This is a genomic window from Microbacterium sp. (genome assembly GCF_031180975.1).
In the GTDB taxonomy this organism is placed as follows: domain Bacteria; phylum Actinomycetota; class Actinomycetes; order Actinomycetales; family Microbacteriaceae; genus Microbacterium.
In genome coordinates this window covers 1-42,707 of the sequence record NZ_JAPSLI010000013.1, presented here as the reverse complement: position 1 = coordinate 42,707, position 42,707 = coordinate 1, and the positions used below count along the sequence as shown (strand labels likewise).

The 42,707-nt window shown below is 70.7% G+C and carries 37 protein-coding genes, 1 tRNA gene and 1 pseudogene; 11 read left to right on the top strand and 28 right to left on the bottom strand.

Going from position 1 to position 42,707, the window contains the following annotated elements:
* Window positions 1-211: 211 nt before the first annotated feature.
* From RIF65_RS14880 to RIF65_RS14835, 10 genes and pseudogenes are all read right to left on the bottom strand, one after another.
* A tRNA-Gln gene (locus RIF65_RS14880) sits at window positions 212-283 on the bottom strand.
* A 94-nt stretch (window positions 284-377) separates the two neighbouring features.
* Window positions 378-868: pseudogene (locus RIF65_RS15145) on the bottom strand (lipocalin family protein).
* A 168-nt stretch (window positions 869-1,036) separates the two neighbouring features.
* Window positions 1,037-2,551: a glutamate--tRNA ligase gene (gene gltX, locus RIF65_RS14870; RefSeq protein WP_309066961.1), complete on the bottom strand. Its 1,515-nt coding sequence runs from the start codon at window positions 2,549-2,551 to the stop codon at window positions 1,037-1,039.
* Between the two features lie 43 nt (window positions 2,552-2,594).
* Window positions 2,595-3,353, bottom strand: coding sequence for a class I SAM-dependent methyltransferase (locus tag RIF65_RS14865; RefSeq protein WP_309066960.1), 759 nt, complete (start codon window positions 3,351-3,353; stop codon window positions 2,595-2,597).
* The gene (locus tag RIF65_RS14860; protein ID WP_309066959.1) at window positions 3,350-4,624 is read right to left on the bottom strand and encodes an MFS transporter; all 1,275 of its coding nucleotides are present in this window, start codon (window positions 4,622-4,624) and stop codon (window positions 3,350-3,352) included. Before RIF65_RS14860 ends, RIF65_RS14865 begins: the two co-directional genes overlap by 4 nt.
* A complete protein-coding gene (locus tag RIF65_RS14855) occupies window positions 4,621-5,397 on the bottom strand; it encodes a fumarylacetoacetate hydrolase family protein (RefSeq protein ID WP_309066958.1) in 777 nt (258 codons plus the stop codon). The genes RIF65_RS14860 and RIF65_RS14855 overlap by 4 nt, the downstream gene beginning before the upstream one ends.
* Before the next feature lie 401 nt (window positions 5,398-5,798).
* Complete coding sequence (locus RIF65_RS14850) at window positions 5,799-6,779, bottom strand: type IV toxin-antitoxin system AbiEi family antitoxin domain-containing protein (RefSeq protein WP_309066957.1); 981 nt, start codon at window positions 6,777-6,779, stop codon at window positions 5,799-5,801.
* A 251-nt stretch (window positions 6,780-7,030) separates the two neighbouring features.
* On the bottom strand, window positions 7,031-8,119 hold the full coding sequence (locus RIF65_RS14845) for a branched-chain amino acid aminotransferase (protein WP_309066956.1): 1,089 nt from the start codon (window positions 8,117-8,119) through the stop codon (window positions 7,031-7,033).
* A gap of 47 nt (window positions 8,120-8,166) precedes the next feature.
* Window positions 8,167-9,216 (bottom strand): 3-isopropylmalate dehydrogenase, encoded by a 1,050-nt coding sequence (locus RIF65_RS14840; protein WP_309066955.1) that lies wholly within the window; start codon window positions 9,214-9,216, stop codon window positions 8,167-8,169.
* A 98-nt stretch (window positions 9,217-9,314) separates the two neighbouring features.
* Window positions 9,315-10,847, bottom strand: a complete 1,533-nt coding sequence (locus tag RIF65_RS14835) for an MFS transporter (protein WP_309066954.1) — start codon at window positions 10,845-10,847, stop codon at window positions 9,315-9,317.
* Window positions 10,848-10,939: 92 nt separating this feature from the next.
* Here RIF65_RS14835 and RIF65_RS14830 point away from each other — a divergent pair, with 92 nt between their 5' ends.
* A complete protein-coding gene (locus RIF65_RS14830; RefSeq protein WP_309066953.1) occupies window positions 10,940-11,497 on the top strand; it encodes a TetR/AcrR family transcriptional regulator in 558 nt (185 codons plus the stop codon).
* A gap of 39 nt (window positions 11,498-11,536) precedes the next feature.
* On the opposite strand, the gene serA is transcribed toward RIF65_RS14830, so the two are convergent.
* The 4 genes from serA to RIF65_RS14810 form a co-directional block, all read right to left on the bottom strand.
* Window positions 11,537-13,156 carry a phosphoglycerate dehydrogenase gene (gene serA, locus RIF65_RS14825; protein ID WP_309066952.1) on the bottom strand — a complete coding sequence of 540 codons (1,620 nt, stop codon included), beginning with the start codon at window positions 13,154-13,156 and terminating at the stop codon, window positions 11,537-11,539.
* A 134-nt stretch (window positions 13,157-13,290) separates the two neighbouring features.
* Window positions 13,291-13,632: a hypothetical protein gene (locus RIF65_RS14820; protein ID WP_309066951.1), complete on the bottom strand. Its 342-nt coding sequence runs from the start codon at window positions 13,630-13,632 to the stop codon at window positions 13,291-13,293.
* The gene (locus tag RIF65_RS14815; RefSeq protein ID WP_309066950.1) at window positions 13,629-14,138 is read right to left on the bottom strand and encodes a DNA polymerase III subunit gamma/tau; all 510 of its coding nucleotides are present in this window, start codon (window positions 14,136-14,138) and stop codon (window positions 13,629-13,631) included. The genes RIF65_RS14820 and RIF65_RS14815 overlap by 4 nt, the downstream gene beginning before the upstream one ends.
* A gap of 13 nt (window positions 14,139-14,151) precedes the next feature.
* Window positions 14,152-14,775 carry a TetR/AcrR family transcriptional regulator gene (locus tag RIF65_RS14810; RefSeq protein WP_309066949.1) on the bottom strand — a complete coding sequence of 208 codons (624 nt, stop codon included), beginning with the start codon at window positions 14,773-14,775 and terminating at the stop codon, window positions 14,152-14,154.
* 97 nt (window positions 14,776-14,872) lie between these two features.
* On the opposite strand from RIF65_RS14810, the gene RIF65_RS14805 reads away from it, so the two are divergent.
* From RIF65_RS14805 to RIF65_RS14795, 3 genes are all read left to right on the top strand, one after another.
* On the top strand, window positions 14,873-16,570 hold the full coding sequence (locus RIF65_RS14805) for an amidohydrolase (RefSeq protein ID WP_309066948.1): 1,698 nt from the start codon (window positions 14,873-14,875) through the stop codon (window positions 16,568-16,570).
* A complete protein-coding gene (locus tag RIF65_RS14800; RefSeq protein WP_309066947.1) occupies window positions 16,570-17,955 on the top strand; it encodes an APC family permease in 1,386 nt (461 codons plus the stop codon). The genes RIF65_RS14805 and RIF65_RS14800 overlap by 1 nt, the downstream gene beginning before the upstream one ends.
* Window positions 17,956-18,027: 72 nt before the next feature.
* On the top strand, window positions 18,028-18,963 hold the full coding sequence (locus RIF65_RS14795; RefSeq protein WP_309066946.1) for a hypothetical protein: 936 nt from the start codon (window positions 18,028-18,030) through the stop codon (window positions 18,961-18,963).
* 305 nt (window positions 18,964-19,268) lie between these two features.
* Here the strand turns inward: RIF65_RS14795 and ilvC are convergent, their stop codons facing one another.
* From ilvC to RIF65_RS14760, 7 genes are all read right to left on the bottom strand, one after another.
* A complete protein-coding gene (gene ilvC, locus RIF65_RS14790; RefSeq protein WP_309066945.1) occupies window positions 19,269-20,297 on the bottom strand; it encodes a ketol-acid reductoisomerase in 1,029 nt (342 codons plus the stop codon).
* 102 nt (window positions 20,298-20,399) lie between these two features.
* Window positions 20,400-20,909 carry an acetolactate synthase small subunit gene (ilvN, locus tag RIF65_RS14785; RefSeq protein WP_309066944.1) on the bottom strand — a complete coding sequence of 170 codons (510 nt, stop codon included), beginning with the start codon at window positions 20,907-20,909 and terminating at the stop codon, window positions 20,400-20,402.
* Between the two features lie 3 nt (window positions 20,910-20,912).
* Window positions 20,913-22,715 (bottom strand): acetolactate synthase large subunit, encoded by a 1,803-nt coding sequence (locus RIF65_RS14780; RefSeq protein WP_309066943.1) that lies wholly within the window; start codon window positions 22,713-22,715, stop codon window positions 20,913-20,915.
* A 61-nt stretch (window positions 22,716-22,776) separates the two neighbouring features.
* On the bottom strand, window positions 22,777-24,495 hold the full coding sequence (ilvD, locus tag RIF65_RS14775; protein WP_309066942.1) for a dihydroxy-acid dehydratase: 1,719 nt from the start codon (window positions 24,493-24,495) through the stop codon (window positions 22,777-22,779).
* A gap of 10 nt (window positions 24,496-24,505) precedes the next feature.
* Window positions 24,506-25,303, bottom strand: coding sequence for a trehalose-phosphatase (otsB, locus tag RIF65_RS14770; RefSeq protein ID WP_309066941.1), 798 nt, complete (start codon window positions 25,301-25,303; stop codon window positions 24,506-24,508).
* 50 nt (window positions 25,304-25,353) lie between these two features.
* The gene (locus RIF65_RS14765; protein WP_309066940.1) at window positions 25,354-26,754 is read right to left on the bottom strand and encodes an alpha,alpha-trehalose-phosphate synthase (UDP-forming); all 1,401 of its coding nucleotides are present in this window, start codon (window positions 26,752-26,754) and stop codon (window positions 25,354-25,356) included.
* Window positions 26,755-26,879: 125 nt separating this feature from the next.
* Window positions 26,880-28,121, bottom strand: coding sequence for an MFS transporter (locus RIF65_RS14760; RefSeq protein WP_309066939.1), 1,242 nt, complete (start codon window positions 28,119-28,121; stop codon window positions 26,880-26,882).
* A gap of 200 nt (window positions 28,122-28,321) precedes the next feature.
* Here RIF65_RS14760 and RIF65_RS14755 point away from each other — a divergent pair, with 200 nt between their 5' ends.
* Entirely contained in the window at window positions 28,322-31,018 is a 2,697-nt protein-coding gene (locus tag RIF65_RS14755) for an AMP-binding protein (protein ID WP_309066938.1), read from the top strand.
* Here the strand turns inward: RIF65_RS14755 and RIF65_RS14750 are convergent.
* The 3 genes from RIF65_RS14750 to RIF65_RS14740 all read right to left on the bottom strand — a co-directional run bounded on the left by RIF65_RS14750 (window position 30,928) and on the right by RIF65_RS14740 (window position 34,642).
* Window positions 30,928-32,046: an ABC transporter ATP-binding protein gene (locus RIF65_RS14750; protein ID WP_309066937.1), complete on the bottom strand. Its 1,119-nt coding sequence runs from the start codon at window positions 32,044-32,046 to the stop codon at window positions 30,928-30,930. The two genes, RIF65_RS14755 and RIF65_RS14750, sit on opposite strands and share 91 nt — an antisense overlap.
* The gene (locus RIF65_RS14745) at window positions 32,043-33,500 is read right to left on the bottom strand and encodes an ABC transporter permease (RefSeq protein ID WP_309066936.1); all 1,458 of its coding nucleotides are present in this window, start codon (window positions 33,498-33,500) and stop codon (window positions 32,043-32,045) included. The genes RIF65_RS14750 and RIF65_RS14745 overlap by 4 nt, the downstream gene beginning before the upstream one ends.
* Before the next feature lie 98 nt (window positions 33,501-33,598).
* Window positions 33,599-34,642 (bottom strand): iron ABC transporter substrate-binding protein, encoded by a 1,044-nt coding sequence (locus RIF65_RS14740; RefSeq protein ID WP_309066935.1) that lies wholly within the window; start codon window positions 34,640-34,642, stop codon window positions 33,599-33,601.
* Window positions 34,643-34,750: 108 nt separating this feature from the next.
* Between RIF65_RS14740 and RIF65_RS14735 the strand changes: the two genes are divergently transcribed.
* Entirely contained in the window at window positions 34,751-35,029 is a 279-nt protein-coding gene (locus RIF65_RS14735; RefSeq protein WP_309066934.1) for a hypothetical protein, read from the top strand.
* Window positions 35,030-35,083: 54 nt separating this feature from the next.
* Here RIF65_RS14735 and RIF65_RS14730 read toward each other — a convergent pair whose 3' ends face one another.
* Genes RIF65_RS14730 through RIF65_RS14720 form a run of 3 tightly spaced genes read right to left on the bottom strand, consistent with a single transcriptional unit; the run spans window position 35,084 to window position 37,690 of the window.
* Window positions 35,084-36,262 (bottom strand): acetyl-CoA C-acetyltransferase, encoded by a 1,179-nt coding sequence (locus tag RIF65_RS14730; RefSeq protein ID WP_309066933.1) that lies wholly within the window; start codon window positions 36,260-36,262, stop codon window positions 35,084-35,086.
* Entirely contained in the window at window positions 36,259-36,912 is a 654-nt protein-coding gene (locus tag RIF65_RS14725) for a CoA transferase subunit B (protein ID WP_309066932.1), read from the bottom strand. The genes RIF65_RS14730 and RIF65_RS14725 overlap by 4 nt, the downstream gene beginning before the upstream one ends.
* A 1-nt stretch (window position 36,913) precedes the next feature.
* Window positions 36,914-37,690, bottom strand: coding sequence for a CoA transferase subunit A (locus RIF65_RS14720; protein ID WP_309066931.1), 777 nt, complete (start codon window positions 37,688-37,690; stop codon window positions 36,914-36,916).
* Between the two features lie 104 nt (window positions 37,691-37,794).
* Here RIF65_RS14720 and RIF65_RS14715 point away from each other — a divergent pair, with 104 nt between their 5' ends.
* The 4 genes from RIF65_RS14715 to RIF65_RS14700 all read left to right on the top strand — a co-directional run bounded on the left by RIF65_RS14715 (window position 37,795) and on the right by RIF65_RS14700 (window position 40,846).
* Complete coding sequence (locus RIF65_RS14715) at window positions 37,795-38,589, top strand: IclR family transcriptional regulator (RefSeq protein ID WP_309066930.1); 795 nt, start codon at window positions 37,795-37,797, stop codon at window positions 38,587-38,589.
* Between the two features lie 40 nt (window positions 38,590-38,629).
* The gene (locus RIF65_RS14710) at window positions 38,630-39,070 is read left to right on the top strand and encodes a MarR family winged helix-turn-helix transcriptional regulator (RefSeq protein WP_309066929.1); all 441 of its coding nucleotides are present in this window, start codon (window positions 38,630-38,632) and stop codon (window positions 39,068-39,070) included.
* Window positions 39,067-40,296 carry an MFS transporter gene (locus tag RIF65_RS14705; RefSeq protein ID WP_309066928.1) on the top strand — a complete coding sequence of 410 codons (1,230 nt, stop codon included), beginning with the start codon at window positions 39,067-39,069 and terminating at the stop codon, window positions 40,294-40,296. The genes RIF65_RS14710 and RIF65_RS14705 overlap by 4 nt, the downstream gene beginning before the upstream one ends.
* Window positions 40,297-40,363: 67 nt before the next feature.
* Window positions 40,364-40,846, top strand: a complete 483-nt coding sequence (locus tag RIF65_RS14700) for a YbaK/EbsC family protein (RefSeq protein WP_309066927.1) — start codon at window positions 40,364-40,366, stop codon at window positions 40,844-40,846.
* A gap of 21 nt (window positions 40,847-40,867) precedes the next feature.
* Here RIF65_RS14700 and RIF65_RS14695 read toward each other — a convergent pair whose 3' ends face one another.
* Window positions 40,868-41,341 carry a hypothetical protein gene (locus tag RIF65_RS14695; RefSeq protein WP_309066926.1) on the bottom strand — a complete coding sequence of 158 codons (474 nt, stop codon included), beginning with the start codon at window positions 41,339-41,341 and terminating at the stop codon, window positions 40,868-40,870.
* A gap of 182 nt (window positions 41,342-41,523) precedes the next feature.
* On the opposite strand from RIF65_RS14695, the gene RIF65_RS14690 reads away from it, so the two are divergent.
* Window positions 41,524-42,564: an FUSC family protein gene (locus RIF65_RS14690; RefSeq protein WP_309066925.1), complete on the top strand. Its 1,041-nt coding sequence runs from the start codon at window positions 41,524-41,526 to the stop codon at window positions 42,562-42,564.
* The last annotated feature ends 143 nt before the right edge of the window (window positions 42,565-42,707 follow it).

Genomic DNA, 42,707 nt, shown 5'->3' with positions numbered 1-42,707 from the left:
AAGAGCGCGTCGGGCCCGCACTCTACGACACCGGACTCGACGCCGGCGAGGGCCTCTGGCTCAGAACCGGGTGGGCAGGACGATCATGACACGCCCGACCCGTCCACACTTTCTTGCCGATAACCCCGGTGGGGAAGGGCGAATCAGCGCGTTCCACAGCAAGAGCCCCGGATGTCCGATTTGATACGGATTTCCGGGGCTATCTGTCTTGCTGGGGTACCTGGACTCGAACCAAGAACAACTGAACCAGAATCAGCCGTGTTGCCAATTACACCATACCCCAAGGGCGAAACCGGAGCCTCGCACCGAGGTTCAAGCTTACCCGACGGCTCCCGAGGAGCCAAATGCGGCGCGTCCACCGCGCGTGGCGTGACCGCTCAGACGTCGACGACGCGGCCCGACTGCTGCGGCCGGATCCACTTCGCCAGGTCGTAGCCCTGATCGACCGCCGAGCCGAGAAACGAGTCCTCCACCGACGGATCGATGTGCGGTTCGCGGGCTAGCAGCCAGAGGTGCTTGTGGTCGGGCGTCCCGACGAGCGCGTGCTGGTACTCCTGGTCGACGCGGAGCACCCAGTAGTCGGCTCGTGTGAACGGGATCCAGCGCAGGGCCTCGGGCAGGAAGTTACGCGGAGGCGTCCGGGGTGCTCGGGATCGGGCACCGCCTCCCCCACCGCCTGTGTGGGCTTGCCGTCCTCGTCGAGGCACCGGTTGTCGACGCGGACGGTGCCCTCGTCGTTCAGTGAGTAGGTGGCGGTGATGTCGCGGGCGCCCTCGTCCTCGAATCGCAGCGGCAGACGCCCGATCTCGAACCACTGCCCCAGGTACCTGTCCAGCTGCAGAGCCGGAACCGATCGAACCTCGGTCATCGTTGTTCCCTCCGTCGACTCCGGCCAGGGTACGCGGCGTGACGGATGATGGCCAGGCGTTTCGTCTCGCTTCGCTCGCTCAACGACCGATCGGAGCCTGTTTGGTCTCGCTTCGCTCGCTCAACGACCGGGCGGCCAACGACCGGGCGCGCGACGACCGGGCGGGCGTCAGGCAGCAGCGAGGTGGCTCGAAAGCGCGCGCAGTCGCCGCAGCGACTCGTCCTTGCCGAGCAGTTCCATCGACTCGAACAGCGGCGGCGACACGCGGCGGCCGGTGATGGCGACGCGCGGCGGGCCGTACGCGACGCGGGGCTTGAGGCCGAGCTCGTCGACGAGCTTCGCCGAGAGCGCCGCCTGAATGGCATCCGGAGTGAACTCCTCCAGCGGCTCGAGCGCAGCCCCGCACGCGTCCAGCACCTCGCCGGCATTCGCGGGGAGGCCCTTGAGCGCGTCGGGCTCGTAGGACACCTCGTCGGCGAACAGGAAGCCGAGCATGCCCGGAGCCTCGCCGAGCAGCTGCATGCGCTCCTGCACGAGCGGCGCCGCGCGGAACGTCAGCACCAGCTGCTCGTGCGTGGGCTCGTCGGCGCCGAACACGCCGGCGGCCGCCAGGTACGGCACCAGTCGCTCGGCGAAGTCTTTGCCATCCAGCATCCGGATGTGGTCGCCGTTGATCGACTCGGCCTTCTTCTGATCGAAGCGAGCCGGGTTCGGGTTGACGTTCACGATGTCGAACGCCTCGATGAACTCCTCGAGCGAGAACACGTCGCGGTCGGGGCCGATCGACCAGCCCAGCAGCGCGAGGTAGTTCAACAGACCCTCGTGGATGAAGCCGCGCTCGCGGTGCAGGAAGAGATCCGCCTGCGGGTCGCGCTTGGACAGCTTCTTGTTGCCGGTCTCGCCCAGCACGAGCGGCATGTGCGCGAAGCGCGGCACGAACGTCGTCACACCCGCCTGGATGAGCGCGTCGTACAGCGCGAGCTGCCGGGCGGTCGACGGCATGAGGTCCTCGCCGCGCAGCACGTGCGTGATGCCCATCAGCGCGTCGTCGACCGGATTCACGAACGTGTACAGCGGCACGCCGTTCGGCCGCACCACGACGAAGTCCGGGAACGAGCCGGCCGGGAAGGTCACCTCGCCGCGGATCAGGTCGACGTACGTGAGGTCCTCGTCCGGCACCCGCAGGCGCAGGGCGGGCTGGCGTCCCTCGGCACGGAACGCCGCCTTCTGCTCTTCGGTGAGGTCACGGTCGTAGTTGTCGTAACCGAGCTGCTTCGCACGGCCGTTCGCCTCGTTACGGGCGTCGATCTCCTCCGCCGTCGAGTAGCTCTCGTACAGTGCGCCGGTTTCGACGAGCTTCGCGATCACGTCGCGGTAGATCTCGTGGCGCTGCGACTGCCGGTACGGTGCGTGCGGGCCGCCGACCTCGACGCCCTCGTCCCAGTCGATCTTCAACCAGGTGAGTGCGTCGACGAGCTGGCGGAAGCTCTCCTCACTGTCCCGCGCCGCGTCGGTGTCCTCGATGCGGAACACCAGCTTGCCCCCGTTGTGACGCGCGTACGCCCAGTTGTACAGCGCGGTGCGCACCATGCCGACGTGCGGCAGGCCGGTCGGCGAGGGGCAGAACCGGACGCGGACGTCGGAGCCGGAGGCAGTGGTGGTGAGGGGGTGCGGAGTAGCCATAACCTCTCAATCCTATCCGGGCGCGCTGCCGCCGAACGGCGGGTCAGCGCGCCGGCGCGACGGCGATCGCGGCGGTCTGCGTCATCGGCATACGGCCGTCTTCGGCGCGCTCGGCGACGATGTCGTCGAAGGCCGCGCGGAATCGCACCCGCTCGGCATCCGCAAGCCCGCCGAAGAACGCACCCGCGCTCGCGATGCCGCCCTCGATCGTCCGCCACAGCGTCTCCGATGTGGGCCGCCACGTCCAGGTCAGCTCGCCGACTTCCGCGTTCCAGCCGGCGTCGTGCAGCATCCGCTGGAAGCCGTCCGCGGTGCGTTCGAAGTCCTTGTCGGCGGGAAGGCGGGATCCGGATGCCGGGCGCAGGCCTGCCCGCGCGGTGACATCAGCCCACAGGGTGGACGGCGAGTGCGTCCAGGTGGTGGCGACGACGGCATCCCGCGCGACGCGGCGCAGCTCCGCCGCCGCCGCACGCGGGTCGGGCACGTGGTTGAGCACGAAGTTCGCCACGACGGCGTCGAAGCCGGCGGTGGCGAACGGCAGCTCGGGCAGGGCGGCGTCGACGAGGCGGATGCGGGGATGCCGCCGGGCCGCCGCCGCACGCATGCTGGGCTCCGGTTCGCAGGCGGTGACCGCCCAGCCGGCGTCCGCGTACCGCGCGGCCAGCGTGCCCGCGCCCGCTCCGACGTCGAGGAGCGAGCGTCCGGCGGCCGGGCCGAGCAGTTCCAGGATCCGCTCCCCCGTGCCCGCGCTGAGGGCGTCGTAGGAGTCCGCGTACGCCTCGCCGACGCCGGCCCAGCTCATCTGTCCGCCCTGATGCGTCCGATCGGCGACAGCACGGTGATCGCGACCACCATGACGAGCGCGACCGCGCCCAGGCCGCCGTAGCCCAGCAGTGACAACACCACGCCCGCCCCCGCGGCGCCCGCGGCGGCGGTGAAGCTCATCAGCGAGTCGCTGATGCCCTGGCGGCGGGTGCGCAACGCGGCGGCCGTGGCCTCGGTGAGCAGTGCCGCACCGGCCACGGTGGCGGCGCTCCAGCCCAGTCCGAGCAGGATCAGCGCGACCATGACGCCTGTCGGGTGCTCGCCGGCGAAGATCGCCGTGCCGAGCGCGCCCGCCAGCAGCAGCTGGCCCAGCAGCACGACCTTCAGGCGACCCCAGCGGTCGGCGAGGATGCCGAACAGCGGGGACAGCGCGTACATGCCGGCGACGTGCATCGCGATCGTGACGCCGACGACGGCGGACACGTCAGCGGTGCCGGTGTGTCCGGCATGTCCGGCGTGCCCCGCGAGGGTCATCTCGGCCAGATGCACGGGCGTCATCGCCATCACGGATGCCATGACCACGTGCGATCCGGCGACGGCGAAGATCGCGTAGCGGGCGACGAGAGGCCGGTCCGCTGTGACAGGTGCGGTCGACGTGGCGGCCGCGTCGAGAGCCAGCCGCTGGGCGGCCAGCAGCGGGTCGGGGCGCAGCGCGACGATGTACAGCACGAACGCGGCGGTCTGCGCGATGAGTGAGAACAGGTACGAGCCGGTCTGCGGCGGCATCCCGATCGCCTGACCGACGACCTCGCCGGGGCCGAGGAGCAGCGGGCCCGCGACACCTCCGACGGTGGTGGCCCACACGACGACCGACAGGTCGCGGCCCCGATGCGCGGGAGCGGCGAGGTCGGTTGCCGCGAAGCGCGACTGCAGATTGCCGGCGTTGCCCGCCCCGATCAGCAGGATGCCGGCCAGCAGCAGCGGGAACGCGCTCACCGCCGCGGCCGTGATGACCACGGCGATGCCGACGAGCGCGAACAGGTTGCCGAGGGTGAGTGCGCGGCGACGGCCCCAGCGGGCGGCGAGTCGCGCCAGCGGGATCGCGCACAGCGCGGCGCCAAGGGTGACGGATGCCGTGGCCAGACCGGACAGTGCGTTGTCGCCAGAGATGCGGGCGGCCAGGAGCGCTCCCAGCGACACCGTCGCGCCGAACGCGATGCCGCCGAGTACCTGCCCGATCGACAGGATCAGCACCGTGCGGCGCTGGACCGCCCGCTGCTCGTCGAGAGTGAGGGCTGGGGCGCTCACGAGATGGGGGCGGCGTCGCGCACCGGGTTGCGCAGGGTGCCGAGGCCGGTCACCTCGACCTCGACGGTGTCGCCGGCGGTGATCTCGCCCACCCCCGCGGGCGTGCCGGTCATGATCACGTCCCCGGGCAGCAGCGTGAACACCGCCGACGCGTAGGCCACGATGTCGGCGACGGAGTGGATCATGTCGGTGAGCGGTGCCTGCTGGCGGACCTCGCCGTTCACGCGCGTTTCGATGCGCGCTGTGGACGGGTCGAACTCGGTCTCGATCACCGGGCCGAGCGGGCAGAACGTGTCGAAGCCCTTGGCCCTGGTCCACTGGCCGTCCTTGCGCTGCAGGTCACGAGCGGTGACGTCGTTGCCGACGGTGTATCCGAAGACGTAGTCAAGGGCGTTCTCGGCGCTGACGTTCTTCGCGATCCGGCCGATCACGGCGACAAGTTCTCCCTCGTGCTCGGTGCGCTCGGAGATCGCCGGCCGGACGATGGTGTCACCGGTCCCGATGACCGAGGTATTCGGCTTGAGGAACAGCAGCGGCTCCTCGGGGGCCACGTTGCCGAATTCGGCGGCGTGGTCGTGGTAGTTGCGACCGACGCACACGACCTTGGAGCGAGGGATCACCGGAGCGAGCAGCGCGACGTCCCCGACTGGGACGCGTTCGCCGGTCGTCTCGTAGCCCGCGAACATCGGGTCGCCCGCGAGCACCACCAGTTCGTCGTCGTCGAGGATGCCGTATCGGATGCCGTCGTTGTGGCTGAACCGCGCGATCTTCACCCGACCAGCCTAGCCAGCCGTGCACGTGCGCGGCGTCCCGCGCGATGCCGGCGTGCGCAGCGACCGCGTGCGCCGACACCCGGGTACGCGCCGACACCCCGGGTACGCCCCGCCGGTGCGTCGACACCCCGGGTACGCGCCGCCCCACACGTCGACACCCCGGGTACGCGCCGACACCCCGGCCTGCAGACGTCGGTACCCGGGGGTCTCGACGACAACCCGGGGTGTCGAACACTCGCCTCGCGCGGCGCCCGCGTGCGCGCCGCCGGTAGCGCCGACACCCCGGACACCCGATGCCCCCCACTCCGACCCCCCGGGTACGCGCCGACACCCCGCCCTGCTGTCGCCGGAACGCCGGGGTGTCGGCGACAACCCGGGGTGCCGGGCGGAACGGAAGAATTTCACCCCGGCGGCAGGATGCGGAACGCGGCGAGGCGGCGTCCGAGGGTGTCCGCCGTACGGATGTGCTCGTGACCCCAACGCGCGAAGCCCCACCCAGTCACGCCCCGGACGTCATCCTCGCGGAGCTTCTCCCGAATCAGGACGTCCTCCATCGACAGGCCGGCCCGCATATCGGCATCCGTGTATTTCCCAAGACCGTCGAACTCCCCGAACGATTTCACACCGAGGAATCCGAAATCGAGCCAGTACTCGTCGCCTGCCGACCCCACGACGCGGATCTGGAGGTCCAGGCGGGTGTACCCGAGGGTGTGCAGATGCAGCCGGCTCACACTCTCCCCCGGCAGCTGAGCGCGTCCATCGGCGAAGTGCAGCACCCATCTCGCCTGACGCGCCCCGCGTGTTCCGACCGCGACACGCTCCAGGGTTGTCCTCCTCCAGTGCTCCGCTGCTTCGGCATCCTGCACATTCCCGACCACGGCGAAAGATCGCAGCGCCGAATCGGCGTGCGCGACCGCCGCCTCCCGCGGCATGGTTCGAGCGATGTCCGCAACGGTGCGGGGCAGCGAGGTGACGCGAATTCCGTCGACATCGACGATGTCGGCCTCTGCCACAGCCATGTCGCGCCTGATCACACCGGCCTCGATGCGCGAGTGACGGCGACCGTTGATGACCACCTGCACCGGTGGCTCGGTGGTCACGTACAGCGGGTGACCATGGACCACGGCGGCGGACGTGTGGGAGAACACCGGCCCGGGAGCGGGACTCGCGGCGTGCACCGCCAACACGCGGAGCAGGTGGCGGCCTTCAGGCCAGAGGTCCCGGAGCACCGCGGCCGGCGCGTAGAAGCCGCGGTGCAGCCGGATCAGCAGCCCGGCCTGAACGTCGGCGCGAAGCTGACGCTCCGTCATTCCGGATGCCAGGAGCTGGGTGCGGGAGAGCAGGAGAGAACGGGCCTCCGCCAGGTCGATGCGTCGGCGCATCCCTCATCCTGTGCAGGTTTCCCGGGGCGTTCGGGATTCTCCACAGGCTTGCGAGGGCGTCTGCCGAAGATCGCGAATTGTGCAGGACGAATGGATGCCGGCCGCGGCGCCGACGCCCCGGGTACCCGACCCGCGCCACGCCGACACCCCCGGTACGCGCCGACACCCCGGCCGGCAGACGTCGCTACCGGGGGGTCTCGACGGAAAACCGGGGTGTCGGCGAAAAAGAAAAAGGAGAGACGAACGACGGGTCAGGCGTCCAGGCGCTGGAGCCAGCCGTGCCGGTCCTCACGGCGGCCGTACTGGATGTCGGTGAGCTCCTCGCGCAGCGACAGTGCCAGCTCCCCGAGGGGCTGCTCGTCCTCGAACTCCTCAGAAACCAGCGCACCGATCGGGGTCACGACGGCGGCGGTTCCGCAGGCGAACACCTCGACGATGTCGCCGGATGCCACCCCCTGGCGCCACTCCCCGAGCGAGATCGCCCGGCGTTCGACGGTCAGACCGCGGTCTTCGGCGAGCTGCAGCAGCGAGTCGCGGGTGATGCCCTCGAGGATGCTGTCGGACTCGGGCGTCACGATACGGCCGTCCTTGAACACGAACACCACGTTCATGCCGCCGAGCTCCTCGACGTTGCGGTCCTGGTCGAGGAAGACGACCTGGTCGCAGCCCTTGGCGTACGCCTCGGACTGGGGCAGCAGGCTGGACGCGTAGTTGCCGCCGGTCTTGGCGGCCCCCGTGCCGCCCTTGCCCGCGCGGGCGTAGTTCTCGCTCAGCCAGATGCGCACCGGCTTCACGCCCCCGGTGAAGTACGCGCCCGCCGGGCTGGCGATCACGTAGAACGCCACCTTCTTGGCCGGGCGCACACCGAGGAACGCCTCCTTCGCGAACATGAACGGCCGCAGGTACAGGCTCTGGTCGGCACCGGAGGGAACCCACTCACCATCGACCGCGATCAGCTCGCGGAGCGCCTGGATGAAGTACTCGGTGGGCAGCTCCGGCAGCGCCAGCCGACGGGCGCTCTTCTGCAGGCGGGCAGCGTTGCGGTCGGGGCGGAAGGTGTGGATCGAACCGTCGGCGTGGCGGTAAGCCTTGATGCCCTCGAAGATCTCCTGCCCGTAGTGCAGGACGGCGGCGGCCGGGTCGAGCGCGATGGGGCCGTACGGCTGGACGCGCGGGCGGTGCCAACCGCCCTTCTCCGACCAGCAGATGTCGACCAAGTGGTCCGTGAACGCGGTGCCGAAGCCCGGGTTCTGCAGGATCTCGTCGCGCTGCGCCGGGCTCTTGGCGGCGAGGTTCCTGGTCACGGCGAAGGTGAGCGGTGCGGTGGCGGTGTCGGTCATGTGTGTCCTCGTTCGGGGTGCGGCGGCCTTGCGCGCGTACTGTCAGATTACGCCTGCAGCCGCGCGAGCACGGCGTCGCCGATCTCGCGGGTACTGCGGGCGGTGTCGCGACCGGCGATGTCCTCCTCCACCGCGCGCTGCACGCGTGCGGCGGCGTCCGCCAGCCCGAGGTGGTCGAGCAGCAGGGCGACGGAGAGGATCGCGGCCGTGGGATCCGCCTTCTGCTGGCCGGCGATGTCCGGGGCGGAGCCGTGCACCGGCTCGAACATCGACGGGAAGGCGCCGTCGGGGTTGATGTTGCCCGAGGCGGCGAGGCCGATGCCACCGGTGACGGCGCCTGCCAGATCCGTGAGGATGTCGCCGAAGAGGTTGTCGGTGACGATCACATCGAAGCGGGAGGGGTCTGTCACGAGGAAGATCGTGGCCGCGTCGACGTGCAGGTAGTCTACGGCCACCTCGGGGTGCTCGGATGACACCTGGTCGACGATCCGCTTCCAGATCGCCCCGGCGTGCACCAGCACGTTCGTCTTGTGCACCAGTGTGAGCTTCTTGCGCCGCCGCTCGGCGAGCTGGAACGCGTACCGCACGACGCGCTCGACCCCGAACGCGGTGTTGACGCTGGTCTCGTTCGCGATCTCCTGCGGGGTGCCCTTGCGGATGCTGCCGCCGTTGCCCACATACGGCCCCTCGGTGCCCTCGCGAACCACGACGAAGTCGATCTCGCCCGGATTCGCGAGCGGGCCGGGGGCGCCGGCGAACAGCTTCGACGGGCGGAGGTTGACGTAGTGGTCGAGCTCGAAGCGGAGCTTGAGCAGAAGCCCGCGTTCGATGTTGGCGTCCTTGAGCCGCGGGTCGCCCGGCGTGCCGCCGACCGCGCCGAGCAGGATCGCGTCGTGCGAGCGGATGGCATCCAGATCGACATCCGTCAGCGTGTCGCCGGTCTCGAGGAAGCGCGCGGCGCCGAGCGAGAACCGGGTCTTGTCGAACGACACGTCGCCGCCGGCGGTGACGGCGTCGAGCACGCGCTCCGCCTGCTCGATGACCTCCGGTCCGATGCCGTCACCGGGGATGACGGCCAGCTTCACGACGCGCGACATGACTCTCCTTGCACCACGGGGCCCGCAGCGCGGCTCGCTCCGGGCACTGCCCACCAGCGTAGCCGCGCCGCGGCGTCCCGCCGCACGTGTGTCAGCCGTCAGCGGCGGACGGGACGCAGCGTGGTCGCGGCGACGACCAGCGCAACGGCCACCAGGCCCGCGCCGATCAGCGAGGTGGTGACCACTCCCGACCCGAACGCCGATGACGCGGCATCCCACAGCGACGCGCCCAGAGGACCGTCGAGTGCGGCGGCCTCGGTGTACGCGCCCGCGAGCGTCTCGAGGGCATGTGCAGCGGCCTCCACCGGAACGCCGTCGGGGATCGTCAGGGCGCCACGGTAGAACGCGGTGATGATGCCGCCGAGCACGGCGGTGCCGAGCACGGCGCCGAGCTCGTACGCGGTCTCCGAGACCGCACTCGCGGCGCCCGCCTTCTCGGCAGGTGCGTTCGCGAGGATCAGCTCGTTCGAGATCGTCTCGGCCGCGCCGATGCCGATCCCGAGCACGATGAACGCCACGACCAGCCAGGCGACGACGTTCAGCTGCGCGGTGGCCGCCACGATGAGGTACGCGATCACCGAGAACACCAGGGCGACGGGCACGATGACGTGCGGCGGCACGCGGCGCGAGATCGGCACCACGGTGAGCCCGGCGACGATCATCGCCGCCATACCGGGCACCAGCGCCACGCCGGCGACCATCGGCGAGAGCCCGACGACCAGCTGGAGCTGCTGCGACACGAAGTACAGGAAGCCGACCAGCGCGACCACGCTGAGCAGGTTCACCAGGATGGCGCCGGTGAATCCGCCGCGGCGGAACAGCGTCATGTCCAGCATGGGCGTCTCCGACCGCAGCTGGCGGCGTACGAACAGCGCCCCCATCAGCAGGCCGAACACCGTGATCCCGAACGCCTTCGCGCTCGGCCCCTCGACGGCGAACTCCTTGACCGCGTACACGACCGGGATCATCGCGCCCATCGACAACAGGATGCCGAGCGGATCGATGCGTCCCGGGTTCGGGTCGCTGCTCTCGGGAAGCAGCCACAGCCCGCCGATGAGGAGCGGCACGAGCACCGGCACGGCGATCAGGAAGACGGATCCCCACGCGAAGTGCTCGAGCAGGAAACCGCCGACCGCCGGCCCGAGCGCGGAGCCGGCGGAGAACGCCGACGCCCAGATGGCGATGGCGAGCCGACGCTGGTCGCGGTTGGTGAAGATCGAGCGCAGCAGCGACAGCGTGGACGGCATGAGCATGGCGCCGAACACGCCGAGCGCGGCACGGGCGGCGATGAGAAGGCCGGCCGTCGGCGCGAAGGCTGCGAGCACCGAGACGACGGCGAACCCGGTCGCGCCGATGAGCAGCATCCGACGGCGGCCGAACCGGTCGCCGAGCACGCCCATCGTCACCAGCAGGCCTGCGAGCACGAGCGAGTACGCGTCGATGATCCACAGCTGCTCGGTGCCAGACGGGCGCAGGGCGAGTGAGATCTCGGGCAGCGCGAAGCTGAGCACGGTGTTGTCCACCGACACGAGCAGCACGGGCAGCATGAGCACGGCGAGCGCGGCCCAGCCGCGCGCGCCGACGCGTGCGCCGTCCGTGTCCGTGAGGGGGATGGATGCCGTGGCAGGCATGAGGACCTCCGAGTTTCTTAACCGTCCAGCTGGTACAGTATCAGAGGGCGCCTGATCAGGCGCTGTGCATCCCCAGCATTCGAAGGAGAGCCATGGCCCGTCCGCCGCTGGCGCGCGAGCGCGTGCTCGACGCGTACGAGGCGATCCTCATCGACGACGGCGAACGCGCTGCCACCCTCGACGCGGTCGCCAAGACCGCCGGGGTCTCCAAGGGAGGGCTGCTCTACCACTTCGCCTCGAAGGACGACCTCGCAGCCGGACTGCTGCAACGGCTGGACGATCTCGTCGTCGCCGATGTCGCCGCGATGCGCACGACCGCCGAAGGGCCCGTCGCGTACTACGTGCGCACGTCGGTCATGGAGGGCAACGCGCTGGACCGGGCTCTGGTCGCGGCCTCACGCCTCGCCCAGGGCGGCAACCCGGCCGCCGCGGCGCGGCTGCGCGAGGTGCGCGAGCGGTGGGCGGATACGCTGCGCCCGGCCGTCCGCGACGAGGCCGCCCTGCAGCTGGTGATGCTGCTCAGCGACGGCCTGTACTTCAACAACGCCATCAGCGGCACCATCTCGGCCGAACAGCCGGACGACCCGTTCGTGCCCACGGGGAGCGCGCTCGACGCCCTCGTCGCGCTCGTCGAGCGCGCAGTGCGCTGAGGGTGGAAGGGCGGCCGCGGCCCGACCGCCCTCTGTGCCTCAGACCTCGGTGATCTCGATCTGACGGAACAGGTCGCCGTCGATCGCCGTGCGCACGTCCTCGAGCAGCTCCTCGCTGACCGGCGAGTCGAGCGTCAGCACGCTGAGCGCCTGTGCACCTGCGGCCTGACGGGCGATCTGCATGCCCGCGATGTTGATGCCGGCCTCGCCGAACTTCTGGCCGTAGACCGCGACGATGCCCGGCCGGTCGGTGTAGAGCATCACGACGTGGTGCTTCTCGATCGGCAGCTCGATGGCGTGCCCGTTGATGCCGACCAGCTTCTCGATCTGCTTCGGACCGGTGAGCGTGCCCGAGACCGACAGCTGCGAGCCGTCGGAGAGCGCGCCGCGCAGTGTGATGACGTTGCGGTACTCCTCGCTGACGTCGTCCTGCAGCAGGCGCACCGCGACGCCGCGCTGCTCGGCCAGCAGCGGAGCGTTCACGTACGAGACCGTCTCGCTGACGATGTTGGTGAACACGCCCTTCAGCGCCGCGAGCTTGAGCACGCTGACGTCGTACTCGTTCAGCTCGCCGTGCACCTCGACGTCCAGGCTGGTGAGCGGCGCCTGGGCGAGCGCGGAGAAGATCTGCCCGAGCTTCTCCACCAGCGGGATGCCGGGACGCACGTACGGGTCGATGATGCCGCCGGCCACGTTGACGGCATCCGGAACGAGGTCGCCGCCCAGGGCGAGCCGCACGGACCGTGCGACCGAGACGCCCGCCTTCTCCTGCGCCTCATCGGTGCTGGCGCCCAGGTGCGGGGTGACGACGACGTTGGGCAGGCTCAGCAGAGCCCGCGCGGTGCTGTCCTCGGCCGGCGGCTCGGAGGTGAACACGTCCAGTCCGGCGCCGGCGATCTCGCCCGCGACGAGGGCGTCATGCAGCGCGGCCTCGTCGATCAGGCCGCCACGGGCGACGTTGACGACGTAGGCGGTGTTCTTCATCGCCTTGAACTGCTCGGCACCGATCATTCCGGTGGTCTCCGGCGTCTTCGGCATGTGGATGGTGAGGAAGTCGGCCTGCGCGACCAGTTCCTCGAGGCTGACCAACTGCACCCCGAGCTGCTGCGCGCGGGCGCTGGTGACGTAGGGGTCGTACGCGATGACCCGCATGTCGAACGCGTTCAGGCGGGCGGCGACCAGGGCACCGATTCGGCCCAGGCCGACGATGCCGACGGTCTTCTCGAACAGCTCGGCTCCGGTGAAGGCGCTGCGCTTCCACTGCCCGGCGGCGAGTGAGGCGTGGGCGGCGGGGATGCGGCGAGCGAGGCTCAGGATGTGGCCGACCGTCAGTTCCGCCGCCGACACGATGTTCGACGTCGGGGCGTTCACGACCATGACGCCGGCCGTGGTGGCGGCCTTGATGTCGACGTTGTCGAGCCCGACACCGGCACGCGCGACCACCTTGAGCTTGGGTGCGTGGGTCAGCGCCTCGGCGTCGATGCGGGTGGCCGAGCGGATGAGCACGGCGTCGGCGTCGGCGAGCGCCGCGAAGAGCGCCTCCCGGTCGGTGCCGTCCACCTCGCGCACTTCGAAGTCGGGGCCGAGCGCCTCGATCGTGGCGGGCGAGAGGACCTCGGCGAGGAGGACGACGGGCTTGGGCGCGGTCTGGTTCGGCACAGGGTTCCTTCGGGGCAGCACGACGGGCGGGAAGAGCCGATGCGCCGCACACCGTCGGGGGCGCGATCGCGTCACACTTTACCGCAGGGCGCGAACCCGCCCCGCCGGTGTGACGCCCCGCGACACGCGACCGGTCAGCTCAGCAGCGACTCGGCGTTGCGGACCGCGTAGCTGACGGTATCCAGCCAGAAGACCGCGCTGAGCCCGAGGCCGGCGAGCAGCGTCACGACGTACACGCCCAGCGACCGGCGCCGGCCGATCGCGAAGGCCGCGGCGAACACGATCATCGGGAAGACGACGGGCAGCGACAGCACCGCCCAGCCGTAGCCGCTGATCCCGACCTCCGCCATGTCGACGAGGTAGAAGATCGCGTTCCACACGAAGAACGCGTACCCGAGACCGCCGATACCGGCGACGATCCCACGCACGACACCGCGCGCGCCCAGCGGGCGGATGCCGGTGACGTCGTCGCTCACAGCGCTCCCCCTCCCCCTGCGATCACGAACGGCCACGGCACGAGCAGCAGCGCACCGACCACCAGGAGCACGAGACGCACCCAGTCGCGAGAGTGGCGCGTCAGCAGCAGCACCATGGCGAACCACAGCGCGGGCGCCAGCACCGCGGTCCACATCGCCGCCGCGTAGACCGGTCCGGGGATCAGGAACAGTGCCTTGCCCTGCATCCCGACCGCGCCGAGCACCCAGCCGACCGTGTACAGCAGGTAGACGCCGGCGAACACGCCGAGGGCGACGAGGGCCACCGTGCTCAGGCCGCCCGGTTCGTCGGCGGGCTCGGCATCGGCCGCCGGATTCGCGCGCGCTCCGGCATCCGCCGCAGTGGGATCGGATGCCGGTGCAGGCGGCGTCACCGCATCGGGTGCGCGGTCCGCTCGCGCCCGTCGTCCCTCGCCGGGAGTGCGCGCACGCCGGCTCTCGTCGTCGCCCTCCCAGCTGAGGGCCTCGTCGTCAGGATCGGATGCCACTCCCACAGCGTACTCACGCAGTCTCGGCCGGCGCGTCACCGTCGACCGGTGCGCCGAGTTCGCGGCATACGCGCCGCATCGCCTCCTCCGCGCTCGCCACCGTCATCAGCGCGTTGCCGCCCACGATGTGCAGCCCGTACGCGTCCTCGAGGGCGACGAGCGTCATCGCGAGGGTGGGCAGGTCGAGCGAGGGCGTGAAGACGCCGGCCGTGACGCCGCGTTCCATCACGCCGGTGTAGGTCGCCAGCTGGCGCCGGTACATGGTCTGCACGAGTTCGTCATGCAGCTGGGAGCTGCCGGCGAGGATGTCGAACTCGTAGAGCAGCCGCATCAGCGCGTCGTCCGGGCCGTCCGGCAGCCCCTCGCGGATGGCGGCGGCGAGCTGGGCGCGCGGATCCGCGAGCCCGGCGATGAGCTCGTCACGCGCGTCGCAGAAGCGCTCCACCCCCGCCCGGTGCGCCTCGACGAGGAGCTCATCGAGGTCCGAGTAGTAGTACAGGATCGCCCCGCGGGTCAGCCCGGCGCGTTGCGCGACGTCCGTCAGCGAGATCGCCCGGAGCCCCCGCTCGGACACCGCGGTGAGGGTCGCCTGCACCAGATCTGCGCGGCGCGCGTCCTGTCGCTTCGGTCGAGCCATGAGCCGACCTTACCGGGCGTGCTTGACACCCGTTCGCGGGGCGTGCCATGCTCGACCCATTCTTTGACACAAATGTCAAAAAACGTTCGAGGAAGACATGACCGACCTGCTGCTGACCGACGCCGTGGTGCGCACCTTCGATTCCGACCAACCCTGGGCGGAGGCGGTGGGCATCACCGACGGCCGCATCACCTACGTCGGCTCGGCCGCCGAGGCTCCCGCCGCCCGCGAGACGAGGGGCCTGGGTGGCGCGCTGGTCACTCCGGGGATCATCGACAGCCACAACCATCTGCTGCTCGGGTTCGACGAGGACGCCGTATCACTCGAAGGCGCCGACACGCTCGCCGAGGTGCGTCGTCGGCTGTCCGGACTGGCCCAGACCCGGCCCGACCTGGACTGGATCTGCGGCGAGAACGCGGTGTACTCGATCGTCTCGGGTCGCCGCCCGCGGGCCGACGACCTGGCCGGCATCACCGACCGTCCGGTGTTCGTCACCACCTACGACCAGCACTCGGTGTGGCTGAACGACGTCGCGCTGCGCGTGCTCGGCATCGCGGACGGCGGGTCGATCCCGTGGGGCGAGCCGGAGCGGGATGCCGACGGGCGCGCCACCGGCTGGGTCACCGACTTCTACACGCGGGCGATGACCACGGCCGGCCTGGACGCCATCCACCGCGACATCCCGCTGTACTCCCCCGACCGTCGCTACCGGCGGATGCTGTCCAGCCTGCGCATGGCGACGGCCGCCGGCATCACGACGGCGATCGAGCCGCAGGTCCCGCTCGCCGAGATGGAGCTGATGCTGCGGGCGCGACGCGAGGGACATCTGAGCTCGCGTGTGATCGCGGCGCTGTTCCACCCCATCGACGCGGACGCCGCCTTCCGTGAGCGGCTGCGCGAGGCGGTCGACTCGGCTCCGGACGACCCGCTGCTGCGGTTCGGCCCGCTCAAGCTGTACGCCGACGACGTGATCGAGCCGCACACGGCATGGATGCTGGACGACTACGCGAACCGGCCCGGCCACCGCGGGCACCCGAGCGCCGCGGTCGGCGAGCTCACCCGCATCGTCACGGAGTTGGACGCCATGGGCTTCCAGACGCACACCCATGCCACCGGTGACGGCGGTGTGCGGCTGGCACTGGATGCCATCGAGCACGCGGCCCGCACCAACGGAACGACCGACCGACGTCACGGGATCGTGCACGTCGAGTGCCTGGATCCCGCCGACCTCCCCCGCTTCGCGGCGCTCGGCGTCGCCGCGGCGATGCAGCCCCGGCACTGCTCACCCGACCTGGTCGCGGGCACCTGGATGGAGAACGTCGGCGAGCAGCGCTGGGACCGCGCGTGGCGGATCCGCTCGCTGATGGCATCCGGTGCCCACGTCGCCCTCTCGAGCGACTGGCAGGTGGGCGAGATGGACCCTCTCGTCGGGTTCTACTCGGCGCTCACCCGGGCCGGCCTCGACGGGAGCAGCGCGTGGACGCCCGGCGAGCGCATCGGTCTCGACGACGCGATCCGCGGGTACACCCGTGAGGGCGCGTGGGCGTGGCACGCCGAGCACGACCTCGGCGTGATCCGCGTGGGGGCCGCCGCGGACCTCGTCGCGTGGAGCGACAACCTGTACGAGCACGAAGCCGATCCGTCCGGTCTGCTGGCGCAGCACGCCGCGCTGACCGTCGTCGCGGGGAACGTCGTCCACGACGCCGCCACCCCCGCTCCCGCATCCGCACTCCCGCATCCCGGCGCCTCGGCGCCGCACTGCTCCGCCGATGTCGTCGGAGAAAGGACACACTGATGTCGACCACCACCGCCGCGCCCGCATCCATCGGGGCGCCTTCGCTGCGCCGTTCCCTCTCGCTCACGCACATCGTCTTCCTCGGGCTGGCGTACATGGCGCCGATGGCCGTGTTCGACACCTTCGGCATCGTCGCCGAGGTGTCGGAGGGGCACGTGCCGCTGTCGTACCTGCTGATCTTCGTCGCCGTCGCGATCACCGCCTGGGGGTACAGCCGGATGGTGCGCGTCTACCCCCGTGCCGGATCGGCGTACACGTACGCGCGCGAATCGATCAACCCCCACGTCGGGTTCCTGGTGGGCTGGACGGCGACGCTCGACTATCTGCTGCTGCCGATGATCAACGCCCTGCTGTCGTCGATCTACATGACGGTCGCGTTCCCCGACGTGCGCGCGTGGGTGTGGATCCTGGGCACCATCGTGGTGTGCACGGCGGTGAACCTGGCGGGTGTGCGTCTGGCGGCGCAGGTGAACACTGCACTGGTGGTCATCCAGATCGTCACGGCGGTCGCGTTCGTCGTGCTGACGGTGAAGAACATCGTCGAGGGCGCCGACGGGGCGGAGTTCTCGTTCGCACCGTTCATCGCAGCGCCGGAGCAGTTCAGCGGGGTCGCGTCGGGCGCCGCCATCCTGGCCCTCTCGTTCCTCGGATTCGACGCCGTCACCACCATGTCCGAGGAGGCGAAGAATCCCCGGCGCGACATTCCGCGTGCGATCTTCGCCATCGTCGCCGCGGCCGGCGTCTTCTTCGTCGTGGTCACCTACTGCATGCAGGTGCTGTTCCCGGACGTCAGCGCCGTGGGCGACATCGTCGGGGCATCGCCGGAGATGGCGAAGTACATCGGCGGCGCACTGTTCCAGGCGCTGTTCATCGGCGGCTACATGGTCGCCGTCCTGGGCTGCGGCATCACCCAGCAGATGTCGGCGGCGCGGCTGCTGTACGCGATGGGGCGCGACGACGTCTTGCCGCGCCGTCTGTTCGCGCGACTCAACGCGAAGGGCGTGCCGTCGGCGAACCTGCTGCTCATCGGGCTGCTCGCCGCGACCGCCGTCTTCCTCGACCTGTTCCAGGCCGCCTCGCTGATCAACTTCGGCGCGTTCGTGGCCTTCACCTTCGTGAACCTGTCGGTGATCGCCACCTACCTGCGGTTCCGGCAGAGCCGCGGCCGGCGCAGCGTGCTCGGCTGGGTGGTGGTGCCGGCGATCGGAGCCGTCGTGAACGTCGTGCTGTGGTTCAGCCTCGAGCCCAGCGCCATGCTCATCGGCGCTCTCTGGACCGCGGTCGGCTTCGCCTACCTGCTATGGCGCACCCGGCTGTTCCGCGCGGCGCCTCCCGTGCTCACCGGGCCCCTGGACGTGGAGCGGGAGGAACGCGCCCGCGTGTGACGGCGCCTTCCGCGCGACGACGGCCAGTTCCACTAGGCTCACCGCTATCAGCGTTCGGGGAGGGACGAGATCGTGGCAGAGAGCAGCAAGAAGGCCGTGCGCCCGCAGGGCGAGGCGTCCGGCATGACGGAGACGCGCGACTGGGCGCCCACGGCGGAGTCGAAGAAGCGGGCGACGACGTTCCGCTGGATCGCCGCCGTGCTGTGGGCGCTCGCCATCGCCGGTGAGGCGGTCGGTATCTTCTGGCTGCTGCGGCAGCGCGTCGTGGTCGGCGACGACGGCGAGCTCGTCCGCAACCCCGACACCGGCCTGCTGGAGGATCCCGGCGCAACCGCCCAGTTCCCCCAATGGGCGTTCATCTCACTGCTGGTGCTGCTGGTCGTCATCGCCGCCCTGTCGATCACCGGTTCGATCCTGTGGAAGAAGGCGAACCGGCTCGACCCGGCCAAGAGGTCCGACACGGTGCGGTTCTTCGTGCAGAACCAGTTGGGCGCGATCATCGCGATCATCGCGTTCGTGCCGCTGATCGTCCTGATCTTCCTGAACAAGGACATGGACAAGGGCCAGAAGACCACCGCGGGGATCGTCGGGATCGTGCTCGCCGCCCTCGCCGTCGTGCTCGGGATCGACTTCGACCCGCCGTCGGTCGAGCAGTACACCGCCGACCAGTCCACGGTCATCCAGCTGCTCGGCAAGGACGAGGTGGTGTGGGTCGACGGCGGTGGCGTCTACCACGTGTGCGAAGAGGTGCCCGACATCCAGACCGGCAGCGAGAAGCGGATCGGCACCACCGCCGAAGCCGTGGATGCCGGAAAGACCCGGCTGACGCTGGAGTTCGCCTCCGAGCTCAGGACGTGCGGACTGGCGGTACCGGAGAACTCGCAGGAGATCGTCGAGGCGCTCCGCGCCATTCGCGACGGCCAGACCGACACCGTGCTGCCGAAGCCGGTGTGGGCCGACCCGTCCGACGCCCCGATCGACATCGAGGACGCCGCGCCGGCCGAGTGACGGCGGTCAGGCGTGGCGGCGCGCAACGCCTCGACCGCAGATGCCACGATTGCGGCATCCGGCGGCGACCACGCCGGCCGCGGACGGCGCCAGCCCACCGGTTGCGGCCAGCGCCTGACACAGTTCCACCCGGTCGGCGGCGGCCGCGGACGCGAGCGCAGCTCTCCCCCGGTCGTTGAGCGAGCGCAGCGAGGCGAAACGCCGCCGGGAACACGAAGAGGGCGCCTCCTCCGAGACGCCCTCTTCGTTGCTTCCGAGGTCAGCGCGCAGCGCTGCCGCTTCGACAGGCTCAGCGCAAGCCGAGGTCAGCGCGCAGCGCTGCCCTCGACGTAGTCCTCGTCGGTCTGCTTCCAGGCGAACAAAGCGCGCAGCTCCTTGCCGGTCGCCTCGATCGGGTGACCCTGCTCCTTCTCGCGCAGCGACAGGAACTCCTGAGCACCGTTGTCCTGGTCCTCGATGAAACGCTTCGCGAAGGCACCGGACTGGATGTCCGCGAGGACCTCCTTCATGCGCTCCTTCACGCCGGCGTCGATGACGCGCGGGCCGGAGACGTAGTCGCCGAACTCTGCGGTGTCGGAGATCGACCAGCGCTGCTTGGCGATGCCACCCTCCCACATCAGGTCGACGATGAGCTTCAGCTCGTGCAGCACCTCGAAGTAGGCGATCTGCGGCTGGTAGCCGGCCTCGGTCAGGGTCTCGAAGCCCGCCTGCACCAGATGGCTCATGCCACCGCACAGCACGGCCTGCTCGCCGAACAGGTCGGTCTCGGTCTCCTCGGTGAACGTCGTCTTGATGACACCGGCGCGGGTGCCGCCGATGGCCTTGGCGTACGACAGCGCCAGGTCCCAGGCCTTGCCCGATGCGTCGCGCTCGACGGCGATGATGTCCGGGATGCCGCGGCCGGCGACGAACTCGCGGCGCACGGTGTGGCCCGGCGCCTTCGGCGCCACCAGGATGACGTCGACGCCCTCGGGCGCGTCGATGTAGCCGAAACGGATGTTGAAGCCGTGTGCGAAGGCGAGGGCCTTGCCCGGGGTCAGCTTGTCCTTGATCGACTCGTTGTAGATCGTGCGCTGGTGCTGGTCCGGCGCGAGGATCATGATGACATCGGCCCACTCGGCGGCGTCCGCGACGCTCTTGACCGGGAAGCCGGCCTCCTCGGCCTTGGCGATCGACTTCGAGCCCTCCTTGAGGGCGATCGCGACCTCGACGCCGGAGTCGCGCAGGTTCATGGCGTGCGCATGCCCCTGGGAGCCGTAGCCGACGATCGCGACCTTCTTGCCCTGGATGATCGAGAGGTCGGCGTCCGCGTCGTAGAAGATCTCGGTGCTCACTGTGTGTTTTCTCCTTGTGTGTGGTTCTGGAAGATGTTGCGTTTCGTCTCGCTGCGCTCGCTCAACGACCGGGAAGGCGACGGCGCTCGTTCGACGATCGGGTCAACCGCGCAGTACGCGTTCGGTGATGCTCTTGCCGCCGCGCCCGATGGCGAGCAGGCCGGACTGCGCGAGCTCCTTGATGCCGAACGGTTCGAGAGCGCGCAGCAGCGCGTCGACCTTGCCCTTGTCGCCGGTCACCTCGACGACCAGCGCGTCGGGAGCGTAGTCGACGACCGAGGCGCGGAACAGGTTCACGACCTCGAGCACGTTCGAGCGCGTGTTGTTGTCGGTGCGCACCTTGATCAGCATGTGGTCCCGCTGCACCGACGAGGCCGCGTCGAGCTCGACGATCTTGATGACGTTGACGAGCTTGTTCAGCTGCTTGGTGACCTGCTCGAGCGGCAGGTCCTCCACGTCGACGACGACGGTGATGCGCGAGATGCCTGGGACCTCGGTGACACCGACCGCGAGGGAGTCGATGTTGAAGCCGCGACGGGCGAACAGGCCGGCGACGCGGGTGAGCAGACCCGGGGTGTTCTCCACCAGCAGGCTCAGCACGTGAGTGGACATGGCTCAGTCCTCCTGTTCGAAGGCCGGCGCGTGGTCACGCGCGTACTGGACATAGCTGTTGCTGACGCCCTGCGGCACCATCGGCCACACCATGGCGTCCGCGCTCACGACGAAGTCGATCACGACAGGGCGGTCGTTCGTCTCGAGTGCGGTCTTGATGGCGGCATCCACCTCGTCCTCGGTCTCGACCCGCAGCGCGAGGCAGCCGTACGCCTCGGCGAGCTTGACGAAGTCGGGGATGCGCACGGTGCCGTGCCCGGTGTTCAGATCGGTGTTCGAGTGCCGGCCGTCGTAGAACAGCGTCTGCCACTGGCGCACCATGCCCAGGGACGAGTTGTTGATGATCGCGACCTTGATCGGGATCTCGTTGATGACGCAGGTGGCCAGCTCCTGGTTGGTCATCTGGAAGCAACCGTCGCCGTCGATCGCCCACACCACCCGGTCGGGCTGGGCGACCTTCGCGCCCATCGCGGCGGGCACGGAGTAGCCCATCGTCCCGGCGCCGCCGGAGTTGAGCCACGAGTTCGGGCGCTCGTACTTGATGAACTGGGCGGCCCACATCTGGTGCTGACCGACGCCAGCCGCGTACACGGCCTCGGGGCCGGTGAGCTCGCCGATGCGCTGGATCACGTACTGCGGCGACAGCAGTCCATCCTCGGTCGGCGCGTAGCCGAGCGGGAACTCGGCGCGCAGGCCGTCGAGGTACGACCACCACTCCTCGGTGTCCGGCTTGCCGCTGCCGATGACACTCCGGTACGCCGACTCCAGGTCGACGAGCACGTCGCGCACGTCGCCCACGATCGGCACGTCTGCGGTGCGGATCTTGGAGATCTCCGCCGGGTCGATGTCGACGTGCACGACCTTGGCGTGCGGGGCGAACAGCGCCGCCTTGCCGGTGACGCGGTCGTCGAACCGCGCTCCGAGCGAGACGATCAGGTCGGACTCCTGCAGCGCGAGCACCGCGGGAACGGTGCCGTGCATGCCGGGCATCCCGAGGTGCTGCGGGTGCGAGTCGGGGAAGGCGCCGCGCGCCATCAGGGTGGTGACGACAGGGGCGCCGGTGGCCTCGGCCAGGGCGCGCAGCTCGGTCGACGCCTCGGCGCGGATCACGCCGCCGCCGACGTACAGCACGGGCTTGCGCGCCTGGGCGAGCAGCGCGGCCGCCGCCTGGATCTGCTTGCCATGCGCCTTCGTCACCGGGCGGTAGCCGGGCAGATCGATGCGCGGGGGCCACACGAACGGCACGACGTCCTGCTGCGCGTCCTTCGTGATGTCCACGAGCACCGGCCCGGGGCGGCCCGTGGAGGCGATCTCGAAGGCCGCGGCGATCGCGCCGGGGATGTCCGACGCCTTCTTCACGAGGAACGAGTGCTTCGTGATCGGCATGGTGATGCCGACGATGTCCGCCTCCTGGAAGGCGTCGGTCCCCATCAGCGTGGAGAACACCTGCCCGGTGATGGCCACCAGCGGAACGGAGTCCATGTAGGCGTCGGCGATGGCGGTCACCAGGTTGGTCGCGCCCGGACCCGAGGTCGCGATGCACACGCCCACCTTGCCGGATGCCGCGGCGTAACCCTCCGCCGCGTGCCCTGCGCCCTGCTCGTGGCGCACCAGGATGTGGCGCAGCCCCGATGCGTCCATCAGCGGGTCGTAGACCGGCATGATCGCACCGCCCGGGATGCCGAAGACGTCGGTGACGCCGAGCTTCTCGAGCGAGCGGACGACGGCCTCGGCGCCAGAGATCTCCGGTGCGGCAGAAGGACGAGCGGGCGGCCGCGGCACGGCCGGGGCGGTATCAGCAGTCATGTCATTCCTCAGGTGTCTGTCGAGGCAGCGGGATGCAGTGTCCCTGAGCCTGTCGAACGGCTCAACCGGTCGTCGCGCCCTCCGCTGCGGAGCGCACGAGACGGGAGTACTTGGCAAGGACGCCACGGGTATAGCGCGGGGGAAGCGGCTCCCAGCCAGAGCGGCGGGAGCTGAGCTCGGACTCGTCGACGAGTAGGTCGAGAGTGCGAGCCGCGATATCGACCCGAATCAGATCACCATCGCGCACGAAGGCGATGGGACCAGCGTCCACCGCTTCGGGTGCTATGTGGCCGATGCACAGGCCGGTTGTGCCGCCTGAGAATCGTCCGTCTGTCAAGAGTAGTACATCTTTTCCGAGCCCCGCGCCCTTGATGGCGGCGGTGATTGCCAGCATCTCGCGCATGCCGGGACCGCCCTTCGGGCCCTCGTAGCGGATCACGATGACCTCACCGGGGTTGATGTCCCCCTCGGCGAGAGCATCCATCGCGGCACGCTCGCGGTCGAACACGCGGGCCGGGCCCTCGAACACGTCGGCGTCGAAGCCCGCCGACTTCACCACGGCACCCTCCGGCGCGAGCGAGCCGTGCAGGATCGTGATGCCGCCGGAGGCGTGGATCGGGTTGTCGAAGGTGTGGATGACCTCGCCGTCGATGGGATCGGGGTTGAGATCGCGCAGGTTCTCGGCGACGGTCTTGCCGGTGACCGTGAGCGCGTCGCCGTGGATGAGACCCTCGTCGAGCATCGCCTTCATGATCACGGGGATGCCGCCGTGGCGGTCCACGTCGTTCATGACGTACTTGCCGAACGGCTTCATGTCGGCGACATGCGGGGTGCGGCTGCCGATCCGGTTGAAGTCGTGCAGGCTGAGCTCGATCTCGGCCTCGCGTGCGATGGCGAGCAGGTGCAGGACGACGTTGGTCGAGCCGCCCAGCGCCATGGCGAGCGCGATCGCGTTCTCGAACGACTCCTTGGTCAGGATGTCCTTCGTCGTGATGCCCTGGCGGAGCAGGTTGACGACCGCCTCACCGGAGCGGTGAGCGAAGTAGTCGCGTCGGCGGTCGGCGGCGGGCGGGGCGGCGGAGCCCGGCAGGCTCAGGCCGAGGGCCTCGGCGACGGATGCCATCGTGTTGGCGGTGTACATGCCGCCGCAGGCGCCCTCACCCGGGGCGAAGGCGCACTCGATGCGCTTGAGGTCCTCCTCCGTCATCCGGCCGGCGCGGCAGGCCCCGACACCCTCGAAGGAGTCGATGATCGTGATGTCCTTCTCGGTGCCGTCCGAGAGCTTGACCCAGCCGGGTGCGATCGATCCGGCGTACAGGAACACGCTCGACAGCCCGAGGCGCGCGCTGGCCATGAGCATGCCGGGGATCGACTTGTCGCAGCCGGCGAGCAGCACCGTGCCGTCGAGGCGCTCGGCCATGATCACCGTCTCGACCGAGTCGGCGATGACCTCACGGCTCACGAGCGAGAAGTGCATGCCCTCGTGGCCCATCGAGATGCCGTCGGAGACGGAGATGGTGCCGAACTGCAGCGGGTAGCCTCCGCCGGAGTGCACGCCCTCCTTCGCGCCCTGCGCGAGCCGGTCCAGGCTCAGATTGCAGGGCGTGATCTCGTTCCAGCTCGAGGCGATGCCGATCTGCGGCTTCTCCCAGTCGGCGTCTCCCATGCCGACGGCGCGGAGCATTCCGCGGGAGGTGGTGGCCTCGATGCCGTCGGTGACGACGCGGCTGCGGGGCTTGATGTCGATGGGCGCGCTGGCGGAGGGATCGTGCGAGGACATAGACGGAAGTCTATTCCTGCGCGGCGGCCCGCTCCGTCGCGACGGCGCCGAGGAGTTCCGCGATCTGTTGTGGGTTGTCCACACGGAGCGTCGCCTCGGTCTCCCCCGGTCCGACGCGCACGCCGAGATCTCCGGGCCCGAGAGCGCGCAGCGCGTCCTCGTCGGTCACGTCGTCGCCGGCGAACAGGATGCCGGTGGCGGCGAAGCGTTCGCGCAGCACCTGCATCGCGCTGTCCTTGCCCTCCAGGCGGGAGGAGAACTCCAGGATGTGGTTGCCCTGCCGACGACGCCAGTGCGGGAACCGCTCGGCGACCAGCGCGTCCACCTCGGCGAACGCCGCCGCCTCGTCCTCCGGTGCCGCACGGCGACCGTGCACGCCCATGCCGTAAGTCTTCTCCTCGAGCACGACGCCCTGGTACCGGTCGATGATCGGCCGGGCCGCCTCCCACAGCTCCTCGCGCGTGCCCTCCACCTCGTCCGCCTCGAGCGGGTCCGCCAAGCCGTGCCCCGGGTACCAGTACTGGGCTCCGTGGGATCCGGAGAGCGCGATGGCGGAGTCGTCGTCGTGTTCGGCGATGACGCGGAGGTCTTCGAGGCTCCGCCCCGACACGAACGCGACGACGGTGTCCGGCAGCGCGGCGAGGCGGTCGATCGCGGCACGCACCTCGGGCAGCGCCCGTGCCGACATCGGGTCGTCCACGAGCGGCGAGGCCGTGCCGTCGAAGTCGAGCGCGACCACGAGGCGGGGTGTGGCGGCGATCGCGGTCAGGTGCGAGTCGGCGCTGCCGGGGGTCCAGGTGCGCGTCATGCTGTGCTCCTTCGTTGCGGCTCGTCAGTCGACGTCTGGGCGGATAGTACTCAGTGCGCCCGTCGTGCGCTCTCCAGTTCGGCGAGGAACGACGACGACCAGGCCGCGACGTCGTGTTCGAGCACCCGCTTGCGGAGCGCGCGCATCCGCCGGCCCTGCTCGGCCGGCGGCATCTCGATGGCGGTGAGGATGGCATCCTTCACCCCGTCGATGTCGTGCGGGTTGACGCGAACGGCCTGGCGCAGTTCATCGGCCGCGCCGGTGAACTCGCTGAGCACGAGCACGCCGCGGTTGTCGGCGCGGGTGGCGACGTACTCCTTCGCGACGAGGTTCATGCCGTCGCGCAGGGCGGTGACCAGCATCACGTCGGCGGCGAGGTAGAGCGCGACCATCTCCTCGCGGGGGAACCCCTGGTGCAGGTAGCGGATCGCGGTGTGCCCCATGGTGTCATGGTCGCCGTTGATCCGGCCGACGGCGAGCTCGATCTCATCGCGGAGGTGCACGTAGGCGTCTACCCGCTCACGACTGGGGCTCGCGACCTGCACGAGCGTGACGTCCTCCACCGAGATCCGGCCCTGATCGAGCAGTTCGCCGAACGCCTTGATGCGGTGACGGATGCCCTTGGTGTAATCCAGCCGGTCCACGCCGAGCAGGATCTTGCGGGGGTTGCCGAGACTCTCGCGGATCTCGGCGGCCCGTGCCTGGATGTCAGGGCGCTGCGACAGCTCGCGGTACGGGGTGGTGTCGATCGAGATCGGGAACGCCTTCACGAGCGGGAGACGGCCGTCGGGGAGCGTGACGGCCGCGCCCTTCACCTCATAGCGCAGCCGGCGGCGCACGGCGGCCAGGAAGCTCTGCGCGTCCTGTCCGCGCTGGAAACCGATCACGTCGGCCCCGAGCAGCCCCCGGAGCACCTGGTCGCGCCAGGGAAGCTGGGAGTACAGGCCGTGCGCCGGGAACGGGATGTGGTGGAAGTACCCGATGGTGATGTCGGGCCGCAGGGCGCGCAGCATCTCGGGCACGAGCTGCAGCTGGTAGTCGTGCACCCACACCGTGCCGCCGTCCACCACGGCGGACGCCGCGGCCTCGGCGAACCGGCGGTTGACCGCCATGTACGCCTCCCACCATTCCCGGTGATACTGCGGCGGGGCGATGACGTCGTGGTACAGCGGCCAGATCGTGTCGTTCGAGAAGCCCTCGTAGTACTCGGCGACCTCGTCCTCGGACAGGGTGATCGGGATGAGGCGGATGCCGTTCGCCTCGAACGGGGCCAGCTCCAAGTCGGCCTGGCCCGGCCAGCCCACCCACGCGCCGTTCACGGTGTGCATCATCGGCTCGAGCGCCGCGACCAGGCCGCCGGGCGACGTGCGCCACTGCTCCTCGCCGTCCGGGGTGATCACCCGGTCGACGGGAAGACGGTTGGCGACGACGACGAACTCTGCGGCGGTCATGAAGCTCCTCTGCTCGATTCCTCCAGGCTACCCACGAGCCGCTGCGCCCGCCGGGGCGGCCGCGGGGCCTTGACGCCGCCACCGCGGCGTGGCTACGAGGATCGGGGGTGTGCCGACCTGCGCCGTCACCACCGCGGCGCGGGCGTGAGGAACCAGTTCACGACACCGGCGGTCAGCACCAGGCCGGCCGCGACGGCGGGCAGCAGCAGCGCGGTGGGCGTGCCCAGCCGCTCGGCGACCTCCCCGGTCACCGCGGACGCGAGCGCCTGGCCGACCACGACGCCCGAACCGAGCATGGTCATCACCGTCGCCGACCGACCCAGCGGACTGCGTGAGGCCCCGAGGCTGTACAGCGACACGATGGTCGGACCGACGCCGATGCCGACGATCGCCAGCGCGACGCACATGAGCAGGACCGACGACGCGGTGGCGACGATCACCGCACCGGCGGCGAGCGTGACCGCGAACGCCAGCCAGCGGGCGCGCAGGCTGAACCGCGGCGGGAGCCATGCGACGCCGAGGGCGAGGACAGCCGACCCGATGCCCATGATCCCGTAGAGCAGGCCGGCCTGCTCGGCCGCGTCGCGATCGGCCATGAACGAGGTCAGCGCGGTGAGTGTCGATCCGAAGAACAGCCCGACGCCGAAGATCCCGACGACGACCACGAGCAGCGCGGGACGGAACAGCTCCGACACCGCGGATGGCGCGGTGCCGTCCTCCCGGCGGGCCGCGGAGACGTGCCGGGCGGTCGGGTGCAGCGCGAACGCGCCGACGAAGAGCAGGGTGAGCGCAGAGGCGATCGCGATGGGCGCCCACGGCGCGATGAGCGACGCCAGCAGCCCGACCAGGAACGGGCCGAACACGAAGACCATCTCGTCCGCCGCGGACTCGTACGACATGGTGGCCGAGAGGGTGCGGGCTCTCGCCTGCTCCGGCATCCGTTCGGAGATGATCGTGACGAGCCGGGCGCGCGACATCGGCGACACCTGCGGGGCGCTCGCGCCGATCCCGAACGCCGAGAGCAGCAGCACCAGGTCAGGGGCGGGGCTGTACACCACGACGGCGAACACCGCCAGCATGGTGGCGTTCAGGACCGCGGCGGCGATCAGCGCGGGGCGCTGCCCGAAGCGGTCGGCGGCGGCGCCCAGGAACGGGCCGATCAGGGCGGTGCCCAGTCCGACCGCCGCGGAAGTGAGCCCGCCGAGGGCGAGAGTCCCGCGAGCCGACACCACGACCGTGAGCACGCCGACCACCATCATGGCGAACGGCAGGCGCGCGACGAACGCGATCAGGAAGTACGGCAGGCCTGCGGTGCGCAGCAGGCCGGGGGCGGACGTGGTCCGCTCGGTGGAGATGGTCTGTGTCATGGCTCACGCGCGTCCGTGGACGCGGGGTCGGGTGCCGCCGCTGTCCGCCGGGGAGCCGACGGCCGGTAGATACACAGCTGGTGAGGGCGCGAGGCCCGGCTCCAGTCTACCAAGCGGTCACATGACGACCAGAAGCGGCGTCGCGGCGATGGATAGGTTAGGCTCACCTATGCTTTGACCCTGCTTCGAAGTGAGGCCGCGTGCTCCCCCTCTCCCCCGCTCCCGCCGTCGATCTGCTGCGCGGCGACCCGTCCGCGATCGCGCTCCTGACCGACGATGACCAGGTGACATACGCCGAGCTCGGCGCCCGCGCGGCGGAGGTCAGAGCCGCGCTCGGCCTCACGCGACGGCTGGTGATGCTGGAGGCTCGCAACACCGTGGACGCCATCGCGGGATACCTCGGGGCGCTGTCGGGCGGGCATCCCGTGTTGCTCGTGCGCGGTGGCGAGGACGAGTCCGCGGTGCGCACCCGCGAGGCGCTGTCCGACCGCTTCGACCCGGACGTGGTGATCGCCGACGGCACTGTGGCGCCCCGCCGCGACGGGACCGCGCACGATCTGCACGAGGACCTCGCCCTGCTGATGAGCACCTCCGGGTCGACCGGGTCTCCCAAGTTGGTGCGGATCTCCGGAGAGGCCGTTCTCGCCAACGCCGCAGCCATCGCCGACTACCTGCGGCTGACGGACGGCGACCGCGCCATCACCTCCCTGCCGATGCACTACTGCTACGGCCTGTCGGTGGTGAACAGCCACCTCCTGGTCGGCGGCAGCCTGGTGCTGACCGAGCGCTCCGCCTCCGACGACGGGTTCTGGCGTCGCGCCGAGGAGGCGTGCATCACCGGCTTCGCCGGCGTGCCGTACTCGTTCGACCTCCTGGATGCCGTCGGCGGAGTGGAGCGGCTGCCGTCCAGCATCCGCTATGTGACGCAGGCCGGCGGGCGGCTCCCGACGGATCGGGTGTGCGAGCTGGCGCTCTCCGGCGCCCGGCTCGGCTTCGAGTTCTTCACCATGTACGGCCAGACCGAGGCGACCGCGCGCATGTCGTACCTGCCTCCGGAGGACGCCATCCGCGCCGCCGGGTCGATCGGGCGGGCGATCCCCGGCGGCACCTTCCGCATCGACATCGACGAAGAGGCGGATGCCGGGGAGCTGGTGTACTCCGGACCGAACGTGATGCTCGGCTACGCCGAGTCCCCCGCCGACCTCGCGCTCGGCCGCACCGTGCACGAGCTGCGCACCGGGGATCTGGCGCGCTGGCGTCCGGACGGGTACGTGGAGATCGTCGGCCGGATGAACCGCTTCGTCAAGCTGTTCGGTCTGCGGGTGGACCTCGACGCAGTGCAGCGCGAACTGGAGTCCGCCGGCATCCCGGCCCGCACCGCCGCGGACGGCGAGGAGCTGCTGGTGTTCGTGCTGAGCGCCCGCGATGCCGTGCGGGCCCGCGAGACGATCGCGCGGCGGATCGGCATCCCGCAGCGCAGCGTCCTCACCTACGCGGTCGACGCGTTCCCCCTCACCTCCTCGGGCAAGCCCGACGGCGCGGCGCTGGTCAGGCATCATCGGCTCCACGCGAGCGCGGGGCAGCGACCGGCGACGGGCCCTGCCACCGCTGCCCGCGTGCGCGACGTGCTCGCGGTGTGCACCGGGCGCCCCGACGCGACCGAGCAGGACGGCTTCGCGACGCTCGGCGGCGACTCGCTGAGCTACGTGGAGGCGTCGGTGCAACTGGAGGAGCTGCTCGGACCGCTGCCGCGCGACTGGCCGTCGCGGTCGGCCGCAGACCTCGCCGCGACCGCGAGCCCCACCCAGACCCCGACCGCCACGACGACCGCCGAAGCGACCGCGCCTTCCCGTCTCGTGCCGCGACGCCGGATGCCGAGCGTGGAGACGCCCGTGCTGCTGCGCGCGCTGGCGATCGTGCTCATCGTCGGCACGCACGCCGACCTCTTCCTCGCGGACGGCTTCGCCCTGAAGGGCGGCGCCCATCTGCTGCTGGTCGTCGCGGGCTACAACCTGGCCCGTTTCGCGCTGTCGTCGGCGCCGGGCGGCAGGCCGCGCCGGCTGCTCGGCGCGGTCGCGCAGGTCGCCGTCCCTGCGGTGCTGTGGATCGGAGCCGTCGCGGCGCTGAGCGGAAAGTACACCGCCGGGACCGTCCTGCTCGTGAACAACGCCCTGCCCTCGGACGGCCGCTGGAACGAGCAGTGGCAGTTCTGGTTCCTGGAGGCGATGGTCTGGAGCATGCTCGCTGTCGCCCTGCTGTTCGCGGTGCCGGCGGTCGACCGGCTCGAGCGCCGGGCACCGTGGGGCTTCGCGCTCGGCGCGCTCGCCATCACGGTGACGATCCGCGTGGCCGTTCTGGGCGCCGCGCCCGCCACGCACGTGGAGCGCTACGCCCTGGCGACGGTGCTGTGGTGCATCGCCCTCGGTTGGTTGGTCGCCCGCGCGGACAGCGTTCCCCGGCGGGTGGCGGCGACCGCGGCCGCTCTGGTGCTGGTGCCCGGCTTCTTCGGCGAGCCGCTGCGCGAGGCGATCGTGGTGGCCGGCGTGCTGGCGCTGGTGTGGATCCCGTCGGTGCGGGTGCCGTCCTGGTCCCGGCCGGCGCTGACCACCCTCGCGTCTGCGTCGCTGTTCGTGTACCTCACGCACTGGGTGGTCTACCCGCCCTTCGAGAGCACCGCGCCCCTGCTGGGCACGGTGCTGTCCTTCGCGGTCGGCATCGCCGCCTGGGTCGCGCATCGCGAGGTGGTCGCGTTCGGTCGTCGGCTGCGCACCCGGCTCGCGTCAGCTCGCCAGACGGATGCCGTGTCTCACGCCGAGGGCGCCACCGCCGGCGCCGCAGCGGTCGCAGCATCGGAGGATGCAGCGTCCGCGGGTCCCGCAGGGCGGACCGCGGGATAGAGCACCACGCCCCCACCGAGAGCCAGCCGCACCACGTCGCCGTCGCGTGTCTCCCGGGCGCGATGGGTCGGCACCTGCAGCCACACCCTGGCGCCGTCCTCCCCGTCGACGTCCAGGCGCAATTCGGTGCGTGCCCCCACCGACCTGCGCGCGGTCACCGTGGCCGGCCCGCCGCCGCCCTGGGTGACGATCTCCAGCTGACTCGGCCGTACCATCGCCACGACGTGCCCGGCGCCGCCGGAGCGGTCGTGGCGGACCGGCACGACGCCGAGCGCGCACTCCACGGCGTGCGGACCGTGCCTGCGGGCGGGGAGGTGCACGGCGTCGCCGAGGAACGCCGCCGTGGCGGCATCCGCCGGCGCGTCGAACACCGCCGCCGGCTCGCCGTGCTGCACGAGCGCACCTCCGGCGACCACCCCGATGAGGTCGCCGAAGGACAGGGCCTCGTCCTGGTCGTGGGTCACCAGCAGTGTGGTCACCCTGGCTCGTTCCAGGATGTCGGTGGTCGCCTCCCTGGTCTGGGCGCGAAGCCCCGCGTCGAGCGCGCTGAACGGCTCGTCGAGCAGCAGCACTCGCGGGGCGGGGGCGAGTGCGCGGGCCAGCGCGACGCGCTGCTGCTGTCCGCCGGAGAGCTCGTGCGGTAGTCGCTCCGCAAGCTCCGGCGCGAGGGAGGTGAGCTGCATCATCTCCGCCACGCGCGCGGATGCCGATGCGCGGGGCAGTCCGAACGCGATGTTGCGCGCCACGGTGAGGTGCGGGAACAGCGCCCCGTCCTGCGGGACGAACCCGATGCCCCGGCGGTGGGCGGGGACGTACGTACGGCCGTCCGCGAGCGGTGCACCGTCCAAGGCGATCGTCCCGGCATCCGGCTTCTCGAAACCGGCGATGAGACGCAGCAGCGTGCTCTTCCCGCTGCCGGAGGCGCCGACCAGCGCCATGCGCGACCCGGTGGGGACCTCGAACGTGACGTCGGCGACGACGGCGGCGGCGCCGAACGACTTGCCGACACCGGTGAGCTGAAGAGTCATGCGCTGCCCCTCGAGGTTGCTTCGGAGAACATGAGGTGCACGGCCGGCACCGACAGGACGATGAGCACGACGGCGTACGGCGCCGCCGCGACGTAGTCGATCGCGGACGCCGCCGACCAGAAACCCGTGGCGACGGTCTGCGTGCCGGTCGGTGCGAGCAGCAGCGTCGCGGTGAGTTCGTTCGACGCGCCCAGCGCGACCAGCGCCGCCCCGCTCGCCATGGCGGGGGCGAGCAGCGGCAGGGTGATGCGCAGGCGGGCGATCAGCGGCGAGACGCCGAGCGAACGCGCCGCCTCTTCCCAGCCCGGGGAGATCTGCGCCAGGCCCGCGCGGATCGGCACCAGGCTGCGCGGCAGGAACAGGATCGCGTACGCGATGATCACGGTCGCCGCGGTCTGGTAGATGCCAGGCGCGAGACGCAGCACCACCGCGACGAGAGCGAGCGCCACGACGATCGCGGGCAGACTGCCGGCGAGGTAGAACGCGCTCTCGAGGACGCGGCTCGTCCTGGCGGGATGCCGCACCGCGAGCCACGCCACGGGCAGAGCCACCGCGGTGCACACGACGGCGGCGCCGACCGCGAGCACCACGGTCTGCGCGGCGGCGGGCAGCACCGGCGCCCAGTCGCCTGGCCCACCGCGCAGCGTCCAGCGCAGCACCGAGGAGAGCGGAACTGCCACCGCAGCCACGACGAATGCGCTCAGTGCCAGCACGGCGGGGGCCGTCCAGGCACCCAGTCGCGCGCGCTGCGCCGGCCGCGCCGGGGAGGAGGTCGACAACCGGGACGAGCCGCGCATGCGGGACTCGCCCGCCACCAGCACCAGGCACAGGGCAGTGAGCACGACACCCAGAGCCGCGGCCCCAGGGCCGCCGAAATTCGCCCGATACGCCGTCATGATCGCCGTGGTGAAGGTGTCGAACTGCAGGAAGGCGAAGGCGCCGTACTCGGCAAGCAGATGCAGACCGACGACAAGGCCGCCACCCAGGACGGCCAGGCGCAGCTGCGGCAGCACGACGCGCCGGAACACGCGCCACGGCCCGAGGCCGAGCGAGCGGGCGGTGTCCTCCAGTGCCGGATCCAGGCCGCGCAGCGCCGCGACGGCCGGCAGGTACACCAGCGGTGAGTAGGCGCAGGCCGAGATGAGCACGGCGCCGGAGAGACCCGCCATCGAGGGGGCGACGGTCGCCCAGCCGTAGCTGGTCACGAAGGCAGGGATGGCGAGCGGTGCCGCGAGTGCGACGGCGAAGAACCGGCGGAACGGCAGACGCGTGCGTTCGACCAGCCAGGCGCCGCCCACGCCGACCACGAGGGTGGCCGCGACCCCCAGGATGACGAGCAGCACCGTGTTCGCGGTGAGCTCGGCGACCAGCGGTCGCAGCAGCAGTCGCGCCAGCCCCTGTCCCCCGGTCTGCGCGGCCGACACCACCACGTAGCCGACAGGCAGCAGAGCCACCCCGGCGCCCACGGCGACCGCGGCGGCAAGCCCCCACGGGAATGACCGTCCCGCTGAGGGTGCCGCGCCGCCGCGGGGCGGACGCAGGGCCGCGGTCGTCAGAGCAGGCCCGCCTCGGTCATCAGCTCGAGGACGGTGGGCCCGTTCAGTTCGGACGGATCGATCTCGGGAGCACCGAGCGACTCGAGGGCGGGCAGCGGCGAGCGCGCCGGGATGCCGCTTGCGACCGGGTACTCGTAGCTGTAGCCCTCACCGAGGATGGTCTGCCCCTGCTCCCCGACCAGCCAGGCGAGGAACTCCTGCGCCTCCTCCTGGCGGGAGCTGGAGGCCAGCACGCCGCCGCCGGAGATGCTCACGAACGCGCCCGCGTCCCCGGGTGCGAAGCGGTGCAGAGCGGTGTTGCCGCTGTTCTCCTTGGTGTCCGCCTGATCGCGGTACCAGTAGTAGTGGTAGATGATGCCCATGGGAACCTCGCCGGCGTTGACGGCCTTCATGGTGACGATGTTGTTGCGGTAGATCTCGGCGTTCTCCGCCATGCCCGCCAGCCAGGACGCCGTCGCCTGCTCCCCCTCGGTCGCGAGGATGGCCGACACGATCGCCTGGAAGTCCGCACCGCCGGGCGCGGCGCCCCACTTGCCCTTCCACTTCGGGTCCTGCAGCTCCATGATGGACGTCGGCAGCTCCGCCTCCGAGATCAGCTCAGGGTTGTACACCAGCACGGTGTCACGGGCGGCGATTCCGGTCCACGCGCCGCTGCCAGGGCGGAACTGCTCCGGGACCAGCGCCAGTGTGTCCTCTTCGACCGGGGCGAACAGACCGGCCTCCTCGACGAGCGACATCGCGGGCGAGTTCTCGGTGAGGAACACGTCGGCGGGCGAGGCCTCGCCCTCCTGCACCAGCTGGTGACCGAGTTCGCTGTCGTCACCATGCCGCAGTTTCACCTCGATGCCGGTCTCCTCGGTGAACGCGGCCGTCCACTCCTCGGTGAGCTGCTCGTGCTGCGCGTTGTAGATCACCAGCGCGTCGTCGCCGCCGGCGTCACCTCCCGGCGCGGACGTGTCGGCGGCGGCGCAACCGGCGAGCAGGGGCACGAGAGCGAACGCGGCGCCGAAGGCGAGCGGACGCAGACGGGTGGCGGGCATGAGGGTCCTCTCGGGCAAGGTTAGGCTGACCTATCCTAGCGCGTGCAACACGCCGCCCCCGCGGCGCAAGCCCCTGGATTTCATTCCCGCTGCGGCTAGCGTGGAGGAATGCGCTATCTCCTCCGCACCGGGCTGCTCGGCGCCATCTCGACCGGCTTCACTCTGCTGCGCGGCACCCGCGACAAGCCCATCACCTGGCGCGCCGCGCTGGGCTGGCTCAGCTGGGCGATCACCCTCGCCCTGGCGATCGGGGCCGTCAGCGATCTGCGTCGCCAGGAGCGCGGCCTGCCGGTGGCTGTGGACTCGCCCTTCGCGCCGAAGCCCGACAAGAAGACGGTGCGCAAGACCCGCCGCAAGGAGGTCGCGCGGATCGCCGCTGAGCGCTGAGCCCCGCCGAGCGCTGCTCACGGACGAGCGCTGAGCACGGACCCTGCCCCGGGCTCAGCGCGTCAGGATGAGCGCCTCGCCCTGACCGCCGCCACCGCACAATCCGACAGCTGCCGTCCCGCCGCCTCGGCGTGCCAGCTCGTGCGCCATGTGCACCACGAGCCGTGCGCCGCTGGCACCGATCGGATGCCCGATGGCGATACCGCCGCCGTGGATGTTGACGATGTCCTCGGAGACGCCGAGCTCGCGCTGCGAGCGTGCCACGACGGCGCCGAAGGCCTCGTTGATCTCCACCAGGTCGACGTCGTCGGCGGCGATGCCCTGCTTCTCCAATGCCCGCTCGATCGCACGGGCGGGCTGCGCCTGCAGGGAGTTGTCCGGGCCCGCGGTCTGCCCGTTGGCCCCGATGACGGCGAGCACTGGCCAGCCCTTCGCGTCGGCGTTCTCGCGGGTCGTGACGACCAGGGCGGCGGCGCCGTCGGAGATCTGCGAGGAGTTCCCGGCGGTGATCGAGCCGCCCTCGGCGAACGCGGGGCGGAGCCCCGCCAGCGTCTCGAGCGTCGTGTCGGGACGGATGCCCTCGTCCTTCGTCACGAGCAGCGGAGCGCCCTTGCGCTGCGGCACCTCGACCGGCACCATCTCCGCGTCGAACACGCCCTGGTCCGTGGCGAGCGCAGCACGCTGGTGGGAGCGCGCAGCGACGGCATCCTGGTCCTGGCGGGTGAGTTCGTACCGGGCGTTGTGCCGTTCCGTCGACGCGCCCATGCTCTCGCGGTCGTACGCGTCGGTGAGGCCGTCGTAGGCCATGTGGTCGAGCACCTCGACAGTGCCGTAGGTCCAGCCGTCACGCGATCCCGTCAGCAGGTGCGGGGCGCGCGTCATCGACTCCATGCCGCCGGCGACCACCGTGACGGCGTCGCCGGTGCGGATCATCCTCGCCGCGTCGATGACGGCGGTGAGACCGGACAGGCACACCTTGTTGACCGAGCTGGACGGCACGTCCCATCCGATGCCGGCGCCGACGGCGGCCTGTCGGGCGGCGTTCTGGCCCGACCCGGCCGCGAGCACCTGCCCCATGATGACCGCGTCGACGTCGGCCGGGTCGACGGATGCCTGCTGCAGCGCACCGCGGATGGCGAACGCACCGAGCTGCGGTGCGGTGAAGGCCGCCAGTTGGCCCTTGAGCCTGCCCTGGGGTGTGCGGGCGGCCGCCACGATCACGATGTCGTTCATGAGTGCTCCCGGAGTTCCTCGGAGATGGTCAGTGCGGGTTCGGTGGCGTCGAGGACGTCCTGAACGCTGACGCCCGGTGCGGTCTCGACCAGCACCAGTCCGTCGTCCGTGACGTCGATGACGGCGAGATCGGTGATGATCCGGTCGACGACGCCGCGTCCTGTGAGCGGCAGCGAGCACTCGTCGACGATCTTCGCGGAGCCGTCCTTGGCGACGTGCTCCATGAGGACGATCACCCGACCGGCGCCGTGCACGAGGTCCATGGCACCCCCCGGTCCCTTCACCATCTTCCCGGGGATCATCCAGTTGGCCAGGTCGCCGCGGGCGGACACCTGCATGGCGCCGAGGATGGCGGCGTCGATCTTGCCGCCGCGGATCATGCCGAAGCTCGTCGCGGAGTCGAAGAACGCCGCCCCGGGCAGGACGGTGACGGTCTCCTTGCCTGCGTTGATGAGGTCGGGGTCGACCCTGTCCGCGGTGGGGTACGGGCCGACGCCGAGGATGCCGTTCTCGGACTGCAGCACCACGGTCACGCCCTCCGGCACGTGGTTGGGCACGAGCGTGGGAAGCCCGATGCCCAGGTTCACGTACGAGCCGTCGCTGAGTTCGCGGGCCGCGCGCGCGGCCATCTCGTCGCGTGTGAGCGGCATATCAGGCTCCTTCCGTGGCGCGCACGGTGCGCCGTTCGATGCGCTTTTCGATGTCACGTCCGACTTCGACGATGCGGTGCACGTAGATGCCGGGCAGGTGCACCCTGTCGGGGTCGAGCTCGCCCGGTTCCACCAGTTCCTCGACCTGGGCGATGCAGACCCGGCCCGCCATGGCTGCGAGCGGGTTGAAGTTGCGCGCGGCCTTGTTGAAGATCAGGTTGCCGTGGCGGTCGCCGACCGCCGCGTGCACGAGCGCGAAGTCCGCGGTTATCGCCTCCTCGAGCACGAACTCGCGCTGTTCGCCGCGTACCTCGAAGGAGCGCACCTCCTTGCGCGGTGAGGCGACGGCGACCGTGCCATCAGGGTTGTGGCGCCGTGGCAGACCACCCTCGGCGACCTGGGTGCCGACTCCGGTCTGGGTGAAGAACGCGGCGATGCCGGCGCCTCCGGCGCGCAGCTTCTCGGCCAGTGTCCCCTGCGGCGTGAGTTCCAACTCCAGATCGCCTTCCAGGAACTGCCGTTCGAACTCCTTGTTCTCACCGACGTACGACGAGGTCATCTTGCGGATCCGGCGCGAACGCAACAGGATGCCCAGCCCCCAGTCGTCGACGCCGCAGTTGTTGCTGATCACGCTGAGGTCGGCGGTGCCCTGCGCGTGCAGCGCCTCGATGAGGGCCATCGGGTTGCCCGACAGGCCGAATCCGCCGACCGCGAGCGAGGCACCGTCCAGGATGTCGGCGACGGCCTCCGCGGCCGATGCCCATTGCTTGTCGATCACACGCCACTCCTTCGTGATGGGGCTCCTCCCAGCATCCGCCCCTGGCGCTCCACCGACAAGGCGATGCTTGCGATGTGGGCGGCTGCAACGCTAGCGTCCACAATGTGGAACCGACCTCGTCACGGCGGCGCACCGTCCCGGGTGCGCAGGCCGTCGCGCGCGCTGCCGCCCTGCTGCGGCTGGTGACTGCGGCGGGCAGCGGCGCGACCCTGCAGAGCCTGGCGCGCGACGCGGGCCTGAGCCGATCCACGGCTCACCGGCTCCTGTCGGCGCTGCGCGCCGAGGGGCTGGTCGACCAGGACGAGCAGACCGCGCGGTGGATGCCGGGCCCGGAGCTCTATCTGATGGGTACGGTGGCCGCCGCGCGGTACGACATCACCGAGTTGGCGCGGGACATCGTGCGCTCGCTGGCGGTGAAGACCGAGGAGAGCGCCTTCCTCTCCGTGCGCCGAGCCGACGAGACGGTGTGCCTGCTGCGTGAGGAGGGCTCCTTCCCGATCCGGTCGTTCGTGCTCAGTGAGGGTGTGCGGTTCCCGCTCGGCGTGGCGAGCGCGGGTCTGGCGATCCTGGCGTTCCTGCCTGACCACGATGTGGATGCTTATCTCGACCGGCATCCCGAGCTGGGCGAGCGCTGGGGACACGCACACGACCCCGTGCCGCTGCGCGCGCGGCTGCGCGAGACGAAGGCGCGTGGCTACGCGGTGAACCCCGGCCTGATCGTGAGCGGCTCGTGGGGCATGGGCGCGGCCGTGTTCGATCGCGAGGGTCGCCCGGAGTGGGCACTGAGCCTGACCGGGGTCGAGTTCCGCTTCGGTCCCGACCGGCTGCCGCAGCTCGGCCGGACCCTGCTCGCCCACGCGCACCAGCTGTCGTCGCGCATCGCGGGCGCCCGGCGCTGAGCCTCATGCCTTCCATACCTTCTGATATATATTGGATGGTATGGACAAGCCCGAGATCATCCCCGCGATCGTGCTCGCCTCGCACGCACTGGCGCGGATCGCCGCGCAGGATGCCGGCAACGACGCACCCTCCGCGCAGTGGCGCGTGCTCAGCATCCTGGAGCGGGACGGCGCCCTGCGCATCGGCGGTCTGGCGCGTGCCGCCCGCACCACGCAGCCGGGGATGACGCGGTTGATCGGGGATCTGGAGCGCGCCGGCTTGGTGGCGCGAACCGCCGATCCGGCGGATTCCCGCGCCACGCTGGTCACCGTGACCGCGAAGGGCCTCGACGCGGTGCGCGCGTGGCGCGCCGAGCTCAGAGACACGCTGGCGCCGCGGTTCGCCGCACTCGGCGAGGACGACTGGGCCGCGCTCGCGAGGGCCGCGGAGATCCTCGCCGCGCACACGCAGGACGAACGGATGATGGGAGAGACGCAATGAGCGGAACGACGACGGGTTCGGTGTGGAACCAGCCCGCGCAGGTGTGGGCGGTGGCCTTCGCGTGCGTCGTGGCCTTCATGGGCATCGGGCTGGTGGACCCGATCCTTCCGGCCATCGCCGCGTCGCTGGAGGCGTCACCGTTCGAGACCGAGCTGCTGTTCACCAGCTACCTCCTGGTCACCGGACTCGCGATGCTGGTCACCAGCTGGATCTCCAGCCGCATCGGCGCCAAGGCGACGCTGCTGACGGGGCTCGGCCTGATCGTGGTGTTCTCCCTGCTGTGCGCGCTGAGCGGCAGCGTCGATGCCGTGATCGGATTCCGTGCCGGGTGGGGGCTCGGGAACGCGCTGTTCATCTCGACGGCCCTCGCCACCATCGTCGGGGCCGCGTCGGGCGGCAGCAGCGCCGCGATCGTGCTGTACGAGGCGGCGCTCGGCCTGGGCATCGCGGTGGGGCCGCTGCTGGGCGGGCTGCTGGGTGAGCACAGCTGGCGGGGGCCGTTCTTCGGCGTCGTGGCGCTCATGGCGATCGCGTTCATCGCCGTGCTGACCCTGCTGCGCGGCCCGGTGGGCGAAGGTCGCGCCCCCGTGCCCTTCTCGGCGCCGTTCCGCGCCCTCGGACGTCCGGCTCTGGCCGTGCTCGCCGTGGCGGCGCTGTTCTACAACATCGGCTTCTTCGTGCTGCTCGCCTTCTCGCCGTTCCCGCTGCGGTTCGGCGCGATGGGCATCGGCCTGACGTTCTTCGGCTGGGGCGTCGCGCTCGCGGTGACGAGCGTGTGGGTGGCCCCGCTGCTGATGCGGCGGATGTCGCGCACGGCGATCATCCTGGCCACGCTGCCGCTGCTGGCGGTGGACCTGGTCGCAGCCGGGGTCGTCGTCGCCAGCCCGCCGGCGCTGGTGGTCTGCATCGTCATCGGTGGGCTGCTGCTCGGCATCATGAACACCGTCCTCACCGAGGCCGTCATGGAGGCGACCGACCTGCCGCGGTCGGTGGCATCGTCGGCGTACTCCGCCGTGAGGTTCCTGGGCGGGGCGATGGCTCCTCCGATCGCCGCCGCGCTCGCGCACGCCTTCACCGACACCGTGCCGTACCTGTTCGCCGCCGCGGCGGTGCTCGTGGCCGCACTCATCGTGCTGCTCGGACGGCGCGTGCTCTCGCACATCGACGATCCGGCCGACGGGCCGGGCGAGGACGCCGAGGCTATCCTCGTCGGTGACGCCGCTTGACCGGCATCCGGCCCGCCGCACCCCCGCCTGATCGGCATCCCGCCCGCCACTCGACGAAGGAGCACCGATGACCGCAGCGCATGCGCTCCCCGAGCGAAGTCGGATCGTGCGCGAGCACCTGCACGCCGCCGGTGTCGACACCGAGGTCGTGGTGCTCCCCGACTCCGCCCGCACCGCGGTCGCGGCAGCGGATGCCGTGGGCTGCCCGGTCGGCGCCATCGCGAACAGCCTGGTGCTGCTGGCCGACGGCTTCCCCGTGCTGGTGATGACCAGCGGCGCGCACCGGGTCGACTTCGCGGTGCTCGCCCGGACCATCGGAGCCCGCGAGGTCGGCATGGCGCCGGCGCGCGTGGTGCGCGAGGCCACCGGTCAGGCGATCGGCGGGGTCGCCCCGGCCGGGCATCCCGACCCGCTCACGACCTATCTCGATGAGGATCTGCAGCGTCACGAGCGGATCTGGGCGGCAGCCGGTACACCGCATACCGTGATGCCGTTGACGTTCGCACAGCTGCAGAAGCTGACGAACGGCACCGTCGTGCGCGTCGCCTGAGTCAGCGGGTGACGACGGGCGTCACTCGATCATGAGGTCGTCGACCTCGAGATCCTCGTCGAGGAGGCAGTAGATCGTCATGTCGGGGTACTCCTCGGGCGCGACGTACAGCAGGGTGATTCCGCCGTCGCCGAACACGACGACGCCGTCGAGGGTGAGGTCCTCCCGGAGGGCAGCCAGGGGCTCCTCGAGATCCTCCTCGTCGTCGTCCTCGTAGGCGACCTCGATGAGTTCCTCGGCGACATCCCGTTCCCGCGCGTCGAGGACCTCGGCGGTGAGGCGGGCCAGCGCGTGCTGCACCGTCTCCTGCATCGTGTCCATGTCCGGGAGGTCCTCCGGATCGATGTCCTCCTCTTCGAGGTCGTCGTCGTCCTCGTCGCGCTCGAAGTCCTCCTCGTACTCGTACTCCACGGTCACGCGGCGGCCACCGGGAAGTTCGACCGTCGCGGTGAGCGCGCCGTCCTCGTCGGTGTCGATGTCGTCGAGTTCGATCATGGCTCCTCCTCGACGCCATGATCTCACCCGTGCCCGTCCGGCGGAAGAGTGCCCGCGCAGATCACCCGATCGCATTAGCCTGGGACGGCCACCGCGCGTGTCGCGGTCGCAGCGGATGCCGTACGGCGCGAGCCTGGACAGGGGACAGTGTGGGATGGAGCAGGATCGGTGGGCGAGCCGCCGTGAGCGCGCGCCGAGCGATCCGGCCCGCCCGCCTGCTGCTCGCGGCAAAGACCGCGCTCGCGGTCGGTCTGGCGTGGGTCGTCGGGCATTGGATGCCGGGGAGCGCCGACGAGTACCCGTACTACGCGCCGCTCGGAGCGCTGGTGAGCATGTACCCGACGCTGATGGGGTCGGCGAAGATGGCACTGCAGACGCTGCTGGGTCTGGCCGCCGGGGCGGGGCTCGCCGCGCTCGTGGTGATCACGTTCGGACCCAACGTGTGGACCGTGCCGATCGCCGTCGGCATCGGTGTGCTGGTGTCTGGAACGGGATGGTTCGGGGCCGGGCAGGAGTATGTGCCGATCGCGGCGCTGTTCGTGCTGATCATCGGCGGGCCGCAGGCCGACGACTATTCAGTCGGCTACCTGTCGCAGATGGGCATCGGGCTCGCGATCGGTCTGGTGGTCAACTTCACCATCGCCCCGGCACCCTTCACCGCCGAAGCCGCCGCTCGCATCGACGCCTTCCAGCGTCAGCTGGCCGATCATCTCCGTCAGATCGGGGACGCCGTCACCGAACCGTGGCCGCCGGAGCACGACGCGTGGGCGCGGGACGCCGGGTCGCTCGCCGAGACGATCCGCGACGTGCGGCTCGCTCTGGCGGAGGCGGACGACAGCAGGCGCGGAAACCCGCGGGCCTGGCGCCATCGACACAACACCGACCGCGAGCACCAGCGGCTCGAGATGCTGGACGGCGTCGCGCATCACATCAGGGACGTGTCGCGCGCGCTGTCGGAGACCATCTGGGACGAGGCGTCGGGTCTCCCCCTCGATCCGCACATCACCGACCCTCTGGCGCGGGCGTGCCACGCGATCGCGGACGTCGTGGAGCAGGCCGGCGACGAGTCCCCTGCGGCGAGCCGAGCGCGCGAGCACGCGGCGCGCGCGGTCCGCGTGCTCGTAGAGGCCGTCGACGACCGCAGCATCAAAACGCGGCAGACCATGGGCCCCGGCGTGCTCACCGCGATGCACCTGCGCAACATCCTGCTGCTGGTGCGGTGACGGCGCGTGGAGGCGGCGGGGGTTATCGGCAAGAAAGTGTGGACGGGTTCTCGTATTAGCCGCGTGATTTCGCGGTAGAACGGGGATCGGTATGGTTCACGATCCATAGTCGTGAAGCCTCCGACGAACTCGGCACGTTGTTT

What these genes read in the sequence shown, in the direction of transcription:
- gltX (WP_309066961.1), bottom strand. Translation starts at nt 2,551, where the DNA reads ATGGCTACTCCGCACCCCCTCACCACCACTGCCTCCGGCTCCGACGTC.
- RIF65_RS14865 (WP_309066960.1), bottom strand. Translation starts at nt 3,353, where the DNA reads ATGAGCTGGGCCGGCGTCGGCGAGGCGTACGCGGACTCCTACGACGCC.
- RIF65_RS14850 (WP_309066957.1), bottom strand. Translation starts at nt 6,779, where the DNA reads ATGCGCCGACGCATCGACCTGGCGGAGGCCCGTTCTCTCCTGCTCTCC.
- RIF65_RS14845 (WP_309066956.1), bottom strand. Translation starts at nt 8,119, where the DNA reads ATGACCGACACCGCCACCGCACCGCTCACCTTCGCCGTGACCAGGAAC.
- RIF65_RS14840 (WP_309066955.1), bottom strand. Translation starts at nt 9,216, where the DNA reads ATGTCGCGCGTCGTGAAGCTGGCCGTCATCCCCGGTGACGGCATCGGA.
- RIF65_RS14835 (WP_309066954.1), bottom strand. Translation starts at nt 10,847, where the DNA reads ATGCCTGCCACGGCATCCATCCCCCTCACGGACACGGACGGCGCACGC.
- RIF65_RS14830 (WP_309066953.1), top strand. Translation starts at nt 10,940, where the DNA reads ATGGCCCGTCCGCCGCTGGCGCGCGAGCGCGTGCTCGACGCGTACGAG.
- RIF65_RS14810 (WP_309066949.1), bottom strand. Translation starts at nt 14,775, where the DNA reads ATGGCTCGACCGAAGCGACAGGACGCGCGCCGCGCAGATCTGGTGCAG.
- RIF65_RS14805 (WP_309066948.1), top strand. Translation starts at nt 14,873, where the DNA reads ATGACCGACCTGCTGCTGACCGACGCCGTGGTGCGCACCTTCGATTCC.
- RIF65_RS14800 (WP_309066947.1), top strand. Translation starts at nt 16,570, where the DNA reads ATGTCGACCACCACCGCCGCGCCCGCATCCATCGGGGCGCCTTCGCTG.
- ilvN (WP_309066944.1), bottom strand. Translation starts at nt 20,909, where the DNA reads ATGTCCACTCACGTGCTGAGCCTGCTGGTGGAGAACACCCCGGGTCTG.
- RIF65_RS14780 (WP_309066943.1), bottom strand. Translation starts at nt 22,715, where the DNA reads ATGACTGCTGATACCGCCCCGGCCGTGCCGCGGCCGCCCGCTCGTCCT.
- ilvD (WP_309066942.1), bottom strand. Translation starts at nt 24,495, where the DNA reads ATGTCCTCGCACGATCCCTCCGCCAGCGCGCCCATCGACATCAAGCCC.
- otsB (WP_309066941.1), bottom strand. Translation starts at nt 25,303, where the DNA reads ATGACGCGCACCTGGACCCCCGGCAGCGCCGACTCGCACCTGACCGCG.
- RIF65_RS14765 (WP_309066940.1), bottom strand. Translation starts at nt 26,754, where the DNA reads ATGACCGCCGCAGAGTTCGTCGTCGTCGCCAACCGTCTTCCCGTCGAC.
- RIF65_RS14760 (WP_309066939.1), bottom strand. Translation starts at nt 28,121, where the DNA reads ATGACACAGACCATCTCCACCGAGCGGACCACGTCCGCCCCCGGCCTG.
- RIF65_RS14750 (WP_309066937.1), bottom strand. Translation starts at nt 32,046, where the DNA reads ATGACTCTTCAGCTCACCGGTGTCGGCAAGTCGTTCGGCGCCGCCGCC.
- RIF65_RS14740 (WP_309066935.1), bottom strand. Translation starts at nt 34,642, where the DNA reads ATGCCCGCCACCCGTCTGCGTCCGCTCGCCTTCGGCGCCGCGTTCGCT.
- RIF65_RS14735 (WP_309066934.1), top strand. Translation starts at nt 34,751, where the DNA reads ATGCGCTATCTCCTCCGCACCGGGCTGCTCGGCGCCATCTCGACCGGC.
- RIF65_RS14730 (WP_309066933.1), bottom strand. Translation starts at nt 36,262, where the DNA reads ATGAACGACATCGTGATCGTGGCGGCCGCCCGCACACCCCAGGGCAGG.
- RIF65_RS14725 (WP_309066932.1), bottom strand. Translation starts at nt 36,912, where the DNA reads ATGCCGCTCACACGCGACGAGATGGCCGCGCGCGCGGCCCGCGAACTC.
- RIF65_RS14710 (WP_309066929.1), top strand. Translation starts at nt 38,630, where the DNA reads ATGGACAAGCCCGAGATCATCCCCGCGATCGTGCTCGCCTCGCACGCA.
- RIF65_RS14705 (WP_309066928.1), top strand. Translation starts at nt 39,067, where the DNA reads ATGAGCGGAACGACGACGGGTTCGGTGTGGAACCAGCCCGCGCAGGTG.
- RIF65_RS14700 (WP_309066927.1), top strand. Translation starts at nt 40,364, where the DNA reads ATGACCGCAGCGCATGCGCTCCCCGAGCGAAGTCGGATCGTGCGCGAG.
- RIF65_RS14695 (WP_309066926.1), bottom strand. Translation starts at nt 41,341, where the DNA reads ATGATCGAACTCGACGACATCGACACCGACGAGGACGGCGCGCTCACC.